This is a genomic window from Pseudomonas sp. 2,4-D, assembly GCF_030418155.1.
Lineage (GTDB): Bacteria > Pseudomonadota > Gammaproteobacteria > Pseudomonadales > Pseudomonadaceae > Aquipseudomonas > Aquipseudomonas alloputida.
Genome location: NZ_JAUHUI010000018.1, coordinates 57,672 through 102,484 on the forward strand (window position 1 = coordinate 57,672; position 44,813 = coordinate 102,484).

38 protein-coding genes and 1 pseudogene are annotated in these 44,813 nt (G+C 63.7%); 16 read left to right on the forward strand and 23 right to left on the reverse strand.

Annotation, left to right across the window (positions count from 1 at the left end; genetic code table 11):
- Complete coding sequence (locus tag QYE47_RS14870; RefSeq protein WP_003250815.1) at positions 1–387, reverse strand: VOC family protein; 387 nt, start codon at positions 385–387, stop codon at positions 1–3.
- A 279-nt stretch (positions 388–666) separates the two neighbouring features.
- Here QYE47_RS14870 and QYE47_RS14875 point away from each other — a divergent pair, with 279 nt between their 5' ends.
- Positions 667–1,578 (forward strand): LysR family transcriptional regulator, encoded by a 912-nt coding sequence (locus tag QYE47_RS14875; protein ID WP_014591474.1) that lies wholly within the window; start codon positions 667–669, stop codon positions 1,576–1,578.
- A 45-nt stretch (positions 1,579–1,623) separates the two neighbouring features.
- Here QYE47_RS14875 and QYE47_RS14880 read toward each other — a convergent pair whose 3' ends face one another.
- Entirely contained in the window at positions 1,624–2,097 is a 474-nt protein-coding gene (locus QYE47_RS14880; RefSeq protein ID WP_014591473.1) for a YMGG-like glycine zipper-containing protein, read from the reverse strand.
- A gap of 150 nt (positions 2,098–2,247) precedes the next feature.
- On the opposite strand from QYE47_RS14880, the gene QYE47_RS14885 reads away from it, so the two are divergent.
- From QYE47_RS14885 to QYE47_RS14900, 4 genes are read left to right on the forward strand one after another with little or no spacing between them, the layout of a single operon-like run.
- The gene (locus tag QYE47_RS14885; RefSeq protein ID WP_014591472.1) at positions 2,248–2,844 is read left to right on the forward strand and encodes a paraquat-inducible protein A; all 597 of its coding nucleotides are present in this window, start codon (positions 2,248–2,250) and stop codon (positions 2,842–2,844) included.
- Positions 2,841–3,470, forward strand: coding sequence for a paraquat-inducible protein A (locus QYE47_RS14890; protein ID WP_014591471.1), 630 nt, complete (start codon positions 2,841–2,843; stop codon positions 3,468–3,470). The genes QYE47_RS14885 and QYE47_RS14890 overlap by 4 nt, the downstream gene beginning before the upstream one ends.
- Positions 3,470–5,110: an MlaD family protein gene (locus QYE47_RS14895; RefSeq protein ID WP_014591470.1), complete on the forward strand. Its 1,641-nt coding sequence runs from the start codon at positions 3,470–3,472 to the stop codon at positions 5,108–5,110. The genes QYE47_RS14890 and QYE47_RS14895 overlap by 1 nt, the downstream gene beginning before the upstream one ends.
- An 11-nt stretch (positions 5,111–5,121) precedes the next feature.
- Complete coding sequence (locus tag QYE47_RS14900) at positions 5,122–5,652, forward strand: membrane integrity-associated transporter subunit PqiC (RefSeq protein WP_070383995.1); 531 nt, start codon at positions 5,122–5,124, stop codon at positions 5,650–5,652.
- A gap of 12 nt (positions 5,653–5,664) precedes the next feature.
- On the opposite strand, the gene QYE47_RS14905 is transcribed toward QYE47_RS14900, so the two are convergent.
- Positions 5,665–7,419 (reverse strand): phosphoethanolamine transferase CptA, encoded by a 1,755-nt coding sequence (locus QYE47_RS14905; protein WP_014591468.1) that lies wholly within the window; start codon positions 7,417–7,419, stop codon positions 5,665–5,667.
- A gap of 212 nt (positions 7,420–7,631) precedes the next feature.
- On the opposite strand from QYE47_RS14905, the gene QYE47_RS14910 reads away from it, so the two are divergent.
- Positions 7,632–7,787, forward strand: coding sequence for a DUF2986 domain-containing protein (locus QYE47_RS14910; protein WP_014591467.1), 156 nt, complete (start codon positions 7,632–7,634; stop codon positions 7,785–7,787).
- A 28-nt stretch (positions 7,788–7,815) separates the two neighbouring features.
- Here the strand turns inward: QYE47_RS14910 and QYE47_RS14915 are convergent, their stop codons facing one another.
- Positions 7,816–8,190, reverse strand: coding sequence for a hypothetical protein (locus tag QYE47_RS14915; protein WP_014591466.1), 375 nt, complete (start codon positions 8,188–8,190; stop codon positions 7,816–7,818).
- Positions 8,191–8,389: 199 nt separating this feature from the next.
- Positions 8,390–8,980: a biliverdin-producing heme oxygenase gene (locus QYE47_RS14920; protein ID WP_014591465.1), complete on the reverse strand. Its 591-nt coding sequence runs from the start codon at positions 8,978–8,980 to the stop codon at positions 8,390–8,392.
- Positions 8,981–9,142: 162 nt separating this feature from the next.
- Here QYE47_RS14920 and QYE47_RS14925 point away from each other — a divergent pair, with 162 nt between their 5' ends.
- Complete coding sequence (locus QYE47_RS14925) at positions 9,143–9,634, forward strand: GNAT family N-acetyltransferase (RefSeq protein ID WP_014591464.1); 492 nt, start codon at positions 9,143–9,145, stop codon at positions 9,632–9,634.
- A gap of 113 nt (positions 9,635–9,747) precedes the next feature.
- On the opposite strand, the gene QYE47_RS14930 is transcribed toward QYE47_RS14925, so the two are convergent.
- The 3 genes from QYE47_RS14930 to QYE47_RS14940 form a co-directional block, all read right to left on the reverse strand.
- A complete protein-coding gene (locus QYE47_RS14930) occupies positions 9,748–11,121 on the reverse strand; it encodes an 8-oxoguanine deaminase (protein ID WP_014591463.1) in 1,374 nt (457 codons plus the stop codon).
- 160 nt (positions 11,122–11,281) lie between these two features.
- Positions 11,282–12,862: an aldehyde dehydrogenase (NADP(+)) gene (locus tag QYE47_RS14935; RefSeq protein ID WP_014591462.1), complete on the reverse strand. Its 1,581-nt coding sequence runs from the start codon at positions 12,860–12,862 to the stop codon at positions 11,282–11,284.
- Between the two features lie 152 nt (positions 12,863–13,014).
- On the reverse strand, positions 13,015–14,397 hold the full coding sequence (locus QYE47_RS14940) for an APC family permease (protein ID WP_014591461.1): 1,383 nt from the start codon (positions 14,395–14,397) through the stop codon (positions 13,015–13,017).
- A 282-nt stretch (positions 14,398–14,679) separates the two neighbouring features.
- On the opposite strand from QYE47_RS14940, the gene QYE47_RS14945 reads away from it, so the two are divergent.
- The 3 genes from QYE47_RS14945 to QYE47_RS14955 all read left to right on the forward strand — a co-directional run bounded on the left by QYE47_RS14945 (position 14,680) and on the right by QYE47_RS14955 (position 18,638).
- Positions 14,680–15,522, forward strand: coding sequence for a helix-turn-helix transcriptional regulator (locus QYE47_RS14945; protein WP_014591460.1), 843 nt, complete (start codon positions 14,680–14,682; stop codon positions 15,520–15,522).
- A gap of 42 nt (positions 15,523–15,564) precedes the next feature.
- Positions 15,565–16,947, forward strand: coding sequence for an aspartate aminotransferase family protein (locus QYE47_RS14950; protein WP_004575424.1), 1,383 nt, complete (start codon positions 15,565–15,567; stop codon positions 16,945–16,947).
- A 197-nt stretch (positions 16,948–17,144) separates the two neighbouring features.
- Positions 17,145–18,638, forward strand: a complete 1,494-nt coding sequence (locus QYE47_RS14955) for an aldehyde dehydrogenase (RefSeq protein ID WP_014591459.1) — start codon at positions 17,145–17,147, stop codon at positions 18,636–18,638.
- 141 nt (positions 18,639–18,779) lie between these two features.
- Here QYE47_RS14955 and QYE47_RS14960 read toward each other — a convergent pair whose 3' ends face one another.
- From QYE47_RS14960 to QYE47_RS14990, 7 genes are all read right to left on the reverse strand, one after another.
- Positions 18,780–21,017 (reverse strand): TonB-dependent siderophore receptor, encoded by a 2,238-nt coding sequence (locus QYE47_RS14960; protein ID WP_014591458.1) that lies wholly within the window; start codon positions 21,015–21,017, stop codon positions 18,780–18,782.
- A 117-nt stretch (positions 21,018–21,134) separates the two neighbouring features.
- A complete protein-coding gene (locus QYE47_RS14965) occupies positions 21,135–22,124 on the reverse strand; it encodes a siderophore ABC transporter substrate-binding protein (protein ID WP_014591457.1) in 990 nt (329 codons plus the stop codon).
- Positions 22,121–22,897: an ABC transporter ATP-binding protein gene (locus QYE47_RS14970; RefSeq protein ID WP_014591456.1), complete on the reverse strand. Its 777-nt coding sequence runs from the start codon at positions 22,895–22,897 to the stop codon at positions 22,121–22,123. The genes QYE47_RS14965 and QYE47_RS14970 overlap by 4 nt, the downstream gene beginning before the upstream one ends.
- Positions 22,894–23,835: an iron chelate uptake ABC transporter family permease subunit gene (locus QYE47_RS14975; RefSeq protein ID WP_014591455.1), complete on the reverse strand. Its 942-nt coding sequence runs from the start codon at positions 23,833–23,835 to the stop codon at positions 22,894–22,896. The genes QYE47_RS14970 and QYE47_RS14975 overlap by 4 nt, the downstream gene beginning before the upstream one ends.
- Entirely contained in the window at positions 23,832–24,773 is a 942-nt protein-coding gene (locus QYE47_RS14980; protein WP_014591454.1) for an ABC transporter permease, read from the reverse strand. The genes QYE47_RS14975 and QYE47_RS14980 overlap by 4 nt, the downstream gene beginning before the upstream one ends.
- Positions 24,773–26,530: an ABC transporter ATP-binding protein gene (locus QYE47_RS14985; protein ID WP_014591453.1), complete on the reverse strand. Its 1,758-nt coding sequence runs from the start codon at positions 26,528–26,530 to the stop codon at positions 24,773–24,775. The genes QYE47_RS14980 and QYE47_RS14985 overlap by 1 nt, the downstream gene beginning before the upstream one ends.
- Positions 26,524–28,317 (reverse strand): ABC transporter ATP-binding protein, encoded by a 1,794-nt coding sequence (locus QYE47_RS14990; RefSeq protein WP_014591452.1) that lies wholly within the window; start codon positions 28,315–28,317, stop codon positions 26,524–26,526. The genes QYE47_RS14985 and QYE47_RS14990 overlap by 7 nt, the downstream gene beginning before the upstream one ends.
- A gap of 109 nt (positions 28,318–28,426) precedes the next feature.
- Here QYE47_RS14990 and QYE47_RS14995 point away from each other — a divergent pair, with 109 nt between their 5' ends.
- A complete protein-coding gene (locus QYE47_RS14995; RefSeq protein ID WP_014591451.1) occupies positions 28,427–29,038 on the forward strand; it encodes a TetR/AcrR family transcriptional regulator in 612 nt (203 codons plus the stop codon).
- A gap of 205 nt (positions 29,039–29,243) precedes the next feature.
- The gene (locus QYE47_RS15000) at positions 29,244–32,150 is read left to right on the forward strand and encodes an HD domain-containing phosphohydrolase (RefSeq protein WP_014591450.1); all 2,907 of its coding nucleotides are present in this window, start codon (positions 29,244–29,246) and stop codon (positions 32,148–32,150) included.
- A gap of 106 nt (positions 32,151–32,256) precedes the next feature.
- On the opposite strand, the gene QYE47_RS15005 is transcribed toward QYE47_RS15000, so the two are convergent.
- Positions 32,257–33,969: an FAD-dependent oxidoreductase gene (locus tag QYE47_RS15005; protein WP_014591449.1), complete on the reverse strand. Its 1,713-nt coding sequence runs from the start codon at positions 33,967–33,969 to the stop codon at positions 32,257–32,259.
- Positions 33,970–34,163: 194 nt separating this feature from the next.
- Between QYE47_RS15005 and QYE47_RS15010 the strand changes: the two genes are divergently transcribed.
- The 3 genes from QYE47_RS15010 to QYE47_RS15020 all read left to right on the forward strand — a co-directional run bounded on the left by QYE47_RS15010 (position 34,164) and on the right by QYE47_RS15020 (position 36,976).
- A complete protein-coding gene (locus QYE47_RS15010; protein ID WP_014591448.1) occupies positions 34,164–34,940 on the forward strand; it encodes an IclR family transcriptional regulator in 777 nt (258 codons plus the stop codon).
- A gap of 138 nt (positions 34,941–35,078) precedes the next feature.
- Positions 35,079–36,131 carry a Gfo/Idh/MocA family protein gene (locus QYE47_RS15015; RefSeq protein WP_014591447.1) on the forward strand — a complete coding sequence of 351 codons (1,053 nt, stop codon included), beginning with the start codon at positions 35,079–35,081 and terminating at the stop codon, positions 36,129–36,131.
- A 29-nt stretch (positions 36,132–36,160) separates the two neighbouring features.
- Positions 36,161–36,976, forward strand: coding sequence for a sugar phosphate isomerase/epimerase (locus QYE47_RS15020; RefSeq protein WP_014591446.1), 816 nt, complete (start codon positions 36,161–36,163; stop codon positions 36,974–36,976).
- A 148-nt stretch (positions 36,977–37,124) separates the two neighbouring features.
- Here the strand turns inward: QYE47_RS15020 and QYE47_RS15025 are convergent, their stop codons facing one another.
- The 5 genes from QYE47_RS15025 to QYE47_RS15045 form a co-directional block, all read right to left on the reverse strand.
- A complete protein-coding gene (locus tag QYE47_RS15025; RefSeq protein WP_012052802.1) occupies positions 37,125–38,450 on the reverse strand; it encodes an MFS transporter in 1,326 nt (441 codons plus the stop codon).
- Positions 38,451–38,702: 252 nt separating this feature from the next.
- On the reverse strand, positions 38,703–40,379 hold the full coding sequence (locus tag QYE47_RS15030; protein WP_014591444.1) for an FAD-dependent oxidoreductase: 1,677 nt from the start codon (positions 40,377–40,379) through the stop codon (positions 38,703–38,705).
- A gap of 41 nt (positions 40,380–40,420) precedes the next feature.
- Complete coding sequence (locus QYE47_RS15035) at positions 40,421–40,741, reverse strand: NIPSNAP family protein (protein ID WP_003250862.1); 321 nt, start codon at positions 40,739–40,741, stop codon at positions 40,421–40,423.
- On the reverse strand, positions 40,726–42,459 hold the full coding sequence (locus QYE47_RS15040) for an FAD-dependent oxidoreductase (protein WP_014591443.1): 1,734 nt from the start codon (positions 42,457–42,459) through the stop codon (positions 40,726–40,728). The genes QYE47_RS15035 and QYE47_RS15040 overlap by 16 nt, the downstream gene beginning before the upstream one ends.
- A gap of 4 nt (positions 42,460–42,463) precedes the next feature.
- Entirely contained in the window at positions 42,464–43,273 is an 810-nt protein-coding gene (locus QYE47_RS15045; RefSeq protein WP_014591442.1) for a shikimate dehydrogenase, read from the reverse strand.
- Positions 43,274–43,429: 156 nt separating this feature from the next.
- On the opposite strand from QYE47_RS15045, the gene QYE47_RS15050 reads away from it, so the two are divergent.
- Complete coding sequence (locus QYE47_RS15050; RefSeq protein WP_014591441.1) at positions 43,430–44,200, forward strand: IclR family transcriptional regulator; 771 nt, start codon at positions 43,430–43,432, stop codon at positions 44,198–44,200.
- 153 nt (positions 44,201–44,353) lie between these two features.
- On the opposite strand, the gene QYE47_RS15055 is transcribed toward QYE47_RS15050, so the two are convergent.
- Both QYE47_RS15055 and QYE47_RS15060 read right to left on the reverse strand, forming a co-directional pair.
- Positions 44,354–44,611 (reverse strand): PAAR domain-containing protein, encoded by a 258-nt coding sequence (locus QYE47_RS15055; RefSeq protein ID WP_041167023.1) that lies wholly within the window; start codon positions 44,609–44,611, stop codon positions 44,354–44,356.
- Positions 44,577–44,813 (reverse strand): annotated as a pseudogene (locus QYE47_RS15060) (hypothetical protein); the annotation flags it as partial. The pseudogene QYE47_RS15060 and the gene QYE47_RS15055, both read right to left, overlap by 35 nt.

Genomic DNA, 44,813 nt, shown 5'->3' on the forward strand with positions numbered 1-44,813 from the left:
CTAGTGCTTCTGGGCAATCTGGATCAGGTTGCCGCACGTGTCATCGAACACCGCCACGGTAACCGGCCCCATTGGGGTTGGTGGCCGGATGAACTGCACACCGGCTGCACATAGCCGGGTGTATTCGGCCTGGATGTCACGCACGCCGAACGAGGTGGCGGGGATGCCATCCTGCTTGAGCGCGGCCTTGTACACCTTGGCCGCCGGGTGCGCGTCGGGTTCCAGCAGCAGTTCGACGCCATTGGGGTCGTTGGGCGAAGTCAGGGTCAACCAGCGGTGCCGGCCCATGGGGATGTCGTGCCTGGGCTCGAAACCGAGTACGTAGTGGTAGAAAGCCAGGGCCTTGGCCTGGTCGTCGACGAGGATGCTGGTGACCACGATCTTCATAAGCACACACCGTTTACCTGGGGCCGATGACTATCAGTAAAGACGTTCGGGCGTTTTTGACCAGTGGTTGCTGTGCCACGGGGCCCCGTTCCAGGCGCAAGCGTGGTGCGGCTTCGGTTTGCGCAATGGCCTGTGAGCTGAGGTACTGGCAGACCCTACGAAAAACCTGTTCAAGGCATAGGTAAATCCTTCAGCGCTCAGCGCCCGCAGAGCGGCAGCCAAGGGTAAAGTGTGAGGCATGATCCCAGCCTGCCAAGACCCGCGTCAGAGAGGTACCCTGTGGCTGCCTATACCTTGCGACAACTGAAGTACTTCGTCACCACCGTGGAAGCGGGCAGTGTGGCCGAAGCGTCACGCCAGCTGTACATCGCCCAGCCGTCCATCTCCACGGCCATCAAGAGCCTGGAGGAAAGTTTCGGTGTGCAGCTGTTCATCCGCCACCACGCCCAGGGTGTGTCATTGACGCCCAGCGGCAAACGCTTCTACGCCAAGACCAAGTCGCTGCTGCAGATGGCCCATGAGTTCGAACAGAACGCCCTGGCCGACAACGATACCGTCGCCGGGCAAATCGACATTGGCTGTTTCGAAACCGTGGCGCCACTGTACCTGCCGCGCCTGATCGCCGGCTTTCGCCAGCGTTACCCGGGTGTGGACATTCGCCTGCGCGACGGTGAACAGCAGGACCTGATCCAGGGCCTGACCGCTGGAACATTCGACCTGGCATTTCTCTATGACCACGACCTGGATGGCACCATCGAGGCCGAGCCGCTGATGCCGCCGCAGAAGCCCTATGTGCTGCTACCCGAGAACCACCGCTTTGCCAGCCAGGCCCAGGTCTCGCTGCGCGACCTGTGCCCCGAGCCGATGATCCTGCTGGACGTGGCCCCTAGCCGTACCTACTTCGTCAGCTTGTTCAACGAGATGGGCCTGGCACCGAACATCGTCTTCAGTTCGCCGTCGATCGAGATGGTGCGCGGCATGGTCGGTCAGGGTTTCGGTTTTTCGTTGCTGGTAACCCGTCCGCATTCGGAATACACCTATGACGGCCAGCGCCTGGCAATGCTCGACATTGCCGAGCCGGTGGCGCTGTCGGGGCTGGCTGCGGCGTGGTTGAAGCGAGTCCAGCTGACCAAACCGGCGCAGTTGTTCGTGGAGTTTTGTCGGGAAGAGCTGGCGAAGTTCCTGAACTGAGCACGCCATGCCACCCCGGCAGGAGGCGCATGGCGTGGCGATTGCTCAGGGGTTGACCTGGTAGCCGCGCCCTTGCAGGCAACCGCTGTAGGCACTGGCATGGGCTTGGGTTTTGGCCTCGTCCTGGCCGCGCCGGTCCTGGCGCCGGTCCTGACGCTGGCGCATGCCACCGACCGCGGCCCCGGCGGCGGCCACTTCGCCAGCACGGTTCTGCCGGTATTGCTGCTTGGCATCGTCACCCACCCGGTCATACAACTCGTCATGCTGGTTGCCGCGCACCTGCGCACCTACAGCACCGGCGGCGGCACCCGCAGCTGCACCGCGAACCCGGCCACCGACATGGGGGTCGCTGGACGTCGCTGTGCCGTTTGCGGCATTGGTGGCGACGGTATTGCAATCGTTGATATCCAGTTGCATCTGCTGGCTGCTCTGGCCCTTGAGCGGCACCACCGACTGCGCCTGGGCGGCCGATGCTGCGCAAAGCAGCATCAACAGGTAACTCCACGTGAACGTACGCATGGCACACCTCCACCGGGCGGAAAGCCCGCCTCACAGGATAGTTCGCCTTTGAGGTCGTGATGGAAGTTTTGCCCAGATGGTCTACACCGGATATCAGACGCTGTTCCGATTAGCCTCTTGGCCTGATCCAAGGCTACCTGCGGGCAAACCATGAGCCAGCCGCAAGATCTGATCATCTGCGAGTATTGCGACACGGTGTACCACCGTGCACCGTTGCTCAAACATCAACGTGCCCTTTGCCAGCGCTGTGGCGGCGTGCTGTACCGGCACAGGTCACTGACCATCGAGCAGCGGCTGGCACTGAGTGTGACTGGCGGTGTCCTGCTGGTGTTCGCCAACTATTACCCGGTGATGACCATCGGCATGCAGGGGCTGACCCACTCGGCCACATTGTGGGACGCCGTGCAGATCCTCAGTCACGGCAGTATCACTTTCATCGCCCTGGTCATGGCGCTGTCGATCATTTTTGCGCCGCTGCTGCAAATTGCCCTGTTGTGCTGGGTGTTGGGCTTTGCCCTCGCCGGCCAGCGTGCCCCCGGCTTTGCCCTGTGCATGCGTGGCCTGGAAAGCCTGCGGCCCTGGAGCATGCTGGAGGTGTGTCTGCTGGGGGCGATGGTGGCGGTGATCAAGCTGGCGGGGCTGCTCGATGTGATCCCCGGTATCGGCCTGCTGGCCCTGGCCGCACTGAGCATGTTGATCATCCACATTGCCGGCAAGGACATCCGCGACTTGTGGGAACAGGTATGACTGTCCCGGTCAATGCGCACGACCTTGGCTTGTGTCTGTGCCATGGCTGTGGCCAGGCATGCGACACGCGCAGTGGCGCGCACACCTGCAACCGTTGCGGCGCCGTCATTCACCGACGCAAGGCCAATTCCATCAGCCGTGGCTGGGCGTTTCTGCTGGCAGCCCTGATTTTCTACATCCCCGCCAACCTGCTGCCTGTGATGCACACCGAAATGCTCGGCAGTGGTACAGAAAGCACCATTGGCGGTGGCGTGCTGGAGTTCTGGGAAGCCGGGGCCTGGGACATCGCGCTGATCATTTTCATTGCCAGCGTGGGTGTGCCCGCCATCAAGTTCTTGTCCCTTGGCCTGCTGCTGTTCACTGCCCAGCGTGGTTCTTCCTGGGCCTGCCGGCAGCGTTCGCAGTTGTACCGCTTCGTCGAGCTGATCGGCTATTGGTCCATGCTCGATGTGATGGTAGTGGCGCTGGTGGCTGCGCTGGTGCAACTGCGCGGGCTGGGCACCATCGAGCCGCGCGTGGGCATTCTGTTTTTTGGCATGGTGGTAGTGCTGACCATGTTCTCTGCGATGAGCTTTGATCCACGCCTGATCTGGGATAGCCATGCCAACGAGGGGAGGTCGCATTGATGGGGCAACAGACTGACAAGCGCGAGGGCCCTGGGCAGGTTGAAGTGCGCACCCGACGTTGGAGTGTGTCGCTGGTATGGATCGTGCCGATCCTGGCGATCCTCATCGGCGCTTCGCTGGTGGTGCGCAACTGGATGCAGCAAGGGCCGGTGATTACCATTTCTTTCCACAGCGGGGAGGGACTGGTGGCGCACAAGACCCAGGTAAAATACCGCAGTGTGGTGATTGGCGAAGTGACCACGGTGGACTTGGCCGACGACAAGAAGAGCGTGGTGGCCAAGGTTCAGCTCTCCAACGATGCCCGTTCATTTGCTACCCGGGGGGCGCGCTTCTGGGTGGTGCGACCGCGCATCGGCGTGGGCGGGGTTTCCGGGGTGGACACGTTGCTTTCGGGCAGCTTCATCGGGGCTGATTCCGGCGAGTCGAAGGTGCCGGAAAAGTCCTTTGTCGGCCTGGAGCTGCCACCGCCGATCACCTATGACGAAAAGGGCAAGCGCTTTGTTCTTGTCGCCAGCGACCTGGGCTCGCTGGATATCGGCTCTTCGATCTACTACCGCAAGATCCCGGTGGGCGAAGTGGTGTCCTTTGCCCTTCAGGGCGATGGCAAGGGGGTAGAGATTGGCGTGTTCGTGCAGGCGCCCTACGACACCTTCGTCACTGCTGACACGCGCTTCTGGAATGCCAGTGGCATTGACATGCAGATCGGTGCCAATGGCCTGAAGGTCGATACCGAATCGCTGTCGTCGATTCTGGTGGGCGGGCTGGCCTTCGGCTCGCCCGATTTCGCCGCGCAAGCCGAGCCTGCTGCCGACCAGGCCCGCTTCCAGCTATTCGCCGACCGCGACATGGCGCTGTCGCCTCCGCATGGCCAGGCGCAGTACCTGCAGTTGCGCTTCGACCAGGCCATGCGTGGCCTGTCGGTGGGCGCGCCCGTGGAGTTCAAGGGGGTGGAGTTTGGCCGGGTCACCTCGATCCAGCTCGATTACGATGCTACGCGGCAGACCTTCCCGGTAGTGGTCGATGCGGTGATCTACCCGCAGCGGCTAGGGCCGGTGCACCGCAAGATGCTGGCGGTGTTCAAGCACACCGAGGGCGATATGGAAGGGGCGCGGAAACTGATTGGCACCTTTGTCGAACATGGGCTGCGGGCCCAGGCGCGTAGCGGCAACCTGATCACCGGGCAGATGTTCATTTCGCTGGACTTTTACCCGGATGCCCCCAAGGTGACCTTCGACATGGCTGCCAACCCCATCATGATCCCGACGCTGCCCGGCAGCCTTGAGCAGTTGCAGGAACAGCTGCAGCGGGTGGTGGAGCGCATTGCCAAGCTGCCGCTGGAGAGCATCGCCGGTAACCTGGACGGCAGCCTGCGTGAACTGCGCGCCAGCCTCAAGCAGTTCAATGGCCAGACGCTGCCGGAGGTGAAAGTGGCGCTGGACGAGGTGCACAAGACCCTGCGCACGGCCAACTCGGCCATTTCCGAAGATTCGCCGCAGCGCGAGCGAATGGGTGAAACGCTGGACGAGCTGGAGCGCATGTCACGTTCGCTACGTGACCTTGCCGATTACCTGGGCCGCCACCCCGAGTCGCTGATTCGTGGCCGGCCGAAAGCGGCCGGGTCCGCAGACCTTGAACCCTGAGGAGACAGCCGATGCAACGACTGCGCAATGCATGTGTGGCCAGCCTGCTGGTGTGGCTCGGGGGCTGCAGCAGTACGCCGAACAACTACCACACGTTGGTACCGAGCGACCCGGTACGTGACAGCGGCCAACGCATCCAGGTGGTCAGGGTGGCTGTGCCGCCCCAGGTCGACCGCCCACAGTTGGTGGTGCGGCAAGGGCAGAGCGGCCTGGCCATTCTGGAGACGGAGTGGTGGGGCGCCAACCTGGTGGATGAATTCCGCAGCGCCCTGCAGGACCAGTTGGGCGGCCCGGCAGGCGGCGGCAAGGCGTCACTGCGAGTGGATGTACAACGCTTCGACACGGTACCAGGGCGCTACGCCTCGCTGGAGGCCGTGTGGCGCCTGAAGCAGCAAGGGCAGGCCGAGCTGACCTGCCGTACGTCAGTACAGACTGCCGCAGACAACAGCATCACCAGCCTGGTGAACGCGCACCAGGCCAACCTGCGCAAGTTGGCCGAGGCGGTGCGGGGGAGTGCCCGGCAGGGTAGCTGCCCTGCATGAACCTTGGCCTCATTACTGCCGGGTGCTGGCTGTTTCCCGTACCCCGTCGGCCTTGTCCAGCGGCAGGTGGTCGAACTCGCGCAAGCCATCCTTGCGGTACGGGTCGCCGATCCAGCGTGGTGCTACCACGAACGCTGGGCTCACCAGGCTCTTGGCCGGTTCATAGCGGTCATAGCTCAACCCGGCCAGGTCTGACAGGGTATGGATCAGGTGCGAACTGCTGTAGGGGCGATCGGCCATTGCCTGCAAGTCACGCGGGTGCTCGGCCTGCCAGCTAGGCGAGGTCCACAGCAGGAACGGGATGGTGTACATCGGCCGGGTCGGTGCGCCTTCGTTGCGCCCCAAGCGGTCGTGGTCACCGGAGCTGTACACGTCTTCACCATGATCGGACAGGTACATCAGGAACCCGTTGGGGTTGCCTGCCGCGTAACGCTTGATCAGGCTCGACACCACATAGTCGTTATAGCGCACCGCGTTGTCATAGAAGTTGTAGGTTTCTACCTGGTCCGCCGTCAGCTTGGCTGGCACACCTTGCTTGTCGTTGAAGTGCGCATAGTCGTCCGGGTAGCGGTAGCGGTAGTCCATGTGTGTGCCCAGCAGGTGCACGATGATGAACTTGTTGGGCGCAGGGTCTTGCAGGGCTTTCTCGAACGGTGCCAGCACCACGTCATCGTACTGGCGGGCATTCTGGTTGCGCTGGTTGTTCAGGTACACCGGCGCGTCTGTTTGCTGCGAGAAGGTGGTGAGCATGGTGTTGCGCTTGGTCAAGGTCTGCTGGTTGGTGATCCAGAAGGTCTTGTAGCCTGCCTGTTTCAGCAGGTTGATCAGCGACGGGTCGGTGAGGAAGCGGTCCGGGTTCTGTTCGTCGCCGAACGTGAGGATCTGCTGCATCACTTCGATGGTGTACGGGCGCGGTGATACCACGTCGCGGAACACGGTCAGGCCCTTGTCGCTGGCGGCTAGCGCGTCGAGGTTGGGCGTGGTGTCGCGGTCATAGCCATACAGGTGCATGTGCTCTCGGGTAGTCGACTCGCCGAGCACCAATACCAGGGTGCGTGGCGCAGTACCACTGCTGTCTCGCAGGTTTTGCAGCGGTGGCAGTGCGGCATTCTGGGCCAGCAGTTTCTGCATGTTGTCCAGTTGCTGGCGGTACTGTCGGTAGCCCACCAGCAACTGCCAGGGTACGGCCGGTTCCATTCGCTGCTGCACTTTTTCGAGCGCATCGGCGAAGTTGCGCTCCTGGGTCACCATCTGCTTGTAGAACGGCACGACCAGGTTGGCCACCAGCAATAGCACGACCACTGGCAGGCGGCTGCGCAGTGGCAGGCTGACCGGGCGCACGCGCCGCCACAGCAGTACCGCAACCAGCGTGTACAGCACCAGTGCCAGGCCCAGCCCCACGCTGAAGTATTGGCTGAAGTACTCACCAGCCTCGGCGGTGTTGGACTCGAACATCACAAAGATGACGCTTTGTGAAAACTCCTGGCGATAGATGCCGAAGTAGCTCAGGCCCACCAGCGATGCAGCCCATAGCACCAGACCGATGATTGCCGTGGTGGCGCGGGTGAAGCGCGGCAGCAACAGGACGGGCGCCAGCCACAGGCTGCTGAGGAACAGTGCATCGCGAAAACCGGCGAAGCCGGTCGTCCCGCTGAACAGCAGCAACGCTTGGGTTACACCGGAGAAATACCAGAAGAACAGCAAGAGCCAGCCGAGGCCGGCCCAGTCCACGCGCTTGTGCGCGGCCGGTGATGTAGTGTGTGACACGTATGCCTCGTCGTACCTTGGCGGCCAGCGGTTGTGCGCGTGGCCGGAAAGGGCGTGACGCTAATCTGCGGACTGTGAAAATAACGTCAACGCGTTGAATCCTGTGACCTGCATGGCCGTAGCAGGCATAAGCTGGGCCGTTCACCGCGTTTTCCCCTGGCCGCCGGGGTATGATGGCGGCAGCGAAAACGTACTGACAGGCCCCGTAGACCATGAACCGTCGTAAGAAGATCAAGCAGCTATTGCAGGCGCATGCCAAAAAGGCCAGTGCCAAGCTGGCGCCACGCAAGCCCAAGTACATCTGCAAGGCGGACCGCTTGAAGATGGAGGCAGAGGCGGTGGGCGAGGCTTCCCAGCTGGCCGACTGACACCGCCCCTACACCGATCGCACGGGCTTCAACGGCGGTAGTAATGATGCGCGTCATGATGACGCTGGCGCATGGCGCGCTCATGGCGGCGCTCCCAATCACGGCGCCGTTCCCAGTCGCGCCGCCGTTCCCAGTCCCGACGGGCTTGTTCACGCCGCCACTGTTCGCGGCGCCAGTCGCTTCGGTGGTCGTGCCAGCGATCGTCATCATGCGCCAGGAGCGTGGCCGGCTGTTCAACGGCCACGCTGGTCACGCTCGACCAAGGGTTGCCGGCTGGCTTTAACGGTGACTGGACAGCCGGTGAAACCGGTTCGGCGGCTTTCATTTGCGTTGCCGATGCCGTGCCCACCGCCGCGAGCGAGAACACGCCGAGCAGCACCAACCTTGCGACATGTATTTTCATGAGCGTAGCCAACCTCTGATAACGAATGAGCCATCTGGCCAGCAGGTGTGGGGCGAACCTTGTCTCGCGTTCCGCTACCTTTCTGTGCCTCACACATAGACAGGGAATCAAGAAAAAGTTCGCTACAGCAACAACTTGTAGAAAATCGCTGTGGCGGTTGGTGATGTGCAGCACTCGCTAAAGCTGCCATTGCGCTTGGTCAACTGCCTGCAAATACCTCACGCAGATGCCCCCGATAACTGTCGAACGCTGCAATCGCCCCCGTTACCACCTCTGCTTCCTCCTGCTCCCCCAGCACCAGGCTGTCCAGCCGGGCAACAAATTCGCGCCAATGCAGCGCTCGGCCATCCGGGTGAGGGGCCAGGTGGCGGGCCCCCTTGTCACCCTCCAGCCCAAGACGTTGCGTGTGCTTGTAGAGAAACGCCGCCCCCAGGTTCGAACCTTCACTGCAATACAGCCATCCCAAGGCCTGGGCCGAGCTGACACGGACCGGTTGGGTGGGCGTTGGCAGCGGCAGGCCGAGGTCGCGCAGGTCTGCCTCGACCGCCGTGAAACGTGACAGCGCCGCCAACCCCGGCAGTTGCTGGTTGAGCTGTTCATCCTGATACAACGTCAGCAGGCTGCCATGAAAACGGTGCTGCACCTGCAGGAAGCGACCATATCGCTCGCGGTTCTCGAAAGGCCGCGCTGCCATTACCAGTTGATCGACGCTGTCATGATCCCTGCTGCTGGCCGCCTTCAGGCGTTTGCAGCGGCTGGGTTCGGTGAAGGGAAAAGTTACAGCGGTCATCGGCGTATCCGTGGCAATAGAGCAAGGCCCCCATGATGCTTGCCATCCTTGGCAGGCAGCAAGCGTCACACACTCGACCTGACCGAGTTCGCAATGATGGAGTGCAAGGTCGATGCTCATTTATCATGGCGGCTGCTTTTACCATTGCCAAGGATACCTGCCATGAGCGCGTTTCAGTTCCGCACCCCCGTTCCCGCCGATGCCGAGCGTTGCTACGCCATCGAAATTGGCGCCTATGAAGGGGATGAGGCGGCCACGCTGGAGAAAATCCGCACGCGCATCACGCAATACCCACAAGGCTTCCTGGTGCTGGAAAGTGACGGCGAGATCGTGGGTTTCATCAACAGTGGCTGCGCCCACGAGGTCGTGATGTCCGACGAGGCCTTCAAAGAGCTGGTCGGCCATGACCCGGCGGCAGCGAACGTGGTGATCATGTCGGTGGTTGTAGACCCGGCCCACCAAGGCAAAGGCTACGCCAAAGTGTTGATGAACGAATTCATCGGACGCATGCGTGCGGCGGGCAAGCAGACCATTCACCTGATGTGCAAGGAGCAGCATGTGGCCCTGTACCAGAAGCTGGGCTACCGATACGTGAAACCGTCGCCGTCGGACCACGGCGGTATGGCCTGGCATGAGATGGTCATGGACCTTTGAGTGGACATGACATCGTAGTGCGCGCTATCCGCAGCTTTTCTACATGGCAGCGCAGCCCAGAGGGCTGCGCATGACCTTCATTCAACCCGGCGATGCCGAGCTGATTCCAGGCCTCAAGTGCCACTGACCAGCTGATGGGCCAGCTGGTTGTGGCGTTCCAGTACACGCGGCAAGTCGACGGTGGCCAGCTGGCCGTCTTTCACCACGACGCGGCCGTTGATCACGCTGGTATGCACCTGGGTCGGGGTGCAGAACACCAGTGCCGCCAATGGGTCATGGTGGCCGCCGGCATACGCCACATGGCCCAGGTCGAAGGCGACGAAATCGGCGACCATGCCCGGGGCCAGGGCACCGATATCATTGCGGTTGAGCACCTTCGCGCCACCCAGGGTGGCAATCTCCAGTGCTTCGCGTGCGGTCATCGCGTCAGGGCCGAAGCCCACCCGTTGCAGCAACAGCGCCTGGCGCACTTCACCGATCATGCTGGCGCCGTCGTTGGAGGCAGAGCCATCGACCCCCAGGCCTACCGGTACGCCGTGGTCGCGCATCTTGCGTACCGGGGCGATGCCTGAGGCCAGCCGCATGTTCGAGCATGGACAGTGGGCGACGCCGGTGCCGGTGCGGGCGAACAGCTCGATGCCGTGCTGGTCGAGCTGCACGCAGTGGGCATGCCATACATCATGGCCGACCCAGCCAAGGTCTTCGGCGTACTCGGCAGGGGTCATGCCGAACTTCTCGCGGCTGTAGGCGATGTCGTTGACGTTCTCGGCCAGGTGGGTGTGCAGCGACACCCCATACTGGCGCGCCAGCACGGCAGCTTCGCGCATCAGGTCGCGGCTGACCGAGAACGGCGAGCATGGCGCGACCACGATGCGGCGCATCGAGCCGTGGCTGGCATCGTGGTAGTCCTCGATCAGGCGTTGCGATTCCTTGAGGATGTCGGCTTCCTTTTCCACCACCGCGTCAGGTGGCAGGCCGCCTTGGCTCTGGCCCACGCTCATGCTGCCGCGCGCGGCGTGGAAGCGCATGCCGATCTCGGCAGCGGCGTGGATGCTGTCGTCGAGCTTGCAGCCGTTGGGGTAGATATACAGGTGATCGCTGGAGGTGGTGCAGCCGGACAGGATCAGCTCGGCCATGGCGGTCTGGGTCGACACCGCGATCATCTCGGGGGTCAGGCGCGCCCAGATCGGGTACAGGTTGGTCAACCAGTTGAACAGCTCGCCATCCTGAGCTGCCGGTACCACGCGGGTGAGGCTCTGGTACATGTGGTGGTGGGTATTGACCAAGCCTGGGATGACCACCTTGCCGGCCATGTCCAGAATCACGTCGGCGTGCTGCGGGAGGGTATCGCTGGGGCCGACTTGCTTGATCAGGTTGCCTTCGATGAACAGGCCGCCGTTCTTGATTTCGCGGCGTTCGCCATCCATGGTGACCAGCAGTGCGGCGTTTTTGACGAGGAGCGTTTTTGCAGGGTTTGTAGATGACATGGTGCAAGCCTGCGCAATACGCATCGGCGATTACCGATGTCATAGGCGCTCGGTATTGTAAGCAAGCTTTTTACTGATTGTATACAGCTCGAAGTGCCAGTGCCGGCCTCTTGGCGGCTAGAGCCGCGAAGAGGCCGGCACGGGTTGCAGCCATGAAAGATCACACCGCCTCGCGGCTGCTCACACCCTCCAGCAATCGGGCAATCCCCAGCGGGTTGGCGTTTTTCAACGCATCCGGCAGCAGTGCGTCCGGGTAGTTCTGGAAGCACACCGGGCGCAGGAAGCGGTCGATGGCCAAGGTGCCGACCGAAGTGCCGCGGGCGTCGGAGGTGGCCGGGTAGGGCCCGCCATGCACCATGGCATCGGAAACCTCCACGCCGGTCGGGTAGCCATTGAGCAGCAAGCGCCCGGCCTTGCGTTCCAGCAACGGCACCAATGAGGCAAAGGTGCGCAAGTCGTCAGTTTCGGCGATCAGGGTGGCAGTCAGCTGACCTTGCAGGTGACGCAATGCTTCGGCCAGTTGCTGGGCATCGGCCACTTCAACCACCACGGTGCAAGGGCCGAACACTTCTTCCTGCAACAGCGGGTCGCCATTGAGCAGCAGGCTCACGTCGGCCTTGAACAACTGCGGCTGAGCCTGGTTACCCGTTTGCGGTTGGCCTGTCAGATGCTGGATATCCGGGTGCGCCAGCAGGTGCTGCACAGCATTCTGGTAGCTGCGCAGGGTGCCAGCGTTGAGCATGGTCTGCGGGCCTTGGTCTGCCATGCGTGCCACAAGCGTTTGCAGGAAATGCTCGAAGTGTGGCGAGCGGATACCCACCACCAGGCCCGGGTTGGTGCAGAACTGCCCGCAGCCCAGCACCACCGAGGCGGCCAGCTCGGTCGCCACCTGTTCACCGCGAGCCTGCAGAGCCTGCGGCAGCACGATCACCGGGTTGATACTGCTCATTTCGGCGAACACGGGGATCGGCTGCGAGCGCGCTGCGGCCATGTCGCACAGGGCGCGGCCACCTCGCAGCGAGCCGGTAAAGCCGACTGCCTGGATGGCTGGGTGCTTGACCAGCGCTTCGCCCACACCGGCACCGTAGATCATGTTGAAAACGCCTGCCGGCATGCCGCTGCCGGTCACTGCACGGTCGATGGCCGCGGCCACATGGGCTGCAGTGAGCATGTGTCCGCTGTGTGCCTTGAACACCACCGGGCAGCCGGCGGCCAGCGCCGAAGCGGTGTCACCGCCAGCGGTGGAGAAGGCCAGAGGGAAGTTGCTGGCGCCGAACACGGCCACCGGGCCCACGCCGATGCGGTACTGGCGCAGGTCCGGGCGCGGCAGCGGGGTGCGCTGGGGCAGGGCGCGGTCGATGCGTGCAGCGTAAAAGTCGCCACGCCGTACCACCTCGGCAAACAGGCGCAGCTGGTTGCTGGTGCGGCTGCGTTCGCCGCGGATGCGTGCTTCAGGCAGTGCGGTTTCGCGCATCACATCCTGGATGAAGTCATCACCCAACGCGTCCAGTTCGCTGGCGATCGCGTCGAGAAAGGCGGCGCGCTGGTCGGGGAGGGTGCTGCGGTAGCTCGGGTAGGCCACCTCGGCGGCCTGCGCGGCGGCCTCCACCTCGTCGCCGGTCGCCTGGTGGAAGGCGTATGGCAGTGTTTCACCGGTGTGGGCGTCGAGGCTGTGCAGCAGCACGTCACCGTGGCCGCTGAGCTGGCCGGCGATGTGGTTCAGGCGGTGTTCGATGGACATTTCGTTTCCCGTTGGCAATGACAATCGTTGGTCAGGACTGTAGGGGGCGAACGGGGGGCTGAATAATGATTAATACGGATCGGGTGATAACGAGCCGTTATCACCCGGGTTCTCGCGATGCCCTGCGGAGCGGTCATGCAAGGCGTCAGGGCTCACTCGGCCATCTGCAACTCTGGCAGTTTCACGCGCAACGCCCGGGTCAGCCCCAGTAGCACCAACAGGCCCAGGCCCATCCAGCACAGGCCGATGGCGAACGACAGGCTGGTCAGGCTGCTCCACAGCCACAGCGTGCTGAGAAAGCCCAGGCCGGGAATGGCGCCGTACAGCAGGTAGTTGCGGTAACCGCGTAGTTTCTGGTCAACCAGGTAGTGCTTGACCACCGCCAGGTTCACCGCCGAAAAGGCGAACAGTGCGCCAAAGCTGATCATGTTCGCCACGGTATCCAGGGTGATCACCAGGGCGATCAGCGACAGCAGGCTGACCACCAGGATGGCAGTGGCCGGCACGCGCTTTTTCGTCACCAGCTGGCCGAATGCCCGCGGCAAGGCGCCGTCGCGGCCCATGGCGAACAGTACGCGCGACACGCTGGCCTGGGACACCATGGCCGAGGCGAAGCAGCCGGCCACGTAGGTCGCGGTGAAGGCGGTCACCAGCAGCTCGCCGCCCACCCGGCGCATCACGTCGACCGACGCCGAATCCGGATCGGCGAAGCTGCCCCAATCGGGGAACACCATCTGTGCGCAATAAGACACCACCAGAAACAGCAGGCCGCCGATCAACGACACCGCCAGAATCGCCACGGGAATGCGGTAGGTCGGGTTACTGGTTTCCTCAGCCATGGTCGACACCGCATCGAAGCCGAGGAACGACAGGCACAGCACGGCGGCGCCGGTCATGATCAACGGCACGCTGAAGCCATCGTGGTGCAAGGGGGCCAGCAGCGACACCGGCTCCGCCTGTCCGCTGAGCTTGAGAATGGACAAAGCGACGAAGACGATGATGAACACCAGTTGCACCACCACCAGGATCCAGTTGACCCGGGTGATCGACTCGATGCCGATCAGGTTGAGGAAGGTGACCAGGGCAATGGAACCCGCTACCCACACCCAGGCATGGATGGTCGGGAAGTATTCCGACATGTAGATGCCGATCAGCAGGTAGCTGAGCAGCGGCAGAAAGATGTAGTCGAGCAGCAGTGTCCAACCGGTGATGAAGCCGATATGGCTGCCGAAGGCCTTGCGCGTGTAGGTGTAGACCGAGCCGGAGTAGGGGTGGGCCTGGACCATGCGGCCGTAACTGTAGGCGGTCAGCAGCATGGCGGCGAGCGTGAGCAGGTAGGCGGTGGGCAGGTGCCCTTTGGTCATCTGGGTGACCAGCCCGTAGGTGGTGAATACGGCCAGGGGCACCATGTAGGCCAGGCCAAACAGCACCAGGGCGGTCATGCTCATGGACTTGCGGAAGCGGCCGGTGCTGGTGCCGGGTTGCGAGGTTGCATGCGGGGCGGGGCTATGGGCTGTACTTGTTGTTGTATGCATTGCTAACTCCTGAAAAGGGATGCAGGACACCGCGGCAGGCGAGCAGGCTCGCGACCGTCAGGTGTAGTGCAAGGAGGTCGAGCGGAAAGCTCGCAGCGCTGGGGCGGGTTGATGCTCCCACACCCTGCAGGCACCCGGAATCACCCTTTGGGGTGAGCGGACACAGCCCTTGCCCGGCTCACCCCAAAGGGTGATTCCGGTGCCTGCAGCGCCGTGGGAGTATCTGCTCAACGACGCACCGCACTGGCGGCGGTGCCACTGAGAAGAAACGGCAGGCTTACAGTGACCAATCAATTGCTTTCAGCTCAATGGTTCGAGCACCAGGCCAAGGTCACCGAGGCTATCGGCCGGCCGGGCTTTGCCGCCAGCCTGTTTGCTGCACTGGGTGTGATACGGCCGATCCAGGCGACCACGGTTTACCTGTACCCGCACGACGGCATGCCCTGTGCGCTGTTCGAGCAGGATGACAAGGCGCCCTGGCAACCCGAGGGCAATGTCAGCCGCTACCTGTCGGGCTTCTACCTGCTCGACCCGTTCTACGGTGCTTGCGTGGAACAGGTCGAATCCGGCTGCTACGGCCTGTTCGAAGTGGCACCCGATCACTTCGAGGTCAGCGAATACTACCAATCGTTCTACCGCCACTCGCACCTGGAGGATGAACTCAATTACATCCTGCAGGTGGCGCCCGGGCAAAGCCTGGCGGTGTCGCTGGCTTTCACCGACAAGCTGGATGGGCAAAGCCGCACGCTGTTCGGGCTCATCACGCCTTGGGTACTGGCGGTACTCGGCAAGCATTTTGCCGGGCTGGACAGCCGCGCAGGGCGCTTCGAGAACATCCTCGAGCAACGTATCCATGCCGCGCTGAACAATTTTGGCAGCTCGCTGCTGACCGAGCGTGAATGCCGTATCGCCCAGTTGATCCTGCGTGGCCACTCGACCAAGTCGCTGGCCGAGCGGCTGGGGGTGTCGGAAGACACCATCAAGTCGCACCGCAAGAACGTCTACGCCAAGCTCGACATCGGCACCCAGTCCGAACTGTTCTCCCTGTTCATCGATGCACTGGCCAATGCCCAGGGCGTGCTGGGCAAGGACCCGCTGGAAAGCTACATGGGCAAGCTGCGCTGAACGCCAGCTGCCCTGCAACCCCACCGCAAAGGAAAACCAACAATGAACGCGCCTTTCGCCCCGCAACGCCAGACCCGTGACTACCAGGCAGCCGATGCCGCCCACCACATTCATGCCTTCCTCGACCAGAAGGCGCTGAACGCCGAAGGGCCGCGGGTGATCGTCGGGGGCGAACGCCTGCACCTGTGGGACAGCGAGGGCAAGCGCTACCTGGATGGCATGTCTGGCCTGTGGTGCACCCAGCTCGGTTATGGCCGTCGTGACCTGACGGCCGCCGCGGCTACGCAGATGGATCAGCTGGCCTACTACAACATGTTCTTCCACACCACCCACCCGGCGGTGATCGAACTGTCCGAGTTGCTGTTCAGCCTGCTGCCGGGGCACTACAGCCACGCGATCTACACCAACTCGGGCTCCGAGGCCAACGAGGTACTGATCCGCACCGTGCGCCGCTACTGGCAGGTGGTTGGCCAGCCAGGCAAGAAGGTCATGATCGGCCGCTGGAACGGCTACCACGGCTCGACCCTGGCGGCCACGGCGCTGGGCGGGATGAAGTTCATGCACGACATGGGCGGGTTGATTCCGGATGTGGCACACATCGACGAACCCTACTGGTACGCCGAGGGCGGTGAACTGACCCCGGCCGAGTTCGGCCGCCGCTGCGCCCTGCAGCTGGAGGAAAAGATCCTCGAACTGGGTGCCGAAAACGTTGCCGGCTTCATTGCCGAACCCTTCCAGGGGGCAGGCGGCATGATCTTCCCGCCGGAAAGCTACTGGCCGGAAATCCAGCGTATCTGCCGCCAGTACGACGTGCTGTTGTGCGCCGATGAGGTGATCGGTGGCTTTGGCCGCACCGGCGAATGGTTCGCCCATGAATACTTCGGCTTCGAGCCCGACACCCTGTCGATTGCCAAGGGCCTGACCAGCGGCTATGTGCCCATGGGCGGCCTGGTGCTGAGCAAGCGCATTGCCGAGGCGTTGGTGGAGCGCGGCGGGGTATTTGCCCACGGCCTGACCTATTCCGGCCACCCGGTGGCGGCGGCAGTGGCCATCGCCAACCTGAAGGCGCTGCGTGACGAAGGCATCGTGCGCCAGGTGAAGGACGACACGGGGCCGTACCTGCAGCGCATTCTGCGGGAAGTGTTTGCCGACCACCCATTGATCGGTCAGGTGCAAGGGGCCGGGCTGGTGGCGGCGCTGCAGTTCGCCGAGCACAAGCCGACGCGCAAGCGCTTTGCCAACGAGAACGACCTGGCCTGGCAGTGCCGCACCTTTGGTTTCGAGGAAGGGGTGATCATTCGCTCGACTCTGGGCCGGATGATCATGGCCCCGGCCTTGATCGCCAACCACAGCGAGCTGGATGAGCTGGTGGAGAAGACCCGGATAGCCGTAGACCGCACGGCGCGGCTGGTCGGCAAGCTCTAAGCCGTTGCCAAGGGCAACCGGTTTCCCCTGTGGGAGCGGGCATGCCCGCGAACACCGGCGAAGCCGGTGCCATCCTCCGTGTCGCCTGATTCGCGGGCACGCCCGCTCCCACAGAGGAGGCGCGGCGCGCTTGCGGACTGTGTGGTACCTGTCACTTCCGCAAAAAATGATCGCCACCGCGGTCGCCTGGAGTACAAATGTACACCCTCGAATTCTGGCAACAACGCGCCTCGGACCTGTACCTGCCATCCAAAGCGCTGATCAATGGCAAACCCGTCAACGCACAGGATGGCGCTACCTTCGCAGCCATCAACCCCGCCACCAACAACGTAATGGCACAGGTTGCCGCCTGCGGCCATGCCGAGGTCGACCTGGCCGTCGCCAGCGCCCGTCGAGCCTTCGAGCAAGGCCCCTGGCCGCGCATGGCGCCGGGCGAGCGCAAGAAAGTGCTGCTGCGCCTGGCCGAGCTGATCATGGCCCATCGTGAAGAACTGGCGTTGCTGGACTCGCTGAACATGGGCAAGCCGGTGATGGACGCCTACAACATAGACGTGCCGGGCTCGGCACATGTGTTCGGCTGGTACGGTGAAGCGCTGGACAAGCTGTACGACCAGGTGGCGCCCACGGCGCCCACGGCGCTGGCCACCATCACCCGCGAAGCACTGGGTGTGGTCGCGGCTGTGGTGCCGTGGAATTTTCCCCTCGACATGGCCGCCTGGAAGCTGGCCCCGGCGCTGGCTGCCGGTAACAGTGTGGTACTCAAGCCCGCCGAGCAATCACCGTTTTCGGCCCTGCGCCTGGCCCAACTGGCGCTGGAAGCAGGGTTGCCGGAAGGCGTACTGAACGTGGTGCCGGGCCTGGGCGAGCAGGCCGGGCAGGCGCTGGGCCTGCACCCGGATGTGGACTGCCTGGTCTTCACCGGCTCCACCCAGGTGGGCAAGTACTTCATGCAGTACTCGGCGCAGTCCAACCTCAAGCAGGTGTGGCTGGAGTGCGGCGGCAAGAGCCCAAACCTGGTGTTCGACAACTGCCAGGACCTGGACCTGGCTGCGGAAAAGGCCGCCTTCGGCATTTTCTTCAACCAGGGCGAGGTGTGTTCGGCCAACTCGCGGCTGTACGTGCAGCGTGCCATCCACGATGAGTTCATCGAGCGCCTGCAGGCCAAGGCTCGCCAGTGGCTGCCCGGTAACCCGCTGGATCCGGCGAGCCGCGCCGGGGCCATTGTCGATGCCGAGCAGACCGGCCGTATCGAGGCTGCCATCGTGCGCGCCGGGCAAGAGGGCGCACGGTTGGTGTGTGGCGGTCGGCGCCTGACCATCGAAGGGTCGGACAACTACATCGAGCCCACCATTTTTGCCGGTGTCGAGGGCCGCATGGGCCTGGCGCGGGAGGAGGTGTTCGGCCCGGTACTGGCGGTCAGCGCCTTCGACACGGAAGAAGAAGCCGTGCGCCTGGCCAACGACAGCATCTATGGCCTGGCAGCCTCGGTGTGGAGCGACGACTTCAACCAGGTGCACCGGGTAGCGCGGGCGTTGAAAGCCGGTACCGTATCGGTGAACACGGTCGATGCGCTGGATGTGACGGTGCCGTTCGGTGGGGGCAAGCAGTCGGGGTTTGGCCGCGATCTGTCACTGCATTCGTTCGACAAGTATTCGCAACTCAAGACCACCTGGTACCAGTTGCGCGGCTGATGTATTGATCATTGACCGCGTCGTCTGCTTCGCGGGCATGCCCGCTCCCACAGGTTCAGCACAAGTCTGAGGGTTGTGCTGGACCTGCGGGAGCGGGCGCGCCCGCGAAGAGGCCGTATCTGGCGCCGCAGCGGGACCCGGTTAGAAGTCCACGCTAGCCGAAAGCTGATAGGTCCGCGGCGCCCCCAACCCCAGGGTCTGGGTCAGTGGCACACCCCAGTAGTCCTTGTCCCCCAGGTTGGCGATGTTCGCTCGCAAGGTGACCGGCTTGTTGGCGACCTGGGTCACAAAGCGGGCGCCAACGTCGAAGATCGTGTAACCCGGAATCGACAGGCTGTTCTCGGCATTGATGTATTGCTTGGACTGTGAGGTCACGTTGCCGGTCAGGGTCAGCCCATCCAGGCCGGGGATGTCCCACTCCATGCCCAGCTTGCCCTGCACCTTGGGGTAGGCCGTGGCGGTCTTGCCATCGTTGGCACCGCCTGCGGTCTTGGTCAGCTTGGGGTCGACATAAGCCACGCCCCCCATCAGGCGCACGTCGGGCAGAGGGGCACCGAAGAAGCTCCATTCCACGCCCCGATTACGCTGCTCGCCACCGAACGAAAAGATGTTGGTGACCGGGTCGGTGTAGCTGCCCGGGCGCTTGATTTCATACAGCGCCAAGGTGTGGCTGAAGGTGCCCAGGTCGAGCTTGAGGCCGATTTCCTTCTGTTTTGATTTGTACGGCGCGAACACGTCGCCATAGTTGGCAGCGGTGATCGGTGCGGCCGCGCCTTTGCTCAGGCCTTCGATGTAGTTGGCGTACAGCGACAGCTCATCGGTCAGCTTGAACAGGATGGCCCCGGCGGGGGTGGTGGCGTGGGTGTCATAGCCTGGTTTGTTGCGGGCACCGGTATTGGTGTTGTAAGTGTCGGTGACCACTTCCTGGCGACGTACGCCGAGGGTCAGTTGCACCCTGTCATCCAGCACCGACAGGGTGTCGGCGATGCCATAACTTTTCAGGTCGTTTTCCGTGTGGGCAATCAGTGGCCAGGCCTCCGATACCTTCGGGCCCCAGACAGGGTTGTAGATATTGGTCGTCCAGTTCGAGCCGGCGGCGCGGCGGCCGAAGTCCTTTTGCGTGTCGCTGTACTGGGTGGCGTTGACCGACCATTGGTGGTTGATGCCGAAGGTGTCGAAATGGCCACGCAGCCCCACCTCGGCAGAAGTCTTGTGGATCTCCATCTGCAACTGGCCCATCGCGGTGGTGAAATCACCGGCGCTGTTGTTCACCGTGGCTGTGAGTGCGCCGCTGTAGCGATAGTCCGTCTTGCTGGTGCCGACCGCGCCATAGGCCAGCAACTGGTCGTTCAGCTCGTACTCACCGCGCAGGATGACGCCCTTGTCCTTGGTTTCCACATAAGCCCAGTCGGGGTTGAGCAGTGTGTCGTTTTTTGGCGGTTTGGGGACTGGCACCCCAGCGGCCAGGCCCATGCCGCGGTTCTGGCCGCTGATGTGGTCGTCGGTATCGAACAGGTCGAGCGACAGCTTGCCACGTTCGCCACGCCAGTCCAGGGCCAGAGAAGACAGCACATTGCGCTGGCGTTGATCGTCGATGGCAGTGTCGCCGTCGCGGTACATGCCGTTGAAGCGCATGCCAAACTGGTTGCCCTCACCGAAGCGCCGGCCAACGTCGACATGGCCGCCAAGCTGGGCATCGGAAGCGTAGGTGGCGGTCAGCCGGGTCAGCGGCGTGTCGCCAGCGCGCTTGGGAATCAGGTTGACAACACCGCCCACCGAACCGCCGGGCGGCATGCCGTTAAGCAGCGCCGACGGGCCTTTGAGTACTTCGATGCGTTCGTACATTTCGGGTGAGGCGCGGTAGTAGGGGGCCATGCCGAACAGGCCATCGATAGTCATGTCACTGACGCTGGTCTGGAAGCCGCGGATTGAGTAGTTCTCGCTGTAGGTGCCGGTCAGGCCGTTGCTGAACACTGACGGGTCGGTGGCGGCGATAACGTCGGTGATGTCCCGGGCCTGCAGATCCTGAATGTAGGTGTCGGTGTAGCTGACGGTGCTGAACGGCGTTTCCATGAAGTCTTTGTTGCCCAGCAGGCCCACCCGCCCGCCGGTGGCCACCTGGCCGCCGGCATACACCGGTGGCAGTGGATCGGCAGCGCTGGCTTGGGCGTCGATCAGGGTGGCGGGCAATTCCGGAGCGGCGGGTTTTTCTTCAGCGGCCTCGTGGGGGGGGGCTGCGTCGGCGTGTGCGGCGATTGGCGCCAGTGTGCAGCTACCAAGGGCCAGGCCAATGAATACGGCATGTGCCAGCGGGGTGCGCGGCAGCGCAGGCAATGCCAAGGTAGGGGACGAGAGTGTGTGCAAGGTACGGATGGACACGCGATGGCTCCAGAGGGACAAATGGCGGGTTGTGTTTTTGCATTTAAAAAGCGAAGACGTAAGGCAAATGAGAATCACGCGCTAACGCAGTGACAGGCATTTGCAAAAAGGCAGTGCCTAGTCCTGATAGCCCCTGATCACGTCATCCGCGATCAAGGCCAGTGAGGTCGGGCTGGCGGCCGTGACGTACCAGGCCTGCGGGTCGACGAACACCACGCGGCCGTGCTTCCAGGCGTTGGTCTGGCGCAGCAGGGGGTTGTCCAAGGTGTCTGCCGTCATCATTGGGCGGTGCTCCATGACGGCGGTGCGATCCACCACATAGAGGATGTCGGGGTTGGCCTGCTGGATGAACTCACTGGAAATCGGCTGGCCATGTAGGCCGGTATCCAGGGTAGTGGTGGCCGGCTTGACGCCCAGGTCATTGAAGATGAAGCCGTAGCGCGACTGCACGCCGAAGGCGCTGAAGGCGCCGTTGTTGTGCAGCACCACCAGGGCCCGCTCCGGGCGGTCGCGGGTGACGCTGCGCGCCTGGGCCAGCTTGGCCTCCAGTGCGTCAGCCTTGCGCTGGGCCAAGCCTTGCTTGCCGAACACCTGCCCAAGGCTGAGCAGGTGCTGCCTGACCATGGCGACATGCCCGGTTTCGCTGTCGCGATAGTCCACATCGAAGTGCAGGGTCGGCGCCATTTCGCTCAGTTCGTCATAGTGGTTGGCCTGCAGCGAGGTGATCAGGATCAGGTCAGGCCGCGCCGCATGCACCCGCTCCAGGTTGGGCTGCACGATCGAGCCGACATCTGCTGTTTGCCCGGCATCCTTATAGCGTGCAAGAAAGTCCGGCACGAAGTCCTTGGGCATGCCCGCCACGGGTACGCCCAACTGGTCGAGGAAGTCCACTTCGTTCATGTCCAGAGCCACCGTGCGCTGTGGCAGTTGACTGATCACTGTGGTGCCCAGTTTGTGCTGTACGGTTAACGGCGTGTAGTCGCCATGGCGCGTTGTGTTCGCCGGTGCCGCTGTGGCTGCCGTGGGCTCGTTGCAGCCGTGCAGGGCGAGGGTGGCGGCTAGCAGTAGCGCCAATGGCCAGCCGTTGGCGGGGTGGTTGCGGTTCATTGCTGTTCTCCGGGTGGGTTGAAGTAGTTGCACAGGCGGCCGCGCGCGCTGTGGGTGATGTCGAAATCCAGCCCGTACAGCGCGTGCAGCTGTCGCTCGGTCACAACCTGCTCGACGCTGCCGCTGCAATGCACACGGCCACCCTGCATGGCGACGATGCAGTCGGAGTAGGCGGCTGCAAAGTTGATGTCGTGCACCACCAAAATCACCGTGCGGCCGAACTCGTCGCACAGCCGACGCAGGGCGCGCATGATCTGCACGGCGTGGCGCATGTCGAGGTTGTTCAACGGCTCGTCCAGCAGCAGATAGTCGGTCTGTTGGGCGATGGTCATGGCCAGAAAGGCCATTTGCCGCTGGCCGCCGCTGAGTTCATCGAGGTAGGCCTGGCGCAGCGGCTCCAGGGACAGAAAGGCAATGGCCTGGTCGATGGCCCGACGGTCTGCAGCGGTGAGCGCACCACGGCTGTAGGGGAAGCGGCCGAACGCGACCAGTTCGTCGACGGTCAGGCGCAGGTTGAAGTCGACCGACTGGCGCAGGGTGGCCACGCGCCGGGCATAGTCGCCGATGGCGATGCTGTCGATGCTTTGCCCGTCCAGGCGTATGTCACCGCTGGCAGGCGCCAGCAGCCGGGCCAGCATCATCAGCAGGGTGGTCTTGCCGGCGCCATTGGGGCCGATCAGCGAGGTCAGCTGCCCGCGCGGGAAGCTGGCGCTTACCCCGCTCAACACCTCTTTGCTGCCATAGGTTTTATGCAGGTCGTGGACAGTAATCATGCGGCTCCCCGGTTGCGCACCATCAGGGCGAGGAAGTAGGTGCCACACACCAGGTTCACGAGGATGCCGACGGTGGTCCTGTAGTTGAAGACATGCTCGACCAGCAACTGGGCGGCAATGAACACGGCAATGGCCACGGCGCTGGCGAGGGCCAGGGTGACCCGGTGGCGGAAGGTGCCGGCCATCGCATAGGTGATGTTGGCGACGAACACGCCCATGAATGCCGTGGGCCCCAACAGGCTGGTCGACACCGCGACCAACGCTGCGATCAGCGCCAGCAGCAGGCGCACGTTGCGCCGGTAGTCCACGCCCAGTGAAATGGCCTGGTCGCGCCCGAGTGCCAGCACGTCCAGCACCGGTACGGCCCGGGCCAGCAGCACACATACGCCCGCCACCAGCACGGCCGAATACAGCAGCAACTGTGGCGATGCCCGGTTGAACGAAGCCTGGGTGTAGCCCAGCAGCATCGAGAACTCGCCGGGGCTGACTTTCAGCTGGACGAACTGGGTGAACGTGGCCATGACCATGGTCAGCACCAGGCCGACCAGCAGCAGGAAGTACACGTTGTTTTTGCCGTCACGAAACAGCCAGCGGTGCAGGGCCCAGGAGTAGCCGAGCATCAGTAGCATCGAGAGCAGGAAATTGCCGTCACTGCCGAGCACGATCAGCCCCTGCACGCCCATGCCCAGCACCAGCAGCGCCTGCAGCAGCAGGTACACGGCTTCGTAGCCCATGATCGCCGGGGTGAGGATGCGATTGCCGGAAAGGGTCTGGAAGGCGATGGCGGAGCAGGCCACGCACACGCCACCGATCACCATGGCCGCCAGGCGCACAAGGCGCTTGGGGATGAGGTAGGCGAAATCCGCCCCGGCGTTGACGAACACGAACAGCGTGGCCAGAGCGACCACGGCCAGCCACAAGCAGTGTCGGCCTTTCATCGCTGCCTCCAGATGATCAGCCCGAGGAAGATCAGCCCGCCCAGGCCGCCTGCAGTCAGGCCGATGGGCACTTCGAACGGGTAGATCAGCAACCGCCCGAGCAGGTCGCAGACCAGCAGCAAGGCCGCACCGCCCAGCGCCACCAGTGGCAGGGTGCGGCGCAGGTTGTCGCCATGGCGCAGGGCGACCAGGTTGGGCACCACCAGGCCGACGAAGGGGATGGCGCCGACGATGATCACGCTGGCCGACACCGTCACTGCTACCAGCAGCAGGCCCACCGTCACGTTGGCGGTGTAGTTCAGGCCCAGGCTGGTGGCCATGCCTTCGCCCATGCCCAGCACGGTGAAGCGCTGTGCGTACAGGTAGGTGAGCAACACGATCGGTACAATCAGGTAGAGAATTTCGTAGCGGCCCTGCACCACCTTGGAAAAATCACCCAGTAACCAGCCCTGCATGCTTTGCAGCAGGTTGAAGCGGTAGGCGTAGAACTCGGCCAGCGCACTCAGCACGCCGCCGTACATCAGGCCGATGACCGGCACCAGCACCGCGTTGCGGGCGCGTATGCGGCGGATGAGGGCGACAAACAGCAGGCTGGCGGCAAAGCACACGGCCAGTGCGAACAGCATGCGCGGCAGTGCCCCGGCCGCGGGCGCCAGGCCCAGCGACAGCAGGATGCCCAGGCGCGCGGCATCGAGCCCGCCGGTGGTGCCGGGTTCAACGAAACGGTTGCGCACGATCTGCTGCAGGATCACACCGCATACCGCCAGCCCGACACCCACCAGTATCAATGCGGCCAGCCGTGGCAGGCGGCTTGCGGTCAGGGTCAACCAGGCGTCGCCTTGCAGGGTAAGCAGCTGAGACCAGGCCAGCTCACGAACGCCGACAGCCAGTGAGGCCGCGCACAACACCAGGAACAGGATGAGGCATGCAACACGCATCAGTCGTGTTCCACCCTCGGTGCCCCGATGCGCCAGCCGTTGGCGGCGTGGCGCTGTTCGAGCATGCGTGCATAGTGCCCGCCATTGGCGCGCAGTGTGGCCGGTGTGCCTTGCTCGACAACCTGCCCGGCGTCCAGCACCACGATATGGTCGGCCATGGCCACGGTGCTGAGCTGGTGTGCGATGACCACCAAGGTGCAACGCCCATGCAGGCTGTGTAGCGTCTGGGCAATCACGGCCTGGTTCTCGGCATCAAGGGCGGCGGTGGCTTCGTCCACCAGCAGTACTGGTGCTTGCCTGATCAGCGCACGGGCAATGGTCACACGCTGGCGTTCGCCACCGGAAAGCTGCGCACCACCTTCGCCCACGGACGTATCGAGGCCCCCGCGCAGCCGTTCGAGGGTGTGTCCCAAGCCGGCCATGTGCGCCGCTTGCAGTACCTCGGCGTCGCTGGCATCGGGTTTGCCGATACGGATGTTGTCGGCGATGCTGCCCTGGAACAGCCAGGTGTCCTGCAGTACTTGGCTGACTGTGTCGGTCAGGCTGGCGCGGGCCATTTGCCGCACGTCGACGCCGCCAATGCGCACACTGCCTTCGGTGGTATCGAAGAACCGTGCAATCAGGCGCATCAGTGATGTCTTGCCTGAGCCCGAGGCGCCGATGACGGCGGTCATGCTGCCTGCCGGGATGTGCAGGTTCACGTTTTGCAGCACGTCGGGCCCGGTGGGATTGTAGCGCAAGCTCACCCCTTGCAGGTTGATTGCGCCGTCCACCGGCCGGTGGGGCGAGGCGGGTTCTGGCAACGGCTTGGCTGCCAGGATCCGTTCGATTTCCTGCAGCTGGCCATGGGCCCCGCGCAGGATCTCGACATGGCTGGCCACGTCCTGCAGCGGGTCGATGAAGCGGCACACCAGCACCAGTGCCACGATCACCGCAACTGCGTCCTGCGCTTGGCCACCCGCCTGATCGCCGAACCACAGGCCGGCGGCCACCAACAGCGCGGCAAATGTTGCCTGCACGGCCCAACTGTTGAGCAGTGCTGACAGCGAAGCACGAATGATCAGGCCCATGCCGCTGCTGCGCTGGCGCTCCAGGCTTTGCGCCAGCAACCGTGTGCCCCCACCCTCCCCATTGAAGGCCCGCAGCACCGACTGTGCCTGGGCGAACTCCACCATACGCTGGCTGGCGGCGGCGAAGTGCTGGTGAAAGGCGTGATCGGCCCGGCGCCCCAGGCGTGCGCTGAACAGCAGCACTGCAGCCAGAGCCGGCAGCGCTAGCAGGGCGACAAGCCCCAGCGGCGGGTGCAGGATGAACAGCGCTACCAACAGCACCAGCGGCGTGACGCTGCCACTGATCAAGGGCGTGAGCACATGGGCCGGCAGTTGGGCCACGGCCATCGTGCCCTGGGTGATCACATGCCCGAGCCGCGCGGTGTTGTCAGGGGTGAACCAACCCAGTGGCAGCTGTGCTACCTGGGCGCCAATGTGCTGGCGGCCGCCTTGCAGCACCGCTACCGCCAAGCTTATGCCGGCCTTTTCCACTTGGCGTCGCCAGGCCCAGCACAGCGTCATGCCGACGGCCAGCACGGCCAACCAGGCACTGGCAGCGTGTATTTCGCTGTTCAGCAGGTGCAGCATGAGCGGCGCCAGGGTACTGATGGTCAGGCCACTGAATACCCCGTACAGTACGGTCATCAGCAGGTAACGGCGCCAGGCCGGGGCGCATTCGCCCAGCAGTCGAACGAAGGTTTTCAGCATGCTGGCGGCGCCTTTTTCACGGTGTCCTGATAACCACCCTGCGCCCACAGCCGTGCATAAAGGCCTTGGCGGGTGAGCAATTCGCTGTGACGCCCTTGTTCACACAGGGCGCCTTGGTCCAGCACCAGGATCTGGTCGGCATGCATCACCGTGTCCAGCCGGTGGGCGATGACCAGTAGGGTGCGACCCCGGGCGAAACGCGACAGGGCATCCTGGATCGCCGCCTCGCTCTCGGCGTCGGCGGCTGCGGTGGCCTCGTCCAGTACCAGCACGGGCGGGTCGAGCAGCACGGCGCGAGCAATGCTCAGGCGCTGCTGTTCGCCCCCGGACAATTGCGCGTCTTCGCCCACCACCGAGTCATAGCCACGCGGCAGTTGCAGGATGCGTGTGTGGATGTTGGCCAGGCGCGCAGCCGCTTCGACTTGTTCGCGGGTTGCAGCCGGTTTGCCCAGGGCGATGTTGTCGGCCACGCTTGCATGGATCAGCCGCACCTCCTGCAGCACGAAACCTATGCGTCGGTACAGTTCGCGGCTCTCGATCTGCCGCAGGTCGACGCCACCCAGGGTGATGCGCCCGGCGTCTGGGTCGAAAAACCGTAGCAGCAGGCGCGCCAGGGTCGACTTGCCGGCGCCAGAGGGGCCGACGATGGCGGTCGTGGTGCCGGGGGCCAAGGTGAAGCTGACGTCATCGAGCACGTTGTTGCCGGGGGCGTAGGCATGGCTCAGTTGCTCCACGCGCAGTTCGCTGCCGTTGGGCAGGCTGCCAACCGCAGGGGCCGGCAACACCGGGGTGTCCAGCAGGACCTGCACCCGCTGGGCCGCCCCCACCGCGTTGTTGAGGTCGTGGGTGATGTAGTGCAACAACTGTAGCGGCGCGCACAACCCAGGTGTGACCAAGGCAAAGGGCAGTATCTGTAGCGGCTCTATCCAGCCCAGGGCCACGAACGCCATGCCTGCCAGCAGCACCACACCCACTACCGTCACCGGCGCGATCAAGGCATTGGCCCGTGCCATCGCCGCAACCAGTGGGCGGGTGAAACCGATGAAGGTGTTGGCAAAGGCATCGACCGCTGCACGGTAGCGGTCCTGCGCGTTGCCGCGCCCGCCGAATGCTTTGACCAGCGGCATGCCATTGACGAACTCGACCACCGCGTTGTCGATGCGCGCCATGCCCGCAACCACATCACCCATATGCGCTGCGCTGGCCTTGATGGCACGGTGCAGAAACAGGAAGAACGCCGGGAAGGGCAGCAGCACGACCACGGCAAGGCGCCAGTCCATGGCGAACAGGTAGGCCACGGAAATCAGCACGGCGCCCACGGCGCGGCCCAGTGTGGTGAAAAAGTGCGCGGTCAGGCTGTGCAGTGTGCCGATGTCGTCCTGCATGGCCCGTTTCACTTCGCTTGATGCCCGCTCGCTGAACCAGCCGAGCGGCACTTGCATCAGGCGCTGGCCGATCGCCACGCGCAGGTGATGGGTGATGTGGTTGTCGGCTTGGTGCGCCAGCATTTCGGCTGCGGTGATCAGGGTCATGCCAGTGAACAGGCTGGCGATGCTGGCTGCGATGGCCCGGCCAATGGCGCCCGATGTGGCGGTTTCGCTCAACGCCAGGTGTGCGATGTGCGCAATGCCTGCCAGCGGTACCAAAGCCAGCATCGAACCCGCCGCAGCCAGCACCGCAGACAGCGCCAGCCGCCCGCGAATGGGGGAAAGCACACGGCTGAGCGGGCTGCGGGCTTTGTTTGTTGAAGGGGCGGCATCGTCAAGGGGCGTTGATGAATCGGACATGAAGCGGGCCTGGAAAGCTGCAAATTAATTAGTTGCATGACTATAAACTAATTTGCGAAAACCCGACAAGGCAGCTACAAGACTGTCTTCACAAAGCCTGGAGGAACTGATGCAACCACCACAACGCACCCCCGGACGCGGTCGCCCTCGCACCATCACCCGTGAACGGATTGCCGACGTGAGCATCGCCATCGGCTTGCCCAACCTCACGTTCGTTGGCGTGGCCGCTGCGTTGGGCGTAAGCCACATGGCGCTGTACAAGCATGTGCCGAACATCGAAGCACTCAAGTGCCTGGTGGCCGAGGAGATCTTTCAGCGCTGGCAGATCCCTAGGGCAGACGGGAATTGTGTAGAAGGGTTGCAGTCCTACCTGACGCGCTTTGCCACGTCGGTACAGGCATTCGTCAAGGCCCACCCGGGTCTGACGCCCTATGTGATCCGCAGGCTGGCAGCGACAGAAGCGATGATCGACAAGATCAATGACCACCAGGCGCACATCGCCCAGGCCTACGGCCTGAGCCTGGAACAGGCGCGCTGGTTGTTGTCGACGGTGGCGTTCCATGGCTTTGCCGTGGCCGATACGGTGTACACGGTGTCGGGGCGCGAGCCGCTGCTGGAGGCCGACCGGGCTGGCGAAGAATCGGAGATGGAAGTGGAGTTGCTTGAGGGCATGCAGGCGCTGATTATCGGGGCGTTGGTCATGCTGGAACAGCGGGTTTGAGCCTCATGTAACGGCTGTGCGCCTTTTACTGCCCAGGTTAACTTTTTTGCCATCCCGGCAGAAAGCCCACGTACGCTCTACACTGCTGCCAAGATGGACCAGGGCAGCTTGCCACCATTTGGCCCGTCACGCTGCCTGCGAATGGCCCTGGCCTGCATGATCGTTCTGGCTGCTCCTTCAAACTGCCACACATGGAGTACCTGGAATGGGCTGCGTGTCGAATGGCCGTGTTGCCGGTAAAGCCGGGCGTGGCATCTCGCTGCAATGGCTGGTAGCGCTGGCCGTCGTGCTGGGCATGCTGCTGCTCGGCGCCGCCCTGGCCTGGCAGGGTTACCGCGGTATTCGCCAAACCCTCGTGGCCGCCGCTGGCGATGCCGCCCAGCAGGTTGCCAAGACGATCGACGAGCGCGCCAGGCGCCTGATCGAGCCGGCGCAAAGCAGCATTCGCCTGCTGGCCCACAACACGACGGTGCACACCCAGGCACAGCGCCTGGATCGGCTGCCACAGCTGGTGGAAATGCTGGACGCCAACCGCATGCTCAGCGCCGCCTATCTGGGTTACCCCAGCGGCGAGTTCCTGTTGGTGCGTCGCCTGCGTGACCCACAGCTGATGCAGCGTTTCGCCGCTCCACCGGGCACGGCTTTTCTGGTGCAGAGCGTCAGCCATGGCGACGGCGCCAAGGTGCAGGGCGAGTGGCGCTTTTATGATCGGGCGCTGAACTTGTTGCAGGCCCAGGCCAAACCTGACTATCGCTACGATCCACGCCTGCGCCCCTGGTTCGCTGAAGCCACGGTACAACCCTCTACTGTGCTGACGCGCCCCTATGTGTTCTTCACCACCCGCGAGGTCGGCTTGACCATGGCCCAACGTAGCGTCGACGGTGGCGCCGTGATCGGCCTGGACGTCTCGGTCAACGACCTGGCCAGCGAGACTCGGGACCTGCGCATGACCCCGGGTACCGAGATCGTGGTGGTCGATGACCAGGGCAACGTTGTGGCCTATCCGGACCCGCAGCGGGCAATCGTGCACGAAGGGCAAGGCGTGCGCCTGTCGCGTGTCGCCGAGCTGGGCGCTCCCAGCCTGGCACGGCTATACGCTGACCTGCCGAAGGGCAACCAGCCTCAGCCTTATCAGGTGGCCGGCCAGACCTGGTATGGCATTCGTGTGCAGCTGACTACCCTGGCCGGGCACGACTTGCACGTGCTGATTGCCGTACCAGGCCACGAGTTGCTGGTGGGGGCACGCAAAGTCTTGTTCGAGCAGTTGCTCTGGACCGTGGCACTGATGGCCGTGTTGCTGGTGCTCGGCGGTGTGCTTGGCCGGCGCATTGGCCGCCCGCTGCGGCTGTTGCGCGAGCAGGTTCAAGGTTTGGCCAGTTTTGATTTCAGCCGTGAAGTGGGTGTGCACTCGCGGGTTTCCGAGGTGCGCGAGTTGAGCCGCGTGCTGAGCCGCATGTCCGGCACTATTCGCCACTTTCAGGCGATTACCCTTGCGCTCAGCCGCGAGCGAGACCTGGAGCGCATGCTCGATGGCGTGCTGAGCCATCTGGTAGAGGCTGCCGGGGGCGACGCCGGCGTGGTTTACCTGTACGACGCTGAACAAGCCTTGCTGCGTCTGGCCGCCTCGTGCCGCGGTGAACACTACCCAAGCGAGCTGGCAGTGGATGAGGGCGCCCGGCAGCATTTGGCTGTAACAGTGAACCAGGCCCTCGGCCTGCACGGGCGCAGCCTGGCCGTGGTGCTGAATGACCGTAGCCGGGCACTGTTGGGCATCCTGGTCCTGCAAATGGACGAAGAGCAGGCGCAGGAGCGGGTGGGCGAGGCATTTCGGCGCTTTGTCGAGGAGTTGTCCGGCGTGGTTGCAGTGGCCATCGAAACCCGCCAGTTGGTCGAAGCCCAGCAACGCCTGCTGGACGCCATGATCAAGCTGCTGGCAGACGCAATCGATGCCAAGAGCCCCTATACCGGTGGCCACTGCGAGCGGGTGCCTCAGCTGGCGCAGATGCTGTTGGATCAGGCAGTGGCAGCCGACAGCGGTCCGTTCGCCAGCTTCAGCATGACCGAGGCAGAGCGGTACGAGTTCCGTGTGGCAGCGTGGCTGCACGATTGTGGCAAGGTCACCAGCCCCGAGTACGTGGTGGACAAGGCGACCAAGCTGGAGACCCTGTACAACCGCATCCACGAAGTACGCATGCGTTTCGAAGTGCTGTGGCGCGAGGCGGAGCTGGCCTACTGGCAAGGCCTGGCCAGCGGCGCCGACCAGCAGGTGCTGAAAGCCGCACTGCAGCGGAGCCAGGCCGAGCTGCAGGACGACTTCGCTTTCGTCGCCCAGGCCAACATCGGCGGCGAGTTCATGCAGGACGCCGATATCCAGCGTTTGCAGGTGATCGGCAAGCGCCGCTGGCTGCGCCATTTCGATAACCGCCTGGGCATCTCCCGTGATGAGGCGGAACGCTTTGTCGGCGTGCCGCAGCCTGCACTACCGACAGAGGAGCCATTGCTGGCTGATCGCCCCGAGCACTGCGTGCCCTGGGGCACCCGCACACCGCCGGTGGTCAAGGACGACCCGCGTAATATCTGGGGGTTCGACATGCATCTGCCAGGCCACGCCAGCAACTACGGCGAGCTGTACAACCTGTCGGTCCGCCGTGGCACGCTGACTGACGAAGAACGCTTCAAGATCAACGAACACATCGTGCAGACCATCATCATGCTCAGTGCACTGCCGCTCCCGCGCCACCTCAAGCGGGTACCCGACATCGCCGGCAACCACCACGAAAAGATGAACGGCAGCGGCTATCCGCGTCGTCTGGGCGGGCAGGACCTGGGCATTGCCGAGCGAGTGATGGCGATTGCCGACATCTTTGAAGCACTAACGGCTGCAGACCGGCCATACAAACCCCCGAAGACGCTGTCCGAATCGGTGAAGATCCTGGTGGCCATGGCCCGCGAGGGGCACGTCGACGGGCAACTGCTACAACTGTTCCTCAGCAGCGGGGTATACCGCCAATATGCCGAGCGCTTCCTGCGCACCGAGCAGATCGACGAGGTGGATGTGGCCTACTGGCTGGCGCAACTTCAGGAGCGCAGCGCCGCGAGGCCTGTGAGCTGAGGGGCGACAGCGCTGAAAAATCAGAGCGCGTGGCGCTCGATTCAAGCGCCACGGCCTTCCCGGTGCCCCCTGCAGACCGCCGCTCCCCCGGGTATCGTAGATCCGTTCACTCATACTCCTGCACCCCGGCAATGTGCCGCCCGGCGACATAGCCAAAGGTCAGCGCCGGCCCCAGGTTGATGCCGCCCGACGGGTACCAGCCACCAAACACGCTGGCCATGTCGGTACCTGCTGCATACAGGCCTGCAATCGGTTGCCCGGCCTCATCCAGTACACGGGCATTGCCGTCGGTGCGCAACCCGGCAAAGGTGCCAAAACAGCCGGGCTTTACTTTCACCGCATAGAACGGCCCGTGCTCGATGGGCGCCACGCAAGGGTTAGGGCCCTTGTGCTGTGGGTCACCCTGCTTGCGGTTGAACGGCGTGGAACCGCGGCCAAACGCCGGGTCCTGGCCGTTACGGGCATGGCTATTGAAGTCAGTGACCGTGGCGCGCAGCCCGGACGGGTCAATGTCGCAGGCCTGGGCGAGCTGCTCGAGCGTGGCGCCGCGTTTCAGGTAGCCGCTGCGCACATGCGGTCCTACCGGCAGCGGTGCCGGGCGGGCATGCCCCAGGCCATAGCGGCGCAGGAAGCGATGATCGCAAACCAGCCACGAGCACACCTCCTGGCCCTGCGGCACTGCAGCGACCATGGCCGACACATAGTCGTAATAGCCATGCGCTTCGTTGACGAAACGCTTGCCGTTGGCCAGTACGCCGATAACGCCCGGTTTGCCGCGCTCGATAATGTGTGGGAAGTGGCCGACGCTGCCGTCGCGATACGGCACCTGTGAAACCGGTGCCCAGGCCACGGGCGACTTCAGGTCGGTAGCAACCACACCGCCGGCGGATTCGCCCAGCCGCAGGCCATCGCCAGAACACCCCTTGGGCGGCAGCGCCAGGTTGTCGTGGCCGCTGGCATCGCGCGGGAACAGTTGCTGGCGCCGGGCGTTGTCATTGGGGAAGCCACCTGCCGCCAGCACCACGGCCTTGGCGCGGATCAGCTGCTCGCCCTGTGGCGTCGCGACCCACGCCCCGCGTACCTGGCCACCCTCGATCAGCAGGCGCTTGGCCGGTGCCGACGCTTGCAGGTGCACACCCAGGTCCTGTGCCGATTTAGCCAGGCGCGCCACCAACGCCACACCGTTGACCAGGTGCATGGCCCGACCATGGCGGGCCAGGTGGTACAGGTGGCGGCCAAAGCGCTTGCACACGTGCAGCAGGGCTTTGGGCGAGCGGGTCATGTTGAGGAAGGCGGCAAGGTCGGCTCCGGCCATGATCGGCATGCCCATGAACGAGGTTTCGCGCATGGTCTTGCGCAAGCGTGGCAGCAGGGCGCCAACCTCGCGGGCATCGTAGGGCGCGGCGATCACCTGGTGGCCGCCAAGGGCTGCCCCCGGCGTATCGCCATGCATGTCCGGGATGCCGTTGCCGTCGGCAAACTGCAACGCCGTGTACTTCTCGAAAAACGCCACCATGTGCGGGCACGCCTCAAGGAAGGCATCGACGCGCTCGGCATTGTAGTTTGCCCCCAGCTCATGGCGCAGATAAGTCCGCGGCTGCTCGATGTCTTCCTCAATGCCGGCCCTGCGCGCCAGCGGGTTGCGTGGCACCCAGGCCCAGCCGCCGGACCAGGCGGTGGCACCGCCAAACACCGGTTCTTTCTCCGCCACGATCACCTTCTGCCCATGCCAGGCAGCCGTGACGGCCGCCGCCAGCCCGGCGGCGCCAGAACCTATGACCAGTACATCGCATTCGGTTTCGAGAGGAGCGGAAGGCATTGCAAGTTTCCTGTGCTTTTATTAGAACAATGTTCCACATTCTTATCAGCAGTGGATGGTCCTGCAAGGTCAGGTTGGTCATGTCAGGCAAGAACTGGGCGATCATCGGACATTCGAGGTGGCCCGAGCTGCGCTGGCTAGCGACGATGTGGAATCATCTTCTAGAATCCGCAAAAAAATCAGGGACCTGTGACATGGCTGGTAGTCAGATCGAACGCGCCTTCAGTCTTGTAGAAAGCCTTACCGGTGAACCCCAAGGGCTGCCGTTACAAACCCTGGCCGAGCGCCTGGACATTCCCAAAAGCGCTGCCCACCGCATGCTCACTGAGCTGGTGCGGCTGGGCTACGTGCGCCAGAACCGGGAAAACAGCCGCTATCAGCTGTCGGCCAAGCTGGTAGCGCTGGGCTTTCGTTACCTGGCCAACAGCGGTGCCGACATCATCCAGCCGATTCTTGACCGCCTGGCCCAGGACAGCGGTGAACTGGTGCGCCTTGGGGTGATCGACGGTGCCCGGCAAATCTGGATCGCCAAATCCCAGGGTGCCCGCTCCGGGCTGCGCTACGACCCGGATATGGGGCGCGACGCGCCGCTGTTCTATACCGCCTCCGGGCATGCCTGGCTGGCCAGCCTGGACGATGAGCTGGCGCTGCAGATGGTGTTGCGCCAAGGTATTGCCGACCCCGACCAGTTCGGCCCGAACGCGCCACGCTCCACCGACGAGCTGCTCGCCTACCTGCACCGCGCCCGCGAGCGTGGATATGCCTGGGTCGAGGAAACCTCCGCCATCGGCACCTCAGCCCTGGCCGCAGTGGTACGCCGCCCGCAAAGTGACGAGGTGATCGGCGTGCTGAGCATCGCCGGGCCCAGCGCGCGGCTGGCACAGAGCCGCCTTACAGCGCTGGCACCGCTATTGCTGACGGCGGCAGAAGAGTTGTCGGCGGCCAGTCCCGCCAGCGAGCTGTTTGCCTGAGAGGATATTCCGGTCGATTACCGCACAGTCTGTTGCGCCTGTTCTTCTGAAAAGCTGAACTTGGTTCTAAATTGTTGAGTGTGAATTGTGGAACAAAGTTTCAGAATTTCATGACAACAATGACAAGAGGACAGGCTGTTGAACGCACCCCTTCGTATTGCCTTGATTGGCGCCGGCATCATGGGCCGGCAGCATTACCAGCACTTGCGCAATGTGCCGCAAGCCCAACTGTGTGCGGTGGCCGACCCCGGCCCGCAGGCCGAGGCCTTCGCTGCCGAGTGCGGTGTGCCCTGCTTTGCCGACCACCGGCAGATGCTGCAGCAGATGCGCCCCGAGGCAGTGATCGTCGCCAACCCCAACAACCTGCATGTCGCCACCGCCCTGGATTGTGTCGAGGCCGGGGTGCCGGTGCTGGTGGAAAAACCGGTGGGCGTGAACCTGGATGAAGTGCGTGCACTGGTGGAAGCCTCACGCCGCCGAGGTGTGCCGGTGCTTGTAGGGCACCATCGCCGACACAATCCGCTGATCGCCAAGGCGCACCAGGTGATCAACGAAGGCAAGCTGGGCCGTTTGATCAACGTCACCGCGCTGTGGCAGCTGCAAAAGCCCGACAGCTATTTCGAAACGCCCTGGCGCCGCGAGCCAGGCGCCGGCTTCTTGCTGACCAACCTGATCCACGACCTTGACCTGTTGCGTTACCTGTGCGGCGAGGTGGTGCAGGTGCAGGCCTTCACCCGCAACGATGTCCGCGGTTTTGCCAACGAAGACAGCGCCGCGGTGCTGCTGCAGTTTGCCAACGGTGCCTTGGGCAGCCTGACCGGGTCCGATGCGGTGGCTGCACCGTGGAGCTGGGAGCTGGACGCCGGCGAAAGCCCCGTGTACCCGCGCCAGGACGGCCAGCCGTGCTATCTGCTGGCCGGTACCCAAGGAGCACTGAGCATTCCCCAGCTCAAGCGCTGGCATTACGCCGAGGCAGGCTCAGGCTGGCATACGCCCCTGTTGCAACGCTCGGAAAGCATCCCCGCCGGCGAGGCATTGACCCTGCAATTGCAGCATTTTGTGCGGGTTGCCCGGGGTGAACAGGCGCCGCTGATCGACGCTGCCGACGGGGGGCGCACACTGGCGCTGATCGAAGCGATACGACAGGCAGCCCAAAGCGGTCGGGCTTGCGCGCCCGCGCACATTGGCTGATACAACCTTACTATTGCTGGTGACGATAAATGACTGATCGAATTTTTTCCCTCGCGGCCCTGACGGTGCTCGAGCTGTCTCCACCGGACATGGTCGAGGCCGCCGCCCGAGCGGGTTACAGCCATGTCGGCCTACGGCTGGTGCCAGCCACCGAACAGGAGCGGCATTTCCCGTTGGTCGCCGATGCCGAACTGCGCCGGCAAACCCAGGCGCGCTTGCGCGACACGGGCGTCAAGGTGCTCGACCTGGAGATCCTGCGTCTTGAACCGGCAACCTGTGTGGCCGATTTCGAAGCGATCCTGGCGGTGGGCGCCGGGTTGGGTGGCACTGAATTGCTGGTAGCGGGCAACGACCCCGACGAAGCGCGCCTGACCGAACGCTTTGCCGCATTGTGCGAGCTGGCGGCGCAATACGGCATTCACCCTCACCTGGAGTTCATGCCCTGGACCGACGTACGTGACCTGCGCCAGGCCATGCGGGTGGTGGCCAACGCCGACCATGCCAATGGCTGCGTGCTGGTGGATGCCTTCCATTTCAACCGCTCCGGCTCTTCGCTGGACGACCTGGCGCAACTAAAGCCGCAGCGCATGCGCTATGCCCAACTGTGTGACGTTGCTGGCCCGGTACCGGCCGACATGGACGAGATCCTGCGCCAGGCGCGTAACGAGCGACGCTTCCCGGGTGATGGCGATGCCGACCTGGTTGGCCTGTTGCGCGCCTTGCCGCCGAGCGTGCCGCTGAGCCTGGAAATCCCCACGCGGCAATTGCTGGAGCAGGGCATCAGTGGCGAACAGCGTGCGCGCATGGCGCTGGAGAAAGCCAAGGCGGTGTTGGCCACGGTCTGATCGAGCGAACGTGGCGCATGGCACCGGCTACGCCACGTTCGCGAGTGAACCTACACCGAACGCTTCATTGCCGTTGTCCGCTTCTCAAGAAACTTCAAGCCAAAAAAAGGGCCCGCAAGGGCCCCGTAGAGGTAAGTGGCTAGCGCTCTCAGGCGCTCTCGACCTTGCGCGGTGCCATGAAATACATCCACACCAACGCCAGGAAGTACATGGCGGGGATCATGGTAAACAGCACGGCATAGTTGTTGTTGGTAGCGGTCAGCACGCTGCCGACAATCTGCGTCATGAACATCCCGCCAATTGCCGCACACATGCTGCCGAAGCCGAATACGGTGCTCACCAGATGTTTGGGTGTGTAGTCCATCACCAGGCTCCAGATATTCGCCGTCCACGCCTGGTGCGCGCCTACCGCGATCGAGATGGCCGCCACCGCGACCCACAGTCCACTGGCGTTGGCGGCAAAGATGACGCTGAGCATGGTGCAGGCAAAGATCAGCATGGACACCAAGCGCGCTGTCGTGGCACGCACGCCACGGCCGATCAGCCACGACGACAGGATGCCACCCCCGATACTGCCGAAGTCTGCCGTCAACCAGATGATGATCAACGGGATGCCCATCTGGGTGACGTTGATGCCCAGGCTGTATTGCTGGTTCAGGAACGGCGGCAGCCAGTACAGATAGAACCAGAACACCGGTGCGGTAATCGCATAGGCCACTGCAAAAGCCCAGGTGCCACGCAGGCGCAGGATACGGCTGAACGGCACACGGGTCGGCTCGGGCTCGTCATCCTGCTGGATGTACTGCACTTCGCTCTGACGCACGCGGGGGTGGTCTTCAGGGTTGTAGTACTTCAGCACCCAAAACACGACCCACACCAGGCCCAGGCTACCCATGGCGATGAACGCAGCCTGCCAGCCCCATACAGCCAGGATCAGCGGCAACAGCGCGGGGGTGACCATGGCGCCAACATTGGTACCGGCGTTGAACAGCCCCGTTGCAATGGCCCGCTCACCCGCCGGGAACCACAGGCGCACGGTCTTGACGCAGGCCGGGTAGTTGGCGGCCTCGGTCAGGCCGAGGATGAAGCGGCAGACCATGAAACCTGCCGCCGAGGTGGCCAGGCCGTGGGCACCCGTGGCCAGGCTCCACAGCAGTACAGCGAAGAAGAAGGCCCGTTTGACTCCGACCTTGTCGATCAGTCGGCCTTGCAGCAGAAAGCCGATGGCATAGCCGACCTGGAACCAGAAATTGATGTTGGCGTAGTCCATCGCCGTCCAGCTCATTTCCTTGGCCAGCACAGGCTGCATGATGCCGAGGGCGGCGCGGTCGATGTAGTTCAGGGTGGTGGCGAAGAACACCAGGGCGAGCATGCCCCAACGGGTCTTGCCGACGCCGAAGGCGCCGCGGAGCTTGTCGCCGATCGAGCCCTGGGACATCCGGGGCGCGGCGGGAGGGATCTTGGAGTGGTTCATAGACTGCTCGTTTCTTGAAATTGTATTCAGCTGCGGTGCTACGGGTACGTGACCGTTCCCAGGCAGGGGGGCACGCAAGGCCGGTGCATGGTGAGCAGTGAAGACGGCAGCGTCAATTCAAGAGACGGGCTACTGTTCGGTTATCGAACGGTTGCGTTGGCCGGCGGGCGCGGCAGGTATTCACGTCACTGAAGGGTAGAAGGCTTTGGCCTTGGTTGCCTGATGGGCGCAAAACCGACATCAATGATGTGCTCAGCCCCCGCTCAACGCCCTACCGGCCAGATACCCGAAGGTCATCCCTGGCCCAAGGGTAATGCCGCCGCTCGGGTAGTACCCACCCATCACGCTGTGCATGTCGTTACCCACTGCAAACAACCCGGGTATCGGCTGCCCTGCGTGGTCCAGTACGCGGGCTGAGGCGTCTGTGTCCAGGCCGGCGAAGGTGCCAAGGCTGCCTGGCAGCAGTTTCACCGCATGGAACGGCCCCTTCAGCAACGGCCGAAGCGACGGGTTAGGTGCCTGCTGCGGGTCGCCTTGGGCCCGGTTGTAGGCCGACGCGCCACGTAGAAAGGTAGGGTCTTCACCTTGTGCCGCATGATGGTTGAAGCCCTCCACCGTGCGTTGCAACTGCTCGGCGTCGATCCCGCAGCGCTGCGCCAGTTGCGCCAGGGTAGCGCCGCTGTGCAAATAGCCACTGCGCTGATAGAAGCGGGTAGGGAAGGGAAAGGGCTTGGCCCAACCGATGCCATAGCGCCGTTGCGCAGCATGGTCGCAGATCAGCCAGGCCTCCGGCTGCTCAGCCTGCGGCGTGGCGGCGAACAGCGCGTTCATGAAGTCGTGGTAGCAATCGGCCTCGTTGACGAAGCGCCGACCATCGCGGCGCACGGCGATGAAACCGGGCTTGGCACGGTCGATCAGGTGTGGGAAATGGCCGAAATGGCCATTGCGGCGCGGTACCTGCGATACCGGCGCCCAGGCGCCCCCGTGGGCGCCTGCCGCAGACATCCGCCCACCCGCCTGTTCGCCCAGGCGCAAACCATCACCGCTATTCTCCCTGGGCGCAGCGGAGTAATGCTGGTCACCGTCCGGCGCGTGCGGCATCAGCTGCGAGATACGCTGGCGATCATGTGGGAAGCCACCGCAGGCCAGCACCACACCGCGCCGTGCGTAGATCGCTTGGCCATCGGCAAACAGCGCGCCGTTGACCCTTTCTTCGCACAACAACAGACGGCTGGCCGGTTTCTCGGTCAGCAATGTCACGCCACGATCAAGGGCGCTGCGCAGCAGGCGCGCCACCAGCGCGTTGCCATTGACCAGATGCAGGCCGCGACGGTGCAGCAGCAGGTCGCGGCCATGGCGCAACAGGCGCTTGCCAACATGCAGCGCTGCCTTCGGCGAGCGTGTGGCGTTGAAGAAGGCAGCCATGTCGGCGCCCCCGGCAATGCCCATGCCGGCCAGGCTGACGATGTCCAGCGGCGGGCGCAACTTGTGCAGCCAAGGCCCCAGCCGGCGCCCGTCGTAAGGTAATGCACACAGCGAGCGACCGCCGCGTGCACTGCCATCGCCTTCACGCATGTCGGGCATACGGCTACCGCACTGGAACTGCACGGCAGTGTGTTGCTGGAAGAACGCCACCATTTCCGGACCATGGCGCAGGAAGGCACGTTGACGCGGGTCCAGCTCGCGGGTGTGGGTTTGCGCACGCAGATAGCGCTCCGGGGCATCGTCGGCTTCGACGATGCCTTCGGCGATGGCCAGCGGGTTGCGCGGTATCCACAACCAGCCCCCCGACCAGGCGCTGGTGCCGCCCAGTTGGCTGGCTTTTTCCGCGACGACCACTGTCAGGCCATGATGCGCGGCGGTTACGGCGGCAGCCAGGCCAGAGGCGCCGGAGCCGATGACGAGTACGTCACATTCAAGGGGGGGCATGGAAGGGGTCCGCTTGGATGTTGGAAGAGGTGGCGTGTGGCTTACTGCAGCGGTGAGAAACCGGTAGGGCGCAGCAGCCGCGATTGAAGGCGCAGTACTGCGCCCAGCTCGCGGTTGCGTCGCGAGAATTCCGCCCAGCGCGAGTCTGCCGCCATGGCTGCGCGGCGTGCCATGCGGTCGTCGAGGCTGGCATAGCCCCAGATGTGCACCACTTGGTTGACGTCGCCGAACTCGCTGGTGAAAAAGCCCACCAGGTTGCCCAGGTGTTCGCTCTGCACCTCAAGTGCGTGGCTTTGGTAAAGGGCCAGCCAGTCGGCCATTTTCAATGGGTCGAGGGTGTAGGTTCTCAGTTCGTAGTACATGCCGGGTTCTCCGTAGGGGTAGCCGGCGCCTGCAGGCGCGCGGTGATGTGGTTGGCAGCAAGCCAGCCGAAGGTGAGGGCAGGGCCCAGGGTGATGCCGGGGCCGGGGTAGGTGCCCTTCATCAGTGAGTTCATGTCGTTGCCGACCGCATACAGCCCGGGAATGGGCAAACCGCTGCGGTTCAGCACGTTGGCATCGGCGTTGGTCACCAGGCCACGAGCTGAACCGAGGTCGCCGGTGTGAATGCGGATGGCATAGAACGGCCCCTTGGTCAGGGGTGCCAGGCATGGGTTGGGCGTATGTTGCGGGTCGCCCATGTAGCGGTTGTAACTGTTGCCGCCTTTGCCAAATGCGCGGTCGATGCCATTGCTGGCATCGCTGTTGAACTGTGCAAGTGTTTGCGAAAACACCTGTGGATCGACGCCGATGGCCAGGGCCAGTGCCTGCGTTGTGGTGGCTTGATACAGGTAGCCTGCGTCGATCAACGCCTGGTTGTTGACGGGCTTGGGCCGCGCCAGGCCAAGCCCGTACCGGTTCATTGCCTCGGCATCGCAGACCAGCCAGCAGCTGGCAATGCCGTTGGCGAACATGGTGTGCACGAAGTGGTGGTAGGAGTCGGACTCGTTGACGAAGCGCCGCCCGGCTTGGTCTACCGCAATCACGCCCGGCTTGGCGCGGTCGGTGACCAAGTGCGGGAAGCGCTCACGTTCACCATCGGCATGACGCAGTTCGGAAACCGGTGCCCAGAAAAAGTTGGCCGCCAGGCTCTCGCCCTCGGCTGCTGCCACGGCCTGGGCAAGGCGCAGGGCGGCTCCGTCGTTGGCCGGTGGTGACATGGTCAGGTGCGGCGCCTTTTGAGCAGGGCGGTAGCCGGCGGCCATTGCGCCTGCTGCGAATCCGCCCATGGCGCACACCACGCCACCACGGGCCATTACCCGCTCACGGCGGCCCTCGCGCTGTACGACCACGCCCGTGATCACGCCGTGCTCGGCGATCAGCTCCACGGCTTCGCTGCGCAACCACAACTGTGTGCCGTGGGCGAAGGCGCTGGTGGCCAGGCGGGCGATCAATGCGTTGCCAGTGGTAAGCCGGGTGCCGCGTGGGTGCTGCAGGCGGTCGCGCACGTAACGCGCCATCAGCTTCAGGCAATGCCACATCGATCTGGGTGAGCGGCGAATGCTGAGGAAATGCTGGATATCCACCCGGTTGACCATCATGCCGCCGAACAGCAGCATGCCGGGCGGTGGCATCTGCAGGTCCTTGAAGCGTGTGCCCAGGTGCTTGCCGTCGTATTCGACCATTTCCAGCGCCCGGCCGAACTGAGTGGCGCCGGGTGCATCCGGGTAATAGTCGGGCGAGAGTGGGCGCAGGGCATAACGCAGTTCGGTGTTTTGCTCCAGCCAGCGCAGCGCTTGGTGGCCATGCTCGATGAAGGCATCGCACAAGGCGGGGTCGTAGCCGTCGCCGATGACCTGCTTGAGATAGGTGCGCATTGCCTCGGGGGAGTCCTTGGCGCCGGCGTCACGGGCTTGGTCGGTGCCGTACAGCCACACCGCGCCGCCAGAAATCGCCGAGGTGCCGCCAAAGCGTTCGGCCTTTTCCACCACCAGCACCTTTAGCCCACGGCGGGCCGCGGTGGCGGCAGCGGCAAAACCACCGGCACCGCTGCCCAGCACAACCAGGTCGAAGCTGTTATGTGTGTGCTCCAGAGTCGTCATGGCCTCAGATCTCCAACGGCGTGACGCCCATGAAGGCGCCAAGGTGGCCCAGTTGGGCAAAGGCCATTTCCGGACCAGTCTGGATCCTGCAGCCTACTTGCCGCGCGCGGTTCAGCAGCGGGGTTATCTCGGGTGAGGTGACCACGTCGGCGACCAGGGTGCCTGGCAGCAGGGTCGCCAGCAGGGCGGCGGACAGCGGCAGTTCTGCGCGGGGGCCCATGCCGACTGGTGAAGCGTTGGCCACCAGGTCGAAGTCTTCCAGCCCACTGAACTGTGTGCTGACCGTGAGTCCGGGGAAGGCGTTGCCGAGCAGTTCGCATACAGCACCCATGCGTGCTGTGCTGGGGTCGCTGAGGGTAATACTGGCGATCCCTGACTCAGCCAGTGAATAGGCAATGGCACTGCCAACACCGCCGCAACCGATCACCAGTGCCCGTTTGCCCGCCGGCTTGAAGCCATGCTTGTGCGCAGCGCCGAGGAAGCCGGCGCCGTCCACGTTGTCGCCCAGCAGGCGTCCGTCGCGCTCGCGACGTATCACATTGACCGAACCCAGGGCAGCCGCGCGCTCGCTCAGGCCGTCGACGCGGTTGGCCAGCGCCTGCTTGTAAGGCACGGTGACCACGCAACCGCGCAGGTTCTGCCAGCCACGCAGGGTACCCGCAAAGCTGTCCAGCGCCGCCTCGTGCAGGTCGATGGGCAGCATGGCGAGGTTGCAGTTGTTGTGGTTGAACCAGGTGTTGAAGTTTTGCGGGGACTTCACCTGGGCGATGGGCGAACCGACGATGGCGACCAGTTCAGTGGAACCTCGAATCATGCTGACCTCCTTATTGGCGTTGTTATGGCGCCAAGGGTGAGGCAGGGGAACGCGGGCAACAATGCGCCAAGCGGCCACTTAGTGCGATAATCGCAGTCATGATCCGGTTATCGCAGTAATCGGCTGTTTTTGTGCCTCTGGTAGCGAGTCGAATGCATGAACACACCCGCCATCCATCCCCGTGACCTGATCGCAGGCTTGCAGAAAGGCCTGGCGCTGATGCAGCTGTTCAGCGCCGAGCAGCCGCGTCTGAGTGTGCCGCAGGCGGCCAGGTTATCTGGCCTTACGCCCAGTGCTGTGCGGCGGTTTCTGTTGACCTTGGTGCATGAGGGCTTTGCCGAAACTGACAGCCGTGAGTACTGGCTGACCCCCAAGGCCTTGCGTATCGGCCAGGCTTATGTGGACTCGGCGCAACTGCCGCGCATGCTGCGGCCGATTGTTGAACAGGTGGCGCGGCAGACCCAGGAGCACGTATCGGTGGGTACTCGCGATGGCGATGAGATCATCCATCTGGTGCGTAGCCGGTATAGCCATGTGGCGTCTTTGTCGATCAGGCCCGGCTCGCGAGTACCCATGTATTGCACGGCTAGCGGGCGGGTCTGGCTGGCCTGGCTGGAGGAGGGGGAGCGGGACGAATACTTTGCCCGTCACCCGCTGCGGGCGTTGACGCCTTACACACTGACAGACCGGGCGCAGCTGGACGCTGAACTGTTGCGCGTGAAGGGGCAGGGGTTCTGTATCGTTGATCAGGAATATGAAATCGGTATGCGGGTGCTGGGGGTGCCACTGCTGGGGCGGGCCGGTCAGTTGAAAGCCACGCTGACCATCACGACTCATGCTTCGCGGTTGAGTATTGATGAGATACGGTTGCGGTATTTACCGACCCTGTATGAGGCACAGGCGTTGCTTCGGCCAGTGCTGGATTGACGCAGACATGGCGCATGCCTGCGGGCATGGCGCCATGCGTGTGAGAACAGGTTACCCGCGAAGGGTGGCTTTGTTCGCTATCTGGGCCGCTGGACGGCCCAAACCTGTTGACTGACAGGCTTCAGCATCCGGCTCGGTGCCCGGTAGTGGCTTTCAATCAATGAGCCAACCCTGGTCCCCCTCGATCAAGGTCCCTCCATGACTGGTAGTGTCACCCTCCCTTGCTGCGGGGTGGCCCTCGATGATCGTGCAGGCAGCGCCGGTTTCGATAACGGCGCCACAACTGATGCGATCGCCCACACGAGCGACGGCCTTGCCATCCACGAATGTTGCATTTGCGCCGGTTTCCACAGTGCCTTCGCCATGGAGCGGGCAGCTATGACGATGGCCTACCAGTACGATGGGTATCATTGCGCTTCCTTTTGCCGGGTTGAATGGGGGCTTCCTCAAATGCTTCGGGTGGTGGTGGCGCTGCTCGGACGTTGAACAGGCGGCAGATGCCATACCAGCAGAGGGCGACGGTCAGGTTGTAGGGGAACAGCACGGCCCAGAACGGCAATTGCCAGTTCTTTTTGCCCTGCATTTCACCGGGCTCGCCGGTTCGCCAGGGGGC

What these genes read in the sequence shown, in the direction of transcription:
- QYE47_RS14870 (WP_003250815.1), bottom strand. Translation starts at nt 387, where the DNA reads ATGAAGATCGTGGTCACCAGCATCCTCGTCGACGACCAGGCCAAGGCC.
- QYE47_RS14880 (WP_014591473.1), bottom strand. Translation starts at nt 2,097, where the DNA reads ATGCGTACGTTCACGTGGAGTTACCTGTTGATGCTGCTTTGCGCAGCA.
- QYE47_RS14885 (WP_014591472.1), top strand. Translation starts at nt 2,248, where the DNA reads ATGAGCCAGCCGCAAGATCTGATCATCTGCGAGTATTGCGACACGGTG.
- QYE47_RS14890 (WP_014591471.1), top strand. Translation starts at nt 2,841, where the DNA reads ATGACTGTCCCGGTCAATGCGCACGACCTTGGCTTGTGTCTGTGCCAT.
- QYE47_RS14895 (WP_014591470.1), top strand. Translation starts at nt 3,470, where the DNA reads ATGGGGCAACAGACTGACAAGCGCGAGGGCCCTGGGCAGGTTGAAGTG.
- QYE47_RS14900 (WP_070383995.1), top strand. Translation starts at nt 5,122, where the DNA reads ATGCAACGACTGCGCAATGCATGTGTGGCCAGCCTGCTGGTGTGGCTC.
- QYE47_RS14910 (WP_014591467.1), top strand. Translation starts at nt 7,632, where the DNA reads ATGAACCGTCGTAAGAAGATCAAGCAGCTATTGCAGGCGCATGCCAAA.
- QYE47_RS14915 (WP_014591466.1), bottom strand. Translation starts at nt 8,190, where the DNA reads ATGAAAATACATGTCGCAAGGTTGGTGCTGCTCGGCGTGTTCTCGCTC.
- QYE47_RS14920 (WP_014591465.1), bottom strand. Translation starts at nt 8,980, where the DNA reads ATGACCGCTGTAACTTTTCCCTTCACCGAACCCAGCCGCTGCAAACGC.
- QYE47_RS14925 (WP_014591464.1), top strand. Translation starts at nt 9,143, where the DNA reads ATGAGCGCGTTTCAGTTCCGCACCCCCGTTCCCGCCGATGCCGAGCGT.
- QYE47_RS14930 (WP_014591463.1), bottom strand. Translation starts at nt 11,121, where the DNA reads ATGTCATCTACAAACCCTGCAAAAACGCTCCTCGTCAAAAACGCCGCA.
- QYE47_RS14935 (WP_014591462.1), bottom strand. Translation starts at nt 12,862, where the DNA reads ATGTCCATCGAACACCGCCTGAACCACATCGCCGGCCAGCTCAGCGGC.
- QYE47_RS14940 (WP_014591461.1), bottom strand. Translation starts at nt 14,397, where the DNA reads ATGCATACAACAACAAGTACAGCCCATAGCCCCGCCCCGCATGCAACC.
- QYE47_RS14950 (WP_004575424.1), top strand. Translation starts at nt 15,565, where the DNA reads ATGAACGCGCCTTTCGCCCCGCAACGCCAGACCCGTGACTACCAGGCA.
- QYE47_RS14955 (WP_014591459.1), top strand. Translation starts at nt 17,145, where the DNA reads ATGTACACCCTCGAATTCTGGCAACAACGCGCCTCGGACCTGTACCTG.
- QYE47_RS14965 (WP_014591457.1), bottom strand. Translation starts at nt 22,124, where the DNA reads ATGAACCGCAACCACCCCGCCAACGGCTGGCCATTGGCGCTACTGCTA.
- QYE47_RS14970 (WP_014591456.1), bottom strand. Translation starts at nt 22,897, where the DNA reads ATGATTACTGTCCACGACCTGCATAAAACCTATGGCAGCAAAGAGGTG.
- QYE47_RS14975 (WP_014591455.1), bottom strand. Translation starts at nt 23,835, where the DNA reads ATGAAAGGCCGACACTGCTTGTGGCTGGCCGTGGTCGCTCTGGCCACG.
- QYE47_RS14980 (WP_014591454.1), bottom strand. Translation starts at nt 24,773, where the DNA reads ATGCGTGTTGCATGCCTCATCCTGTTCCTGGTGTTGTGCGCGGCCTCA.
- QYE47_RS14985 (WP_014591453.1), bottom strand. Translation starts at nt 26,530, where the DNA reads ATGCTGAAAACCTTCGTTCGACTGCTGGGCGAATGCGCCCCGGCCTGG.
- QYE47_RS14990 (WP_014591452.1), bottom strand. Translation starts at nt 28,317, where the DNA reads ATGTCCGATTCATCAACGCCCCTTGACGATGCCGCCCCTTCAACAAAC.
- QYE47_RS14995 (WP_014591451.1), top strand. Translation starts at nt 28,427, where the DNA reads ATGCAACCACCACAACGCACCCCCGGACGCGGTCGCCCTCGCACCATC.
- QYE47_RS15000 (WP_014591450.1), top strand. Translation starts at nt 29,244, where the DNA reads ATGGGCTGCGTGTCGAATGGCCGTGTTGCCGGTAAAGCCGGGCGTGGC.
- QYE47_RS15005 (WP_014591449.1), bottom strand. Translation starts at nt 33,969, where the DNA reads ATGCCTTCCGCTCCTCTCGAAACCGAATGCGATGTACTGGTCATAGGT.
- QYE47_RS15010 (WP_014591448.1), top strand. Translation starts at nt 34,164, where the DNA reads ATGGCTGGTAGTCAGATCGAACGCGCCTTCAGTCTTGTAGAAAGCCTT.
- QYE47_RS15020 (WP_014591446.1), top strand. Translation starts at nt 36,161, where the DNA reads ATGACTGATCGAATTTTTTCCCTCGCGGCCCTGACGGTGCTCGAGCTG.
- QYE47_RS15025 (WP_012052802.1), bottom strand. Translation starts at nt 38,450, where the DNA reads ATGAACCACTCCAAGATCCCTCCCGCCGCGCCCCGGATGTCCCAGGGC.
- QYE47_RS15030 (WP_014591444.1), bottom strand. Translation starts at nt 40,379, where the DNA reads ATGCCCCCCCTTGAATGTGACGTACTCGTCATCGGCTCCGGCGCCTCT.
- QYE47_RS15035 (WP_003250862.1), bottom strand. Translation starts at nt 40,741, where the DNA reads ATGTACTACGAACTGAGAACCTACACCCTCGACCCATTGAAAATGGCC.
- QYE47_RS15040 (WP_014591443.1), bottom strand. Translation starts at nt 42,459, where the DNA reads ATGACGACTCTGGAGCACACACATAACAGCTTCGACCTGGTTGTGCTG.
- QYE47_RS15045 (WP_014591442.1), bottom strand. Translation starts at nt 43,273, where the DNA reads ATGATTCGAGGTTCCACTGAACTGGTCGCCATCGTCGGTTCGCCCATC.
- QYE47_RS15050 (WP_014591441.1), top strand. Translation starts at nt 43,430, where the DNA reads ATGAACACACCCGCCATCCATCCCCGTGACCTGATCGCAGGCTTGCAG.
- QYE47_RS15055 (WP_041167023.1), bottom strand. Translation starts at nt 44,611, where the DNA reads ATGATACCCATCGTACTGGTAGGCCATCGTCATAGCTGCCCGCTCCAT.